The following is a 55,706-nucleotide window of genomic DNA, read 5'->3' as shown; positions in this document are numbered from 1 at the left end:
AGGCGTCGACCACGGCCTGGTCCTGCATGACCGTCGTGGGCGGGCCCTCGGCGACGATCCGGCCTTCCGCCATGACCACCACCCAGTCGGAGATGTGCCGCACGGCGTGCATGTCGTGCTCCACGAACAGCACCGTCATGCCCTCGTCGCGCAGCGCCTGCACGTGCCCCAGCAGGGACTGCACGAGGGCGGGGTTCACGCCCGCCATCGGCTCGTCGAGCATGATCATCGTCGGGTCGGTCATGAGGGCGCGCGCCATCTCGAGCAGCTTGCGCTGCCCGCCCGACAACGACCCCGCGAAGTCGCCGGCCTTCGTGTCGAGCTTGAACCGGGCGAGGATCTCCATCGCCTTCTCGGTGGCGGCCTTCTCGTGCGCCCGCCACGTGAACGGCAGCCACGAGAGCCAGAACCGCTCGCCGGGGTTCTTCGGGGACGCGAGCAGCATGTTCTGCAGCACCGTGAGCCGCGACAGGGCCTTGGTGAGCTGGAACGTGCGGACCATCCCCGCCTGGGCGACGCGCGCGCCGCTCTTGCCGGCGAGGGAGTTCCCCTCGAAGCTCCAGCGCCCGCTCTGCGGGGTGTCGAAGCCGGTGAGCAGGTTGAAGAACGTCGTCTTCCCGGCGCCGTTGGGGCCGATGAGCGCCGTGATGGCGCCGCGCTGCACCTCGAGGTGGTCGACGTCGACCGCCGTCATGCCGCCGAAGCGGCGCACGACGTCGTCGGCCACGAGGATGGCGTCGGGCTTGGACGCCCCGACGACGGACTCCACCTGCGCGAGGTCGTCGCGGGCCTCGGCGGCGACGGCGGAGGTGGGGGCGACGGCGGCCGCAGCCGCCGCGTCGACGACGGACTCGGGCTGGCCGGCGGTGTGGGCGGCCTGGTCGGCCTGGTCGGGCTGGTCGGCCTGACCGGCCGTGGTCTCTTCGGACATGTCAGCGGACATTGAAGGCCAGCTCCTTCTTGTTCCCGAGGATGCCCTGCGGCCTGAAGATCACGAGGAGCATGAGCGTGATACCCACCAGCATGCCGCCGATCTGCTCCACGTTGGTGGTGCTGACGATCTCGCCCACGCCGGTGTTCTCCGACAGGGCGCGCATCCCGGTGCGCATGAACATGTAGGCGCCGAAGAAGATCATCGCGCCGAGCACGGGCCCGAAGACGGTGGCGGCCCCGCCGAGCAGCAGCACGGTCCACACGAAGAACGTCATCGTGCGGCTCATCGCGTCGGGAGCGATCGTGATCGGCAGCACGTAGAGCACGCCGCCGAGGGAGCCGAGCACGCCGCCCAGCACGAGCGACTGCAGCTTGTACGAGTAGACGTTCTTGCCGAGGGCGCGGACGGCGTCCTCGTCCTCGCGGATGCCCTTGAGCACGCGGCCCCAGGGGCTGCGCGTGATCAGCCAGACGAAGAGCAGCGCCAGCGCGACGACGCCCCACGCGAAGACCCGCGTCCACCAGGAGTCGGAGCCGGTGTTGATGTACTCCAGCGGTCCGATGGTGGTGCGCCCGTCGGGCAGGGGCGACAGGTCCTGGAAGGTGCCCTTGTAGTCACGGCCCTGCAGGCCGGACGCGCCGCCCGTCCACTCCTGCAGCCAGGTGGAGCGCCCGATCCAGCGGATGATCTCGGCGGCCGAGATCGTGACGATGGCGAGGTAGTCGCCGCGCAGCTGCAGCGTCGGGATGCCGAGCAGCAGGGCGAAGAGCAGCCCGGCCGCCATCGCGACCAGCAGGGCGACGAAGAACGGGGCGCCGGCGATCGTCGAGATGCCGAAGCCGTAGGCGCCCAGCAGCATGAAGCCCGCCTGGCCCATGTTGAGCAGGCCCGTGTACCCGAAGTGCAGGTTGAGGCCGATGGCGGCGAGCGCGTACGCGGCCGTCGTCGGGGCGATGAGCTCGGCGAGCGACTGGGTGAGGATTCTGAGGAACTCGTCCATGGTCGGTCTCCCTTCAGCCGATCCGCTCGCGGCGGCCCAGGATGCCCTGCGGCCGGATCAGGAGCACGAGGATGAGGATCACGAGCGCCGACGCGTACCGCAGGTCGCTCTGGATCACGAGGTTGGACAGCTCCACGACGAGGCCGATGAGGATCGACCCGACGAGGGCGCCGAACGCGGTGCCGAGGCCGCCGAGCGTCACGGCGGCGAACATCAGCAGCAGGAGCTGCACGCCGAGCTGCCAGTTGAACGACCCGTACGAGATGCCCCACATGATCCCCGCGAGCGCCGCGAACGCGGTGGCGAGGATCCACACCACGCGGACGACCTTGTCGGGGTCGATGCCGGTGGCCGACGCGAGCGCCGGGTTGTCCGACACGGCGCGGGTGGCCCGGCCCAGCCGGGTGCGGGTGAGGAACAGCGCGAAGCCGACCAGGCACACCAGCGCGACGACCATGGAGATCCACGACGTGGTGCTGAGCGTGATCCCGAGCAGCGTCAGGGGCTTCGGGTTGGCCGACAGGATGCGCTCCGACCCGCCGCCGATGAGGAGCTGGATCACGTACTGCAGCGTGATCGACAACCCGATGGACACGATCATCAGCTGCATCACCGGGGTGCCCCGGCGGCGCAGCGGCCGCCAGATGGCGGCGTCCTGCCCGAGGCCGGTGAGGGCGCAGACCGCGATCGTCAGCAGACCGCCGACCCAGATCGACAGGCCCCACTGGTTGATGGTGATGAAGCCGAGCGCCGCGCCGAGCGCGAACTGCTCGCCGTGGGCGAAGTTCGACAGCCCGGTGGTGCCGAACACGAGGTTGAGGCCGATGGACGCGAGGGCGAGCAGCAGGCCGAAGCGGATGCCGGAGCCGAACTGCTGCCACACCTGGCCCCACGAGAACGCGCGCTGCGAGGCGTCGCCCTCCGGCGCGGTGCCCACGCCCTCGTCGGTGGTGCCGGCGGTGGCGTCGTCCCCGGGTGCCGCCGTCGTGGCCTCCTCGGAGGGCGCCGTCGTGGCCGCCTCGCCCCCGACCTCGAACGCCACGCGCCCGGTGCCGCCCGTCTGCGCGGTCACCTCGAGCGTCGTCTCGGCGCCCTCGGGCAGCTGCTCGTCGGCGGGCAGGGACGCCGGGTCGATCGTGACGGTGTACCGGCCGACCTCGGGCACGGCCACCGACAGGGGGGCGTCCGCCGTCGTCGTGACCGTCTCGTCGAAGCCGCCGGGCCCGGTGATGGTCACCTCGGCGTCGGCGATCCGGTCGCCCGCGTCGTTCATGACGACGACGGCGACGCAGGCGGTCGAGTCGTCGGGCTTGCAGTCGGTCGGGACGGCGTCCGCGACCTTCGTGCTGAGGGTGGTGGCGGCGCTGGTGGTGTGCGCCGCCGTCGCATCCGATCCCGGTGCGGCCTGCGCGGGTGGCGAGGCGAGCACAGCGGGTGCGAGGGCGATCGCGAGCGCTGCCACGGTGCGGCGCAGCGCGATCGCCCTGGTCGGTCGGTCCGTCGTCATCGGCCGGGTCCTCCGTAGGTCGGTGTCGTTCCCCGGGCGAGCCCGGGGTACCACCCGCTCGCCCCGTCGATGCAGGGACACTAAAGGCCCCATGTATCCGCGGGGTTTCGCGAGCGTGCCGCGAGTGTAGCGACCCAGATGTGACGTAGATGACAGATCCAGGTCACAGTCCGGCATCGTGCGGGCGGAATCCGGGTGTCGGCCGTCCGGACCTAGGCTGGCCGGGTGCCCGACGACCTGACCGCTCCCGCCGACTCACCCGCCACCTCCGCCGCCGTCCCGGACCGCGCGCCCGACCGCACGCCCGACCGCGCCCCCGTCGCGGAGCGCCGCCCCACCGTCCGCCGGCACCACGGCGACGAGTTCGCGGACGACTACGAGTGGCTGCGCGACAAGGAGTCCCCCGAGGTGCTGGCGCACCTGGAGGCGGAGAACGCGTGGACGCAGGCGCAGCTGGCCCACCTGGCGCCGCTGCGGCAGGCGGTCTTCGACGAGATCAAGGCGCGCACGCTGGAGTCCGACCTGTCGGTGCCGGTGCGGATGGGCGGGTCCTGGTACTACACGCGCACCGAGGAGGGCCGCCAGTACCCGATCCACGCGCGCGTCCCCGCCGCGGGGGAGTGGGCGCCGCCGCGGATCGAGTCGGGCACCGTGCCCCCGGGCGAGCAGGTGCTGCTCGACCAGAACGTCGCCGCCGACGGGCACGACTTCTTCTCCCTCGGCTCGTTCGACGTCTCCGAGGTCGGCGCGCGGCTGGCCTACGCCGTCGACACCCAGGGCGACGAGCGGTTCACGCTGCGCGTGCGCGACCTGACGACCGGCGCGGACCTGCCCGACGTCGTCGAGGACACGTTCCCGGGCGCCGTGCTCACGCCCGACGGCCGGTACGTCTTCTACCCCACGGTCGACGACGCCTGGCGGCCGTACCGGATCTGGCGGCACGAGGTCGGCACGCCGGCGTCGGACGACGTCCTGGTGCTGGAGGAGCCCGACGAGCGGTTCTGGGTCGGGGTCGGGCTCACGCGCTCGCGCCGCTACCTGGTGATCGAGGCCGGGTCCAAGACGACCAGCGAGGCGCGCGTCCTCGAGGCCGACGACCCGACGGGCGAGTTCCGCGTCGTGTGGGAGCGGCGGGACGACGTCGAGTACACCGTGGAGCATGCCGTCCTCGACGGCGACGGCGAGCACGGGGCGACGCGGGACGCGCTGCTCGTGCTGCACAACGACGGCGCGGAGAACTTCGAGCTCGTCGTCACCGACGTCCCCGCGCGGGCCGGCGACGACGGCGCAGCCCCGCTCGACCCCGCGGCCGCGCGCGTCGTCGTGCCCCACGACCCGGACGTGCGCCTCGAGGGCGTGGACGCCTTCGCCCGCCACGTGGTGCTGAGCCTGCGGCGCGAGGCGCTGCCGCGCGTCGCCGTCGTCGACCTGGCGCGCACGACCGCCGACCAGCCCTGGACGGCGCGGGAGATCGACGTCGACGAGCCGCTGTTCTCCGTGGCCCTCGACGCGAACCCCACGTGGGAGCAGCCGCTGCTGCGGGTGCAGCACACGTCGTTCGTCACGCCCGCCACGGTGGTGGACGTCGACCTCGCCACCGGCGAGCGGCACGTGCGCAAGCGGCAGCCCGTGCTGGGCGGCTACGACCCGGCCGAGTACGCGCAGCACCGTGAGTGGGCGACGGCCGAGGACGGCACGCGCGTGCCGATCAGCCTGGTGTGGCGGCGCGACGCGGTGACGCTCGACGGCTCCGGCACGCGCGCCGAGCCCGCGCCGCTCCTCCTGTACTCGTACGGCGCGTACGAGACGAGCATCGACCCGTACTTCTCCGTCCCGCGCCTCAGCCTCCTGGACCGCGGCGTCGTCTTCGCCGTCGCGCACGTGCGCGGCGGCGGAGAGCTGGGCCGGCGCTGGTACGACGACGGCAAGCTCGCGGCCAAGGAGCACACCTTCACCGACCTCGTCGCCTGCGGGCGGCACCTCGTCGAGACGGGCTGGACGTCGCCCGAGCGGATGGTGGCCGACGGCGCCAGCGCGGGCGGGCTCACCGTGGGCGCGGCCCTCAACCTGGCGCCCGACCTGTTCGCCGGGGTGCTCGCCGGCGTGCCGTTCGTCGACGCGCTCACCTCGATGCTCGACCCGACGCTGCCCCTCACCGTCGTCGAGTGGGACGAGTGGGGCGACCCCCTGCACGACCCGGAGGTGTACGCCCGCATGAAGGGGTACACCCCCTACGAGAACGTGCCCGACGACGCGTCCGCCTACCCGCAGATCCTCGCGACGACGTCGCTGCACGACACCCGCGTGCTGTACGTGGAGCCCGCCAAGTGGGTCGCCCGGCTGCGGGCCGCCGGCGCCCCCGCGCTGCTGAAGATCGAGATGTCCGCCGGCCACGGCGGCGTCTCCGGGCGGTACGCGCGCTGGGAGGAGATCGCGTTCGAGCACGCGTGGACGCTCGACGTCCTCGGCGCGGCCTGACCGACCGTGAACGTCGTCCGACGGACCGGTGAGGGGCGCGGGTGAACCCTGCGTGGCCGATCCCACATCGCGGGGTTGGAACGGCGGGCGCGCCCCGGACGTCGTAACGTCGCGGGGCCGGGGTCGCGCGACCCCGCCAACTCGTCGCTGAGCCGGCTCCGTGCGCTCGCGCACGACCGGTCGTCTGGAGCTCGTGTGTCAGGAAACGCCACCACCCGGTTCGCAGGGGTCTCCCTGCTGGCCGTGACCAGCCGGATCCCGACCGGGGTGCGGACCTCGGCCGCCGTGCAGCAGCGGCTCGCCCCCGCGCTGCGGCGGCTGCGGCTCCCCACCACGCTGCTGGAGCGCGTCGCCGGCGTCCGCGAGCGACGCGCCTGGGCCGCCGGCGAGGACGTGGACGACGCCACCGTCGCCGCCGGGCGCGAGGCGCTCGCCGTCGCCGGCGTCGAGCCCGCCGACGTCGGCCTGCTCATCAACACCTCCGTGACCCGCCGGCACCTCGAGCCGTCCGTCGCGGTGCGGCTGCACCACGGGCTCGGCCTGCCGTCGTCGGCCGTGAACTTCGACGTCGCCAACGCGTGCCTCGGCTTCATCAACGGCATGAGCCTCGCCGCCGGGATGATCGAGTCCGGCCAGGTCCGGTACGCCGTCGTCGTCGACGGCGAGGACGCCGACGTCATCCACGACCGCACCATCGAGCGGCTGCTCCAGGAGGACCGCAGCCGCGACGACTTCATGCAGGAGTTCGCGTCCCTCACCCTCGGCTCCGGCTCCGCCGCCGCCGTGCTGGGCCGCACCGACGAGCACCCCGAGGGCCACCGTGTGCTCGGCGGGGTCACTCGCGCCGCGACGAGGTTCCACGACCTGTGCGTGGGCAGCACCGAGGGCATGTTCACCGACGCCAAGGCGCTGCTCGAGGGCGGCCTCGAGCTCGTCGTCGACGCCTGGAAGGACGCCGTCGCCGACTGGGACTGGGCGCGCATGGACCGCTACGTCACCCACCAGGTCTCCCGCGTGCACACCGACGCCATCGTCGAGGCCGTCGGCCTCGACCGCGCCAAGGTGCCCACCACCTACGAGCGGTACGGGAACGTCGGGCCGGCGTCCGTGCCGATCACCCTCGTCGAGCAGCAGGACTCCCTGAGCGCCGGCGACCGCGTGCTGCTCATGGGCGTCGGGTCCGGCATCAACACCGCGATGCTGGAGCTCGCGTGGTGACGGAGGCGACCCGCACCATGCCCTCCACGACCCCTCGCCCCGCCGACACCGTGCCCCCGGGCCTGCCCGGCCTCGACCCGCGCCACAGCCACGTGCTCACCGACGCGAGCGGCGCATCGTGGCACTACCTCGACAACGGGCCCGAGCTGCTGGCGCGCGGGCACGAGCCCGTCGGCACCGTGCTCGCCGTGCACGGCAACCCCACCTGGTCGTACCTGTGGCGGCGGCTCGTCGCCGACGCGCTCGACGCCGCGGACGCCGGGACGCCCGCCTGGCGTGTCGTCGCCGTCGACCAGCTCGAGATGGGCCTCTCCCAGCGCACCGGCGAGCACCGTCCGCTCGCTCGCCGCGTCGCCGACCTCGGCGCGTTCACCGACGCGCTCGGCCTCACGGGCCCGGTCGTGACGCTCGGCCACGACTGGGGCGGCGTCGTCTCGCTCGGCTGGGCCGTCGACCACCCCGACCTGCTCGCCGGTGTCGCGCTGCTCAACACCGCCGTGCACCAGCCCGACGACGCACCGATCCCCGCGCCGCTGCGCCTCGCCCTCGCCGGGCCCGTGCACCGCCTCGGCACGCGCACCACCCGTGCCTTCCTCGAGACGACCCTGGCGCTGGCCCGACCGCGGCTGGCCGCCGACGTCGCCGCCGCCTACCGGCTGCCGTACCTCAGCGCCGACGAGCGCGACGGCATCGAGGGCTTCGTCGCCGACATCCCCACGGACGCCGCGCACCCGAGCGCGGCCGAGCTGGACCGCATCGCCGCTGGCGTGGCCCGCCTCACCGTGCCCGCCGTCCTGCTGTGGGGGCCGCACGACCCGATCTTCTCCGACCGGTACCTCGACGACCTCGTCCGCCGCCTGCCGCACGCGCACGTGCACCGGTTCGCCGACGCCGGGCACCTGATCGCCGAGGACGTCGACTGGGCTCCTCCGGTGCTGTCGTGGTTGTCCTCGCTGTCGGCGGAGGGGTCGGCAACCTCGGGCACGGATGCGTTCACGGGCCCCAGGGGGCCCTCCACTTCGGGAGTTCGTACATCCGTGCCCGAGGTTGCCGACCCCTCCGCCTCGTCGGATCCCTCGCCGTCGTTTGTGCCCCTGTGGGCGGCGCTGGACGCGCGGGCCGACGACACCGCGCCGGCGGTGCTGGACATGGCGGCCCAGGGCGGCGACGGCCGGCCGTTCACGGCGAGCTGGCGTGCGCTGGACCGGCAGGTGCGGCGCATCGCGGCCGGACTGCACGACATCGGCGTACGGCACGGCGACCGGGTGTCGCTGCTGGTGGAGCCGGGCCCGACGCTGACGGCGCTGGTGTACGCGTGCCTGCGGATCGGCGCCGTCGTCGTGGTGGCGGACGCCGGGCTGGGCGTGCGCGGGCTGACGCGCGCGCAGCGGGGCGCGTGGCCGCGGTTCGTCGTGGCGCAGCGCAAGGGCCTGGCCGCCGCGCGGGCGCTGGGCTGGCCCGGGGTGCGGGTCTCGGCCGAGCCGCTGGCGCCCTCCGTGCGCCGGGCGCTCGGGGTGACGCACGAGCTCGTCAACGTCGCCCGGTCCGGCGAGGGGCGCCCGCTGCCGCCCGAGCCGGGGCCCGAGGACGAGGCCGCCGTGCTGTTCACGTCGGGGTCGACCGGCCCGGCCAAGGGCGTCGTCTACCGGCACGCCGAGCTGTCGGCGCTGCGGGATGCGCTCGCGGCGCACTTCGACGTCGGGCCCGAGACGGGCCTCGTCACCGGTTTCGCGCCGTTCGCCCTCCTGGGGCCGGCCCTCGGCACGCGCTCGGTGACGCCGGTGATGGACGTGTCGTCGCCGGCCACGCTCACGGCCCGTGCTGTCGCCGACGCCGTGCGGGCGTCCGACGCGCGCATCGTCTTCCTGTCCCCGGCCGCCATCCTCAACGTCGTCGACACCGCAGACGCCTTGGACGGCGGCGACCGGGCGGCCCTCGCCCGCGTGCGCACGTTCCTGTCGACGGGCGCGCCGATCTCCGCCGAGCTGCTCGGCTCGGCGGCCGCGCTCATGCCGGCCGCGACCCCGCACACGCCGTACGGGATGACGGAGTGCCTGCTCGTCACGGACATCACGCTCGACGGCATCCGGGAGGCGGCCACGGCGCCGGACGACGGCGTCTGCGTAGGCCGCCCCGTCGGCGGCGGCGAGGTGCTGGTCAGCGCGCTCGACGCCGACGGCGCCGCGACCGGTGCGCCGTCGGCGGCCCCGGGCGTGCTGGGCGAGGTGCTGGTGCGCGCCGGTCACCTCAAGGAGCGTTACGACCGCCTGTGGCTCACGGACCTGGCCGCCGAGCGCGACACCCCGCCGGGCCGCTGGCACCGCACGGGCGACGTCGGGCACCTCGACGACCAGGGGCGGCTGTGGATCGAGGGGCGCCTCGCGCACGTGCTGCGCACCGCCGACGGCCCCCTGGCTCCCGTGGGCCCCGAGCAGCACGTGGAGCGCGTCCCGGAGGTGCGGCGCGCCGCCGTCGTCGGCGTCGGTCCCGCGGGGGTGCACCAGGCGGTCGCCGTCGTGGAACCGCTCGACGACGCGCACCGCTCCGGGAGGCATGTCCGGTCGGGGCTCGCCCCCGACGACCTCGCCGCCGCGGTGCGGGCCGCGTCGCCGGTGCCGCTGGCCGCGGTGCTGGTGGTGGGGCGCATGCCCACCGACGTCCGGCACAACTCCAAGATCGACCGCATCCGGCTCGCCGCCTGGGCCGACCGCGTGCTGACCGGCGGGCGGGTGGGACGGCCGTGACGGTGCTCGTGACCGGCGCGTCCGGGCTGCTCGGCGGCGCGGTGGCCCGCGCCCTGGTGGCGCGCGGCGACGACGTGCGGACCCTCCAGCGGCGCTCGTCCGGCGTCGACGGCGCGGCCGACGTGCGAGGGTCCGTCACCGACCCGGACGTCGTCGCCGGGGCCATCACGGGCGTCGACGCCGTCGTGCACCTCGCGGCCAAGGTGTCTCTGGCGGGGGCGCCGGCGGAGTTCCACGAGGTGAACGTGGGCGGCACGCGGACCCTGCTGGACGCCGCCGAACGGGCCGGGGTGCGCCGGTTCGTGCAGGTGTCGTCGCCGTCGGTCGCGCACCTGGGGACGTCGCTCGTCGGGGCGCCGGCCACGCCCGCCGACCCCGAGGGCGCACGCGGCGAGTACGCGCGCACCAAGGCCGCCGCCGAGGTGCTCGCGCTGGGTCGCGACGCCGGGCCGGGGCGCGGGCCGCGCGTGGTCGCCGTCCGCCCGCACATCGTGTGGGGCCCGGGGGACACGCAGCTCGTGGAGCGCGTCGTGGACCGCGCCGCCCACGGCCGCCTGCCGCTGCTGGGCCACGGCGCGGCCCTCATCGACACGCTCTACGTCGACAACGCGGCCGACGGGATGCTCGCGGCCCTCGACCGCCTGGACGACGCGCCCGACGTCGTCGGCGGCCGGGCGTACGTGCTCACCAACGGCGAGCCGCGCACGGTGGCCGACCTGCTGTCCGGGATCTGCCGGGCGGCGGGCGTCCGGCCGCCGGCGTGGCGGGTGCCGGCGGGCCTCGCGCGGTCGGCCGGCGGGCTCGTCGAGGCGCTGTGGCGCGTGCGCCCCGGCACCGACGAGCCGCCGATGACGCGCTTCCTCGCCGAGCAGCTGTCCACCGCGCACTGGTTCGACCAGCGCGCCACCCGCCGCGACCTGCGCTGGGTCCCGGCCGTGAGCGTCGACGAGGGGCTGCGCCGCCTGGCGGCGCACTACGGGGGCTCCGGGCCGCCCGTGCCTTGACGCGTCCCGCCACGCGAAGCGCGACACGCCGCCGCTAGATGAACAGCAGGTGAACAGTCCCGGAACAGTTCACCGAACGGCCCACCGACGGTCGAAAACCCCCAGCTCCACCCCCCACGATGGGTGCCGTGACCGAGACGCTTCTGCTCGCGCTCGTCGTCGTGACGGCCCTCGCGTTCGACTTCACGAACGGGTTCCACGACACGGGCAACGCGATGGCCACCTCCATCGCCACCCGAGCCCTCAAGCCCCGGACCGCCGTCGCGCTGTCCGCCGTCCTCAACCTCGTCGGCGCCTTCCTCTCCCTCGCCGTCGCCGCCACGATCGCCAAGGGCATCGTCGACGCCGGGGTGATCACCCTGCCCGTCGTGCTCGCCGGCCTGGTCGGCGGCATCGTCTGGAACCTCATCACCTGGCTGTTCGGCATCCCGTCCAGCTCCTCGCACGCCCTCGTGGGCGGCATGGTGGGCGCCGTGCTCGCCGCCGTCGGCACGTCGGGTGTGCTGTGGGAGGGCGTGATCGCCAAGGTGCTGGTGCCCGCCCTGATCGCCCCACTGGTCGCCATCCTGGTGGCCGGCGTCGGCACGTGGCTCGTGGCCCGGCTGACGCGCGGCGTGCCGCAGGAGGTCTCGAACCGCGGCTTCCGCTGGGGCCAGATCGGCTCCGCGTCGCTCGTCTCCCTCGCGCACGGCACCAACGACGCGCAGAAGTCGATGGGCATCATCCTGCTCGCGCTCATCGCGGGCGGCGCCGTCCCCGCCGACTCGGACGTCCCGTTCTGGGTCATCCTGTCCTGCGCCCTCGCGATGGCGATCGGCACCTACCTGGGCGGCTGGCGCGTCATCCGCACCCTCGGCAAGGGGCTCGTCGAGATCGACACCCGCCAGGGCATGGCCGCCGAGACGTCGTCCGCCGCCGTCATCCTGCTGTCCAGCCACTTCGGCTTCTCGCTCTCGACGACGCACGTCGCCACCGGGTCCGTGCTCGGCTCGGGCGTCGGCATGCCGGGCGCCAAGGTGCGGTGGAGCGTCGCGGGCCGCATGTTCGTGGCCTGGATGGTCACCCTCCCCGCGGCCGGCCTGGTCGGCGCGCTGTGCCACTGGCTCGAGTCGTCCATCGGCGGCGCCGCCGGCACCGTCGCCGTCTTCCTGCTGCTGGTCGTCGCCTCCGCGGCCATCTGGGTCGCGTCGCGCCGCAAGCCCGTCGACCACACCAACGTCAACGAGGCGTGGGACGAGGAGAAGGGCGCGTCCCTCGAGCCCGTCGCCGCCACCACCGGCGAGGCCGGCGGCGAGCGCGTCGGTCCCGTGCCCGCCGTGGCCACCGCCTCCTCCGTCGCCCCGGCCGTCGGCGCCGTGGGCACCGTCAGCGCCCCGTCCAACCCGAAGGTGGGAGCATGAACATCATCGAGTGGGGCTCGCTCGGCCAGGTCCTCGTGGCCGGCCTGATCGTGGGCGCCGGCATCCCCGCCCTCTTCGCCCTCGGCCTGCGGCTGCTGGCCGGCACGACGTCGGCCGACGCGCCGGCCGGTCCGGTCGCCCCGTCGTCCGCGCAGCGCGGGGCCGACGCGAACGAGGCGCCGACGTCGCGCGCCGTCGCCATCCCGCGGCCGTCGCCCGCCCGCCTCGCCGGCGCGATCGCCTGCATGGGCGTCGTCGTCGGGGCCATCGCCTTCGGCCTGGTCTTCCTGGTCTCCGGCGGCCACTGACCGTCACCTGCTCGAAGGCGTTTCCGGCTCAGGGGAGTGCGGCGCCCGCGGCGGCGAGGGCCTGCGCCGCGCGCTCGTCGCCCAGCCGCACGCACGCGTCGACGGCCGCGGCGGTGCGCGGCCCGCGCAGCCCCACCAGGGTCGCGCGCAGCACGTCCGCGTCGTGCACCGTGCCCAGCAGGTCCTGCAGCTCGCGGTGGTGCGCGACGACGCCCGCCGCCCAGCGGTCGGTGGCGCGGTCGCCGGACGTGGCGAGCACCTCCGCGGCGTAGCGCGCCCGGCGAGCGGCCTTGCGGAGGCGGTGCACGACGGCGGCCGGCGGGCGATCGCCACCGTCTGGACCCTGCGACGCGGCGACGGGCCCGGTGCGCCGCGCCACCCGGGCCAGCTCACGCTCGACGCCGGGGCGCAGCGTCGCCGCGGCGTCCCTGTCCCCGTCCGCGTCGCCGACGACGGGCGGCGCCGTCGCGAGCGCGCCCAGCCGGGCCGTGAGGTCGCGGGCGCGCGTCGAGGCGAGCGCCGCCCGCACCCCTGCTCGGGCGTCGTCGTGGGCCGCGCGCAGCGCGCCGTCCAGGACGACGAGCCCCGCGTGCACGTCCGGAGACCCCGGGGCGAGGGCGGCGGCCAGGGACGCGAGACCGTCCCGCTGCACCTCGGCGTCGCGGGCCGCGCCGAGGGTGCGCACCCACCAGGTGAGGGCCGCGACGGTGCCCGGCTCGGGGGCCGTGCAGTCCCGGAAGACCTGCAGCGTGGCCCGCAGCCGGCGCACCGCCACGCGGGCGTCGTGCACGGCGTCGGTCCCCGCGTCCGGCGCGCCCGGTGCCCGCACGGCCGCCGCTGCCCGGACGTCGTCGTGCCCGCGCAGGACCGCCTCCGCGTGGGTGCGGATCGCGGCGGCGAGGACCTCGCCGGCGTGACGGGCCGAGGTGCGGGTCATGATCGATCCTCGCCCGCCGAGCCGGGCCCCGCCCGGCGTCAGACGCGGGCGGCCCCGACCGACAGCGTGAAGCCCTGCTGCACGAAGCTGCCGCCGGCGGCGTCGATCGCGGCGCCGAGGCCCGCCAGGAGGGCCTCGAGCTGCGCGGCCGGGAGGCGCGTGGCGACGCCGGTGGTGGGCACCAGGGCCAGCCACTCGGCGCGCGTGTAGGTGCGCTCCCAGGTGTCGCGACGCTCGCGAGGCTCGGCGAACCGGCCGGTGCGACGCATGCCGTCGGCCGCCGTCGCCACCATCTGCCGGTAGGCGGTCTCGGCCGACGCGGTGCTCGTGGCGGCGAGGGGCGAGCCGGGCAGCACGTCCCGGTAGACCTCGGCGAACGCGGCGGCCAGCTCGGGCGGCGGGTCGCCCGCGTTCCAGAACACCGTGAGCGCGCCGCCCGGGCGCAGGACGTCGGCGGCGCGGGCGGCGCCGGCGTCCGGGTCCACCCAGTGCCACGTCTGGCCGGCGGTCACCGCGTCGAACGTCCGGTCCGCCGGGTCCCACTCCTCGAACCTCGCCACCTCGACGTCGATACCGTCGCCCCGCGCGACCTCCGCCATCCGCTCGTCGACGTCCACCCCGAGCACGTCGCAGCCCGCCGCGCGCAGCTGCCGGGCGACGATCCCCGTGCCCACGCCGACGTCGAGCACCCGCGGCGTCGGGCCCGGGGCGCCGTCGCGCGCGGCGTCCGCGAGCGCCGCGATCAGCACGTCGGGGTAGCGCGGGCGGGCGCGGTCGTAGGCGGCGGCGTCGACGCCGAACGACGACGCGACCTGACGAAGCTCTTCCGGGTCCAGCGAGGGCGAGGTGCTCATGCCGTCAGCCAAGACCCGCGCGGCTGCCCCGGTCAACGAGGTTCGCCGACGGCGGACCGCGCCCCAGCTCGACGCGGGGTGGGCGTCAGCCGGCCGACGCGGCCTTGGCGGCCAGCACCCGCCGCGCGGAGGCGTCGACCTTCTCGGCGAACGCCGGGTCCTTGCGGGCCTGGGCGACCAGCGCGTCCGCCATCGCGGGCACGACGGACGGGTCGGCGGACGCGAGCACCAGGTCGACGCCGGCGTCCACGGCGTCCACGGCGCGCTCCCCGGGCGACCGGTCCTGCACCTGGGCGGCCGCCGACACGTCGTCGGTCATGACGACGCCGTCGAACCCGAGGTCGCCGCGCAGGACGTCCTCCACGACGACGGGGGAGAACGCGGCGGGCGCGTCGGGGTCGATCTTCTCGTAGACGGCGCTCGACATCATCACGTAGCGGGCGCCCGCGTCGATCCCGCGGGCGAAGACGCGCACGGACGCCCCGTCGCGGGTGGTGACGTCGTCGGTCACGCGGGCCTCGGTGTCGGTGTTCTCGGTGACGCGGCCGAGGCCGGGGAAGTGCTTGACCACGGGCTCGACGCCGGCCGCGCGCTGGCCCGCGCTGAACGCGTTCGCCGAGCGCACCACGGACGTCGGCGTGTAGCCGTAGCTGCGGCCGAAGTAGCCGATGGGCGGGTTGTCCGCGGCGTCGTCCTCGTCGACCAGGTCCATCACGGGCGCCAGGTTGAGGTTGACGCCCGCGGCGGCGAGCTCGTCGCCCCAGCCCTGCGCGCGCTCGCGCAGCGTGGCGGGTTTCCACGTGGCCTGCTCGGTGGCCTTCGGGATGTCGGAGAAGCCCGGGCCGCGCAGCACCTGGACCAGGCCGCCCTCCTGGTCGGTGGCCACGAGCAGCGGCGTCCCGTGCGTGGAGCGGCGGGAGACCAGCGAGGTGTACTCGTCGACCAGCGCGCGGGTCGCCTCCACGCCCGCCGTGCTGCGTCCGTGCAGGAACACGTTGCCCACGTGCTTGTCGCGGATCGCGTCCGCGCTCACGGGGGCGGGGTCGCTCACCGACACCCCGACCATGAGCAGCTGACCTACCCGCTGCTCGAGGCTCCAGCCCGCGAGGACGTCGTCAGGGCGTTCCGGGCTGCCGGTGGGCTCGGGGGTGGGGGTCGGCGACGGGGCGGGGGCGGCGCTCGGCGAGGCGCTCGCCGTCGGGCTCGGCTCCGGCGTCGACGGGTTCGGCGACGGCGAGCCCTGCGCGGCGGGCGACGCCGGCCCGGGCGACGGCTCGCTGCCCGTTCCGGAGCACGCGGCGAGCGGGGCGACGACGAGCGTCGCGGCGAGCGCGGTGGCGGCGGCCCGGGCGGGCCGGCGCCGGGTCACGCGTGCCGGGCAGGGGCACCGTCGCGGTGGGCGAGGGTCGCGAGCGCGTCCTGCCAGTGCGCCTGCGAGTTCGTCGCGTGCTGGGCCGTGTCGATGTTCTCCTGCCTCACCGACACGACCGTACCCGACTCGTCCGGTTCGAGCGTGATGCGAATTTCGTGGTAGTTGTCCTCCACGTCCGTGAGCTCGGCCAGGGGCGAGAAGTGGGTGAAGTGCAGCAGGTGGGGCCGCTCGACGGCGATCACCACCCCCTTGTCGGCGAACTGACGGCCGAAGAAGTGCCCCTCGAAGGTGATCGGGCTGCCCGGGCGGAAGTCCGTCTCGATGTTCGCGCCCAGCATCCAGCGGGCACCGGGGTGCATGAGCTCGGCCCACACGCGCTCCGGGGGCTGGGCCACGTGGACGGAGGCCTCGGCGACGTGCGGGTAGCGGTGCCCCGAGGTGCTGGTGGCGCTGATGGGGCTGGTCGGGCTGGTCATCGTGGGGGTTCCTTCCGCCGGCTCCGGTTCGTTCCGACCCTAACGCCCGGCCCTCGTCGCCGCCGTCCCCGCCGGTGCCTCGGCCGCGAGCTCGCGCACGAGCGCGAGCACGTCGTCGACCGACTGCGCCGGGTCCGTGACCGGCGCCTGCACGTGCCGCACGACGCCGGCCGGGTCCACCACGAGCGTGACGCGCTTGAGCCGGTCGGAGCCGCCGGCGCGGAACACGGGCAGCCGCAGGGCGGAGGCGGCGAGCCCGTCCTGGTCCGACGCGAGCAGGTAGGGCAGGTCGGCGTGCGCCGCGAACGCGGCCTGCTGCTCGGGGTGCTGCGTGCTCACGCCGAGCACCCGGGCGCCGGCGGCCGCCAGGTCGCCGTGCCGGCGGCCGTAGGTGACGCACTCGAGGGTGCACCCGCTCGTGCCGGGCACCTCTCCCCAGCGGGGCGGGTAGCCGGCCGTGCCCGGCGCGTAGGCGCCGGGGAAGAAGAACAGGGCGGTCCACCGGTCGGGGTCCGCGAGCCGCACGGCGGAGCCGTCGTGCGCCGTGAGCGCGACGTCGGGCACCCGCGTGCCCTCGAGCGCGCGGACCCGCGCGAGGTCGCCGTCGCCCAGCGCGCCGCTCACCGCGCCGTCGCCCATGACGAACCGCGTGCCCCACTCCTGCAGGGCGAGCAGCACGGGCAGCAGGCCCTCGCCGCGGGCGGTGAGCCGGTAGTCGTGGCGGGGCGGCCGCTCGGAGTAGGGCACTTTTTCCAGGACGCCGTGCTCGACGAGGCCGGCGAGACGCTCGGTGAGCGCGCGTCGCGACAACCCCAGCTCGCGGGCGAAGCCCTCGAACCGGGTGACGCCGGCGGCCGCCTCGCGCACGATCAGCAGGCTCTGCCAGTCGCCGACGACGCCGAGGGACTGCGCGATGCCGCAGTCGCTGTCGGCAAGGTCCTCGCGGCGCATGGGGGCCATCCTCTCGCCGGGCCGGGGTGTGCGTCCATCCCGCGCCGTCGTGTAAGTTCCAATTTGGAACTTACCAACGACGACGCGACGCCGCCTGTTCCCGGCGGCCCGTCACCGAGGCGTCCGATCAGCGAGGAGGTGGCCGGTGGCCACGAGTGCACGGCCGTTCTGGACCTACTGGGCCGCGAGCACCACGAGCGGCGTCGGCACCGCCGTCACGACCGTCGCGCTGCCGCTGGCGGCGGTGACCGTGCTCGACGCCGGTCCGGTCGAGACGGGCCTGCTGGCCGCGTCGTCGTACCTCGCCTGGGTGGTGCTCGGCCTGCCCGCCGGTGCGATCGTGCACCGCCTGCCGCTGCGCGCCACGCAGGTGGCGGCCGACCTGGCGCGCGCCGCCGCGATCCTCGCCGTCCCGCTGGTCTGGTGGCTCGGGGAGCTGTCGCTGGTCCACCTCGTGCTGGCGGCGCTCGCCGTGAACGTGGCGGAGGTGTTCTTCTTCACCGCCAACACCACCTTCCTGCCGACGGTCGTGCCGAAGCACGAGCTGACCAGCCGCAACAGCCTCGTCTCCGGCACGCAGGCCGCCACGCAGCTCGGCGGGCCGTCGGTCGCCGGCGTCCTGGTGCAGGCGGTCGGGGCCGTGCCCGCGCTGCTGGTCGACGCCGCGTCGTACGTCGTGTCGGCGCTGCTGCTGCGGCGGCTGCCCGAGCGTCGCGAGCCCGCCCTCGGGGACGGGGAGCGGCGGCCCGGCATGGGCCAGATGATCGCCGAGGGCTGGCGGTTCGTCGTGCGGCACCCGGTGATCGCGCCCGCCACCTGGTGGGCGTGCGTCGTCAACCTCCTGTGCGGCGTGCAGGCCGGGCTGTTCGCGCTCTACCTGGTGCGCGACCTCGACGCCCCGCCCGCCATGGTGGGCGTGCTGCTCGCCGCCGACGGCGTGGGGTCCCTGCTCGCGGCGGCCGCCACGCCGTGGCTCGTGCGGCGCTTCGGGTCCGCGCGGGTGCTGCTCCTCGACGGGCTGGTCGGGTTCGCCGGCGCGCTGCTGATCCCGCTCGGCGCCGGCGCCGCCGGGTGGCTGTGCTTCGCCGTCGGCACGATGGTGTTCGGCGCGTCGGTGGTGCCGGGGAGCGTCGTGACGCGCACCTACCGGCAGGTGGCCAGCCCGCCCGAGCTGCTCTCACGGGTGATGGCGACCGTGCGGTTCGTCTCCTGGAGCATGATCCCGCTCGGGTCGCTCGCGGCCGGCGTGCTCGCCGCGCACGTGGGCAGCCGGGCCGTGCTGCTCGGCTCCGCGTTCGTGCTGCTGCTCGGGCCCGTCATCGTCGGGCTCAGTCCTGTGCGGCGGCTGCGGAACCTGGAGGACTTCGAGGCCCCGACGCTCGTGCTCCGTTGAGATCGGTCATCTGGTGCGACTTCGGTCCGGATTCCGACCGATCTAGCACCGGATGACCGACCTCACGCGAGGGCGTCCGCGGCAGCGGCGACGAAAGCGTCGACCGTCTCCGGCGCGGTGTCCCAGGCGCACATGAGCCGCACCTCGACGCGGTCGGGCGCCTCGCCGTCGGCCCAGTCGTAGAAGCGGGCGACGGCGCGCAGCCGGTCGGCGGCGGCGCGCGGGAGCGTGGCGAAGACGGCGTTCGCCTCGGTGGGCCGGGTGACGCGCACGACGTCGCCGCCGAGCCCCTCGAGCCCCGCGCGCAGGCGGGCGGCCATCGCGTTCGCGTGCGCGGCGTTGCGGTGCCACAGCGGCTCGTCGTCGGCGGTGCCGGGCTCCCTGAGCAGGGCGAGGAGCTGCGCCGAGACGAACCGCGTCTTGGACGCGAGCTGCATCGTCGCCTTCCGCAGGAACGGCACGGCGGCCTGCGCGGACTCCCGCGCGCGGGCGGACGCGGCATCCGGGGCGTCGTCGGGCCCGAGCACCAGCACGGCCTCGCCCAGCATGCCGCCGTTCTTCGCGGCGCCGAGGGAGACGACGTCGACGCCGGCGTCGGTGGTGAGCGCCCGCAGCGAGCAGCCCAGCGTCGCCGCCGCGTTGGCCAGTCGCGAGCCGTCCACGTGCACGGCCATGCCCAGGCCGTGCGCGACGTGCGCCAGCGCCCGCAGCTCCTCGAGCGGGTACACCGTGCCGAGCTCGGTCGACTGCGTGAGGGACAGCACCGCCGGGTGCGCGCGGTGCACGTCGTCGCGCTGCCCGGCCCAGCGCAGGACGTCCTCGGGCGTGATCCGGCCGTCCGCGGACGGGCAGGCGAGCAGCTTGAGGCCGCCGACCCGCTCGGGGGCGCCGTTCTCGTCGGTGTTGACGTGCGCGACGTCGGACACCACGACGCCGCCCCAGCGCGGCGAGAGCGCGGTGAGCGACACGACGTTCGCTCCCGTGCCGTTGAGCACGGGGAATGCGAGCGCGCCGGCGCCGAACACCTCGCGGACGCGCGCGTCCAGCCGCGCCGTCCACGGGTCGTCCCCGTACGCGACGGCGTACCCGTCGTTCGCCGCGGCGACCGCGGCCAGGACGTCCGGGTGCGCGGGCGCGTAGTTGTCGGAGGCGAACGGGGGGAGGGTGCGGGGCTCGGTCACGCGCCCAGGGTAGGCGGGTCGGCCGACCCGGTGATCCCGCCGGTGGACTCGCGCCACACGATGTGGTGGATCGGCGCGCCGGGGTCGGGCCGGGGCTCGCCCCGGACGGCCGCGACGAGCCGGCGCATCGCGGTGCGGCCCGCCTCGGGGAAGTCGACGTCCACGGTGGTGAGCGACGGCATCATCAGCGCGCCCATCTCGAAGTTGTCCCAGCCGGTGACGACGAGGTCGTCGGGCACCGACCAGCCTCGCTCGGCGGCACCGCGCACGACGCCCGCGGCGAGGTAGTCGTTCCCCGCGACGACGGCGACGGGCGGCGCGTCCGCGGGGATCTCGGCGACGGCCCGCCGCGCGTCGTCGCCCGACCAGGAGCCGCCGACGACGCCGAGGGACACGACGTCGGGCGTGGCGGGGTCGGCGGCGGCCCGGGCGACGGAGGCCAGGTAGACGTCGCGGCGGGCGCGGGCCGACGCGTAGTGGTCGGGGCCCGCGACGTGCACGAACCGGCGGTACCCGGCGGCCACGAGGGTCCTGACCAGCACCTCGACGGCGCTGGCGTCGGCGAGGTTGCCGAGGCTGCGCATCTGCTCGTCGAACGTGGCCTCGGCGACGACGGGGGCGCCGCCGTCCGCGGGCGTCGCGGGGTCGGAGGGGTCGGAGAGCGCCTCGGGCCGCACGGGGACGAGGGTGAGCACGCCCTCGTACTGGCCGCTCGCGGCGAGGTCCCGGACGCGGGCCGTGCGCTCCTCGACGGTGCCGTCGACGGTGTGCGCCTCCATGACGTATCCCGCCTCCTCGGCCACCTCCCCGGCGCCGGTGAGCAGCCTGACCTGGTGGTCGAGGCTCGCGCCGGTCACCACGGCGAGCCGGCCGGACCGTCGCGTGCGCATGGACCGCGCGGCGAGGTTGGGCCGGTAGCCGACGGACTCGGCCACCTGGAGCACCCGCTCGCGGGTGGCCGCGGAGATGGTGCCGCGCCCGGTGAGCGCGTAGGACACGGTCGCCTGCGACACCCCGGCGAGGCGCGCGACGTCGCGGCTGGTGGGTGGGTTCGACACCGCCACAGTATGACCTCCCTCACCTCTCGCCTTGACAGGCGCGCAGCACGGCGGCCACTCTGATCACCGTCGCATGATACGTATCATGCCGGACCGCCAGCCAGCTCGTTCCATCGGAGGAACCATGCTCACCATCGGGATCGTCGGCACGGGCGGGATCGCCCGGGCGCACGTCGACGGCTACCAGCGCTTCGCGGGGGAGTGCGAGATCGTCGCGCTGTGCGACCCCGCCCCCGGCCGGGCCGAGGCCCTGCGCGCCGAGCTCGGACTCGACGGCGCCCGCGTCTACACCGACGCGGCCGAGATGCTCGCCGCCGAGCGCCTTGATCTCGTCAGCGTCGCGACGCCGCCGTCCACCCACGCCGCCCTGTCGATCCAGGCCCTGGAGGCCGGCGTCGACGTGCTCGTCGAGAAGCCCATGGCGCCGTCGCTCGAGGAGTGCGACGCGATGATCGCCGCCGCGAAGGACAACGGGCGGCTGCTGTCCGTCGTCGCGCAGAACCGCTTCCGCGACGACATCGCGACGCTCAAGGAGGTGCTGGACTCCGGCCTCGCCGGCCCGGTCACGCACGCCCAGGTCAGCTCCGCCTGGTGGCGCGGCACCGAGTACTACGACCTGTGGTGGCGCGGCACCTGGGAGCGCGAGGGCGGCGGCTGCACGCTCAACCACGCCATCCACCACCTCGACATGACCCTGTGGATGCTCGGCTCGCCGAAGGCCGTGACGTCCGTGCTGACCAACGCGGCGCACGAGAACGCCGAGGTCGAGGACCTGTCCGTGAGCGTGCTGCAGTACGACCGCGCGCTCGCCGAGGTCACCGCCTCCGTGGTGAGCCACGGCGAGGAGCAGGCCATCGTGGTGCAGGGCCGGAACGCGCGCGTCTCGCAGCCGTGGAAGGTCGAGGCGAACCTGGCCAACCCGAACGGCTTCCCCGCCGACGAGGACGACACGGAGCGGGTCGCGCAGATCGAGGCCGTCGCGGCGGCGCACCGGCCGCTGGCGCACACCGGCCACGCCGGGCAGATCGCCGACGTGCTCGACGCCGTGCGCGAGCGCCGTCGTCCCGCCGTCGACGGCGAGGACGGCCGCCGCGCCATCGAGCTGGTCACCGCCATCTACGAGGCGGGCATCGAGCGCCGCACCGTGGACCTGCCGCTCTCGCCCGACGACCCGTACTACCGCACCGGCACCCTCATCGAGCGGGCGCCGCGGTTCTTCGAGAAGACGGCGTCGGTGGGCGAGCTGCCGGGCGCGATCACGGTGGGGGCGAAGGCATGAGCGCGAGGAGCCCCCGCGGAGGGAGCACGAGGAACGAGGGCTGCCGGAGCGAGGCACCGCAGCGTTCGTGCGAGAGGAGCAAGGCATGAGCGCGGGCACCCCGATCAGCACCCCGATCAGCGCGGCGAGCACCGCGAGCGGCGCCGCCTACGCGCCCGAGCCAGTGCCCGCGCCCGTCGTCGAGCCGGGCGAGTTCGTGTTCGCGGCGACCAGCCTCGACCACGGCCACGTGTTCGGCATGTGCGAGGGCCTCGCGGGCGCCGGCGGCACCCTGAAGTGGGTGTACGACCCCGACCCGGCGAAGGTCGAGGTGATGCGGAGCAAGTTCCCCGACGTGCGGGTCGCGCGGAGCGAGGCGGAGATCCTCGACGACGCCGAGGTGCGCCTCGTCGCGGGCGCCGCGGTGACGTCCGAGCGGGCGCCGCTCGGCCTGCGGGTCATGGAGGCCGGCAAGGACTACTTCACGGACAAGGCGCCGCTGACGACGCTCGACCAGCTCGCCGCCGCCCGCGAGGCCACGGCCCGCACCGGGCAGAAGTACGCCGTCTACTACTCCGAGCGGATCCACGTCGAGGCCGCCGTGCTGGCTGAGCAGCTCGTCGACCGCGGGGCGATCGGCCGTGTGCTGCAGGTGATGGGCCTCGGCCCGCACCGCCTCGGCACCGGCCGCCCGGACTGGTTCTTCGAGAAGGAGAAGTACGGCGGCATCCTGTGCGACATCGGGAGCCACAACTTCGACCAGATGCTGCACTACGCGGGCGCGAAGGACGCGGAGATCAGCCACGCCGCCATCGCGAACTACCACCACCCGGACCACCCGGAGCTGGACGACTTCGGCGAGGCCGGCATCGTCATGGACAACGGTGCCACCGGGTACGTGCGCGTCGACTGGTTCACGCCGGACGGCCTGAGCACCTGGGGCGACGGCCGCACGATCATCCTCGGCACCGAGGGGTACATCGAGCTGCGCAAGTACGTGAACATCGCCACCGAGCGGCGCGGCGGGCACGTGTTCCTCGTGAACGGCGAGGGAGAGCAGCACCTGAACGCCGAGGGCCAGGTCGGGTTCCCCTACTTCGGGCAGCTCATCCTCGACTGCCTGGAGCGCACCGAGAACGCGATGACGCAGGAGCACGCCTTCAAGGCCGCCGAGCTCAGCGTGCTCGCCCAGCAGCAGGCCCGGGTGCTGACGCCCTGACCGACGACGCCGCCCGGCCGGTCGGGACCACCGACGGTCCCGACCGGCGGGGCGGGTTCGAGCAATGACGCAAGAACCGAGAGGCACCACCATGCACGACGAGCACCGGCACCGCCGGGTCTACACCCCCCGCGGCAGGATCGGGGTCGGCAGGGCGATCACGTTCGGGATGACCGACCTCATGGGCGGCGGAGCCCTCGCCATCATCGGCGCCTGGCTCCTGTTCTTCCTCACCACGTACGGCGGGCTGAACGCCGTCCAGGCGGCGTCGATCCTGGCGATCGCCAAGGTCGTGGACGCCGTCGTGAGCCTCGTCCTGGGGCACCTCACCGACGAGCTGTACCGCACGCGGCTGGGGCAGCGGTTCGGCCGCCGGCACCTGCTCATGCTGGTGGGCGCGCCGCTCATGGTGACGTTCGCGCTCCTGTGGGTGGCCGGCATGGGGTACTGGTACTACCTCGCGGTGTACCTGATGTTCGAGCTGGTCCTCGCCCTCGTCCTCATCCCCTGGGAGACGCTCCCGAACGAGATGACGACGGACTACGACGAGCGCACCAAGATGTCGACGGCGCGCCTCGTGATCTCCGGCCTCGCGACGTTCCTCGCGACCTTCGTCCCGGCCGAGCTGTTCAAGGCGCTGGGCGAGGACTCGCCGACGCCGTTCCTCGTCAACGGGATCATCTTCGCGGCCGTCTTCGTCGGGGCGATCCTCATCAGCTGGGGGACGACGTGGGAGACGTTCGTCTCCCGCGACGAGGTGCCAGTCGCCGAGCGCGAGCCGATCAGCCTGACCGGCGTGCTGCGCCAGTACCTGTCGACGCTGCGGATCAAGACCTTCCGCAAGCACCTCGCGATCTACCTGCTGTCCTTCACGGCCATGGACACGTGGAGCACGGTGTTCGTGTACTACGTGGTGTCGGTGGTCGGGCTGACCGCCGCCGCGGCGGGCACGATCCAGTCGATGAGCCTCGTCGGCATCCTCGTCACGGTGCTCGCCGGCTGGCTGATCACCCGGATCAGCCCACGGTCGCTGTGGACCGTCGGCTTCTCGGTCGTGCTCGCGACGTCCCTGGGCTGGTACGCGGTCGCCACGCTCTCCCCGGCGAACCCGCTGGTCTGGCTGCTGGCCCTCGGCCTGCTCTACCAGGTGGGCCGGGCCGTGTTCGTGTTCGTGCCGTGGAACGTGTTCCCGTTCGTCCCGGACATCGACGAGGTCGTGACGGGCAAGAAGCGGGCGGGCGTCTTCGCGGCGGTGATGACGTTCGTCCGCAAGTCGACGGTGGCCGTCGCGACGATGCTCGCCGGCGTGCTCCTGGAGGCGTCCGGCTACGTCGACGGCCAGACGGCGCAGCCCGCCGCCGCGCAGGCGATGATCGTCGCGATCCTCTCCCTCGGCGTCGCGGTGCTCATCGGCGCCGCCCTGGTGGTCGCCCGCACCTTCCGGCTCACGCGGCAGACCCACGCGCAGCTCGTCGACGAGCTCGACCGGCTGCGGGCGGGCGGCGACCCCGGCGACGCGACGCCGGCCGCGCGCGACGTCGTCGAGCAGCTGTCCGGCGTCCCCTACGACGACATCCGCGTGTGGGACGCCGCGCGGCGGGTCGCGCCGGCGAGCGCCGTGCCCGTCGGGTGAGACCGAGCCTGCCGAGGCCCCGGGCCGGGGTGCCTCGGCAGGCTCGATCGGCGGGCAGGACCGCGGTCAGCGGCCGTGGCCGTGCCCGTGCGACCGGGAGAGGTCGACGCGCACGAGGTGGCCGTCGGGCGGCGCGCCCTCGCCGGGCAGCACATTCGTGGTGGCCAGCAGGTCACCGTGGGACCACTCGACCGCGCCGGGCAGGGGCGTCTCGACGACGGTGCGGTGGCCGCGGTGCGTCACCTGCGTGATCCTGCCGCCGAACAGCTCGGCCACGTAGACGTCCCCGCTCGGGGAGACGGCGAGGTTCGTGGACCCCAGGAATCCGGACGCGACCTTCCGCACCGACCCGGACCACGGGTTCACCCGGTAGACCGCGCCGCGCGCGCCGAGGCTGTCGTCCTCGGGGCCGCCGGGCAGCGTCGACACGTAGAGCTGGCCCCACGGGCCGACCTCGACGTCCGTGGGCACCGGCTCGAACCAGTACGTTTCGCCGACGACGCAGTCCGGCAGTCCGAACATCGCCGCGGCGTCCGCCGTGACGACGGCCGGCTGCGCGGGCAGCACCGCCACGGTGCGCACGCGGCCGCGGTCGCTGACGGACAGGACCGCGTTCATCCCGGCGTCGGCGACGAAGGTCCTGCCCCGGGCCTGGGTGGTCGCGTACGGGTGCGAGTCCTGGATGCCCTGGTAGCGGACGGGGATGCCGTCCGGCGGTGCCTGGTCCAGGCAGGCCTGGTCGACGTCGCGGAACCCGTAGGTGACGTCGCCGTCCGGGTTGTTCGCGTCCTCGAACGCGCGGACGTCGGCGAGCGTGCGCACCTCCCCGGTCGGGTTGCCCTTCTTGTCGAGGCGCAGCGTCTTGATGCTCGACGCCACCGGCCCCGTCTCCTCGTCGATGAGGGTCTCGGTGAACGTGAGGCGGCGGTCGCGGTAGGAGACGCCGCCCACCTCCTCGCCGTTCGCGGAGCCGTACAGGACGGTGGTGTCGCCGTGCTTGTCCACCTCGGTGAGCAGGCCGGCGAAGTTCTGGGTGACGTACGAGGTGCCCTTGGCGCCGACGGCGGCGCTGAGCGGGGTCACCAGTCCGTCGGCGATGTCGGTGACGGTCGGGGGCTTCGGCGAGGGCTTGCCGCCGTGCGCGGCGGCGGGCGTGGCGGCAAGCAGCAGCGCTGTGGCTGCCGCGGCGGCCGCGGTGAGGGCGCGTCTCATGGGATCTCCTGGGGCTCGACGGTGAGTGCCCGGTGAACGGCACAGCACCTTCGAGCGTGCGACCGCCCCGGGGCGCTCGCCAGTGACCCGGGGCCGGAGCCCGGGTGATTCCCCGGGCACCTTCCCGCGCGGACGGGCGTGGGGCTCAGCCCACGCGCAGGTCCACCCAGACCAGCCGGTGGTCGCTGGACGGGAACGGGTAGGTGCCGGTGAGCCGCGACAGCGGGTCGGCCTGCGTCGGCCAGAACACGCCCGCGTCGCGCACGCGCAGGCCCTTCGACGGCAGCACGTAGTCGGCCCGCAGGTTGCCCGGCGCGGTGTCCGCGAAGTCCGCCGTGTCGAGGGCAGGGTCGCCCCGGTGCGTCGCGTTCGCGCCGCCCTGCACGGCCGCCGCCTCGACGGCGCCGTCCGACGTCGGCCGCGGGTCCGTGATCCGCGGGTGGTCGAGGAGCTGGTCGATCGCCGCGTCCACGGAGTCGCCGTCGAGCGGGTCGGCGTTCTGGTCGCCGAGGATCACGAACCGTTCGCCCGGCTTCAGTCCGCCGCGCCGACCCTGGTCGTCGTAGACGTATCGCGAGGTCGTCCCGGGCGTCACGTAGTCGGCCCAGAACCGGATCTCGTCGTGGTTGCGCCGGCCGTTGCGGTCCTCCGGGCCGTCGAACGTCGGCGGCGTGGGGTGCGCGGCCAGCACGTGCACGGTCTCGCGGCCCACGCGCACCGGCACGTCCCAGTGCGACTTGCTGGACAGCCGCACGACGTCGAGCTCCTCGGGGGAGTACCAGTCGGCGGGCTCCGGGGTGGCCGGGTCGTCGGGCAGCAGCGCGCCCGGCATGTCCTTCCACAGGAAGCGCTGGAACGTGCGCACGTTCCGCGTGTCGATCGGGTACTTGGACAGCACGACCATGCCGTACTGCCCCTCGAACTCGCCGAACCCGAAGGCGTCGTTGCCGCCGCCCACGCTGCCGCTGTTGTCGAGGTCGAGGCCGCTGGGCACCCCCGTGTTCGACGGCGCGGTGTACGCGTAGCGGTAGCGCACCGGCTCGGCGCCGCCCTGCGACACCTCGAGGTAGTGCTCGCGGAACAGGTCCACGCTCGCGTGGGCGGCGTCGTGGTCGAACTCGTTGAGCAGGACGACGTCCGGGTCCGCGCGCTGGATCACCTCCGCCACCGTGCGCGCCTGCGGGTCGTCGCCCGTGGCCAGGTCCGCCTGCAGTTCGCCCTCCGCCGCGCGGTTCAGCGACAGGTTGTACGTCGCCACGCGCAGCGAGCGGTCGTGGGGATGCCCGTGGCTCCCGTGCTCCTCGTGGTGCCCCTCGTGCGCGCTCGCGGCGAGCGGCGCCACGGCGAGGCCCGCGCCGAGGGACAGCGCGGCGGCGAGGGCGACCGTCGGGCGGTGGACGGCACGGTGTCGGGCGAGCGTGCGGTGAGCGGTCATGACGTCACGGTAGGGAGCCGGCGGCGCGGGCGGAAGAGGGGTGGGGCGACCTGTGGATGAACGGTGGGTGTCGGCGGGCGTGGTGTCAGGGGGTCGGTGCAGCCTGGGGAGATGACACAGCGGACGTACCCGCACGGGACCCCGAGCTGGATCGACCTGGAGGTCGACGACGTCGACGCGGCGCTCGCGTTCTACGGCGCGCTGTTCGGCTGGCGGTTCACCGAGAAGCTGCCGCCGGGGGCGCCCGGGCGGTACGTCGTGGCGTCGTGGGACGGCACCGACGCGACGGCGATCGCCGCCGTCGCCACGCCCGACCCGGGGTACGACGGCGAGCCGGCGTGGCACACGTACCTCGCCGTGGACGACGTCGCCGCGGCGGCGGCGCGCGTCGTCGAGCTGGGCGGGGTGGTGAGCTCGCCCCCGCAGCAGGTGGGCCCGCCCGGGCAGGCCGCGGGGTGGATGGCGCGCATCGTCGACCCGGAGGGCGCGCCCAGCCGGCTCTGGCAGGCCGGCACGCGCGTCGGGGCGCAGCGCGTCAACGAGCCCGGCACGTGGAACTTCAGCAACCTGCTCACCCCCGACGTCGACGCCGCGCTGCGGTTCTACGGGCCGCTGCTCGGCTGGGAGCGCAGCGACGACCTGGGCGCGGGCATGGCGCGCCTGCCCGGGTACGGCGACCACCTGGCCCGCACCGTGGACCCCGGCATCCACGAGCGGCAGGAGCTCGTGCCGCCTGGGTTCGCCGACGTCGTCGCCGGCGTCCTGCCCGGGGACGGCCCGGCGCACTGGTCGGTCGTGTTCGCGGTGGCCGACCGCGACGCCGCCGCCGAGGCCGCCGAGCGCGGGGGCGCCGTCGTGCACGCGACCGAGGACACCGAGTGGACCCGGGAGGCGACGATCCGCGACCCGTTCGGCGCCGACCTCGTGCTCTCGCAGTTCGCCCCGCCGCCCGAGTTCGTCGCCGCGGAGGCCGAGGCCGGGAGGGCCTGAGCCGGTCGCGGGTGCCTCGGGCGGGTCAGGGCCGGCGCGCCTGCACCCACATCACCGGCGTGTCCATGAACGTCGCGCGCCCGACCTCCCGCGCGTCCACCAGCCCGGCGTCCGTGAGCAGGCGCTGGATGCCGCCGTCGGCGTTGTCCTCCCGGTGCTGGTTCGCCCCGATCTCGCGGTGCCCGCCGTGACGGCGGCCGCCGTGGCCGTAGCCGTGGCCGTGGTTCCCGTGACCGTGCCCGTCGTGCCCGTCCCCGTGCCCGTGCCCCGGCGCGTCGAGGTCCGCGATGGTGACCGTGCCGCCGGGGCGCAGGACGCGGGCGAGCTCGGCGGCGAACCGGCGCTTCTCGTCCATCGGCACGTGGTGCAGGGCGAGCGACGAGAGCACGTGGTCGACCGTCCCGTCGGCGGCGGGCAGCCGGTCGGCGAACCCGCGCACGAGCGTGAGCGAGCCCCGCCGCTCGCCGCGCCGCCCCACCCGCCGGCGTCGCGCCTTGCGGGCCGCGCGACGCAGGGCGCCGCCGTCCGGGTCGAGGCCGGTCACCGCGGCGTCCGGCACCGCGCGCAGGACGGCGAGGGAGAGGTTGCCGGTGCCGCAGCCGACGTCGAGCACCCGCTGTCCGGCGGTGATCCCGGCGAGCTCGACGGTGCGGCGGTGCAGCCGCCCGGCACGGCGCCACCAGCTCTGCACGTCGTACCAGGGCATCTTCCATGCGCTGCTCATGCCGGGCAGGTAGGCGCGGTCGGTCTCGTCCGGGCGGACGTCGTCGAACAGGCGCACGCCGCGCGCGGAGGTCTCGGGGCCCTGCGGGGATCTGGTCACGACGCCACGCTAGCCCGTGGCAGGGTGGCGGGATGACGACGGTCGCCCAGCTGCGCCAGGCCGCCCTCGCCCTGCCGGAGACGACCGAGGGCACGCACTTCGGCATGGTGTCGTTCACCGTGCGCGGCAAGGGCTTCGCGTCGGTGACGCGGGACGACGTCGTCCAGCTGCACCTCGCCCCGGACGACGTCGACGCGGCCCTCGCCGCCGTCCCCGGGGCGGAGCCGCTGACCCGCGGCGCGACGCTCCTCGGGGCGCGGCTCCCGCTGGGCGCGCTGGACGGGCAGCAGCTCAACCACTGGGTGCGGCGGGCCTGGTCCGCCCGCGCACCGCGCCGCCTCGCCGCGGTCGTCGCCGCCGCCGACGCGGCCGAGCCCGGGGAGGTGGGCGACCTGCCCGCCGCCATCGGGCGCCCGGCCACGCGCGCGCTCGCCGGCGCTGGTGTCACGACCCTCGCCGAGGTCGGCGCGCGGACCGACGCCGAGCTCCTCGCGCTCCATGGTGTCGGGCCTCGTGCGGTCCGCATCCTCCGCGAGCACCAGCCCTGACCTGCGACGACGCCCCCGAGTGACAGCACCCGACACCACCCTGCACCACTCTGACACCAGAAATGACGTCAGAGGGGTTGCGGTGACACCACGATGGTGTCATAGTGGAGCCATGGACCTCACGAGATACGTCGACGAGCTGCAGCAGCAGCTCGGCACCGCAGCCGCCGCCGGCGGGGACGAGGCGCGGGAGCTGGCCTCCCGCCTGACCGCCCCGCTCGACGCCGCCGCCCGGCTCGTGCTGCTCGAGGCGCTGTCCGACGCGGCGGGCGAGATCTCCGCCGAGCTGGCCCCCGGCTCGGTCGACATCCGGCTCCGCGGCGGCTCGCCCGAGTTCGTCGTCAGCGCACCGACTGCGTCGGCCGAGCCGACCGCGCCGACATCGGGCCCGACCCTGGAGGCGAACGGCCCCGGATTCTCGGTGAGCGTCGACCTCGAGGGTGGCTCCACCACCCGCACCACCCTGCGTCTGCCGGACCACCTCAAGACGCAGGTCGAGACCGCCGCCGCCCGCGACGGCGTCTCCGTGAACACGTGGCTCGTGCGGGCGGTCGCCGCCGCGCTCGGGCAGGCCCCCGGGCGCCCGGCCGCGCAGGCCGCCCCGGAACAGCGCGGCTCGGTCCGCGTCACCGGCTGGATGCGCTGATCCCTCCGCGACACCACGGCGCCCCGCCACACCGACCCCCCTGACACCACACCGACACCACTGTTGGAGCCCCGTCATGCCCACTTTCCCCGTCACCCAGCCCGTCCCGATCGTCGTGGACGTGCCCTTCGCCAACCTGCACGTGGTCGCCTCCGAGCGGGACGACGTCGTCGTGACCGTGCTGCCCACCACGCCCGGCAAGTCCGGCTCGGTGCGCGCCGCCGAGGAGGTCCGCGTCGACCGCGACGGCGAGACGATCTCGATCACCTACCCGGGATCGTGGAAGCAGTGGGTGCTGCCGTTCGCGGCCGGCACCGCCGACATCACGATCGAGGCGCCCACGGGCACCAGCCTGCGCGGCAAGCCCGGCACGCTCTACTCCGAGGGGAGCTTCGGCGACATCGACGTCACGACGTCCGCCGGGGACCTCCGCATCGACCAGGTCGACCGCCTGGACGCCAAGGTCACCGCCGGGTCGGTGACGGTCGGCCGCGCCACCGGTCCGGTGAACCTCAAGGTGACCGCAGGCTCCGTCCGCGTGGACGAGCTGGCCGGCGAGGGCGTGGTCCGCGCGAGCAACGGCACCACCGCCATCGGTGACGTCGCCGGCTCCCTGGAGATCCACGGCGCGAACGGCGACATCCTCGTCAGCCGGGTGCGCGGCACCCTCACCGCCCGGTCCGCCCACGGCGGCATCCGCGTGAACAACCTCGAGTCCGGTCTCGTCCGGCTCACCACCTCCTACGGCTCCATCGAGGTGGGGGTGCCCGAGGGCACCGCCGCCTACCTGGACGCCGCGTCCGAGCACGGGAGCGTCCGCAACCAGCTCACCCCGGCCGAGGGCCCCGTCGACGACGAGGCCACGGCCGAGATCCACGCCAGCACCGGCTACGGCGACGTCGTCGTCCGCCGGCCGTGAACGACCACCCAGGAATCGGAGCAACGGACATGACCACGCCACAGACCACGGCATCGACCTCGGGGCCCGCGATCCGGGTGCAGGGCGTCGAGAAGTCGTTCGGCGAGCTGCACGTGCTGCGCGGCGTCGACCTCGACGTCGCCCCGGGGAGCATCTTCGCCCTCCTCGGCTCCAACGGGGCCGGCAAGACCACCCTCGTGCGGATCCTGTCGACCCTGCTCAAGGCCGACGCGGGCACGGCCACCGTGCACGGGTACGACGTCGCGGCGAAGCCCGGCGACGTGCGCCGGTCGATCAGCCTCACCGGCCAGTTCGCCGCCGTCGACGAGGTCCTGACGGGCCGGGAGAACCTCGTGCTCGTCGCGAAGCTGCGCCACCTGCCCGACGCCGGCGCGATCGCCGACGACCTGCTCGCCCGGTTCTCGCTCACCGAGGCCGGCGACCGCCGCGCGGGGACGTACTCCGGCGGCATGCGGCGTCGTCTCGACATCGCCATGAGCCTCATCGGCGACCCGCCGATCGTGTTCCTCGACGAGCCCACCACCGGCCTCGACCCGCAGGCGCGGATCGACGTGTGGAAGACCGTCAAGTCGCTCGCCGACAACGGCACCACGGTGCTGCTGACCACGCAGTACCTCGACGAGGCGGAGCAGCTCGCGGACCGCATCGCGATCCTGCACCGCGGCACCATCATCCAGAACGGCACCCTCGACGAGCTCAAGCGGCTCCTGCCGCCGGCGGAGGTCGAGTACGTCGAGAAGCAGCCGTCCCTCGAAGACGTCTTCCTCGCCCTCGTCGGTACCCCCGCGAACGAGGACGCCACCGGAAAGGAATCGCGATGACCACCCACGCCCTCAGCGACACCGGTGTGCTCACCGGCCGCTCCCTGCGCCACGTGCTGCGCAGCCCCGACACCATCATCACGACGGCGGTCACGCCGATCGCCATCATGCTGCTGTTCGTCTACGTCTTCGGCGGGGCCATCAACCTCGGCACGGACGAGTCGTACATCAACTACATGCTGCCCGGCATCCTGCTCATCACCATCGCGTCGGGGGTCGCGTACACGTCGTACCGGCTGTTCCTCGACCTGCAGGGCGGGATCGTCGACCGGTTCCAGTCCATGCCGATCGCCCGGTCGAGCGTCCTGTGGGCGCACGTGCTGACGTCGGTCGTGGCGAACCTCGTGTCGGTCGCGCTGGTCGTCGCGGTCGCTTTCCTCATGGGCTTCCGCACCGGGGCCTCGTTCGGGGCGTGGCTGGCGGTGGCCGGGATCCTGGCCCTGTTCACGCTGGCGCTGACCTGGCTCGCCGTGCTCGCCGGGCTCTCCGCGAAGACCGTGGACGGCGCGAGCGCCTTCAGCTACCCGCTGATCTTCCTGCCGTTCATCAGCTCGGCGTTCGTTCCGACGGACACGATGCCCGGCCCGGTGGCCTGGTTCGCGGAGAACCAGCCGGTGACGTCGGTGGTCGACACCGTGCGGGCCCTGTTCGCCGAGCAGCCCGTCGGCAACGACATCTGGGTCGCCCTCGCCTGGCTCGTCGGCATCCTCGTCGTCGGCTACGCCCTCGCCGTCGCCGCGTACCGGCGGCGCGTCGGCTGACCGCCCCGCTCGCGACGAGCACGGCCGAGCCCCGGTGGACCGCCACCGGGGCTCGGCCGTGCTCGGCGGGACTACGCCGAGGCCGCGGGGACGACGTCGGGCGCCGTCGTCTCCTGCATGGTGTCCTGCACGGTGTCATGCACGGTCTCCTGCTGCCGGTCGCGCAGCGCGGCCGGCCGGCGCGGGTCGCCGATGAAGGCCGGGTAGCGGATCAGCCCCGGCCGGCGTGCCTCCCAGGTCAGCTGCAGCACGGTGCTGCGGCAGATGAGCTCCTTGAGCCACGCCCCGGCGCGGGACCCCCGCCGGCCGCCGAGGAACGCGCGGACCGGGACGTCGCCGCGCCCGGCGAACTGGAACAGCCCGTCGCCGCGCCCCAGGCTGAGGCACTGACCGACGAAGCCGACGGTCGCCGGCCGCGGCTCGCGCCCGGCGAGCCGGGCGAGCACGGTGTCGCCGGCCGCGGCGCCGAGCTGCCCTGCGGCCTGGCAGCTCATCCGGTAGGCCAGGCCCGACGGCGTGCCCGCGTCGCCCGCGGCGACGATGCGGTCGTCGTCCACGCTGGTGAGCGTCTCGTCGGTGCGCAGCCGGCCGGCGTCGTCGGTGGACAGCCCGCTGCGGGCGGCGAGGCCGGCCGCGCGGAACCCCGCGGTCCAGACGGTGACGTCGCTCGGCAGGTCGCGGCCGTCGGCGAGCTGCACGGCGTCCGCCGTCACCGCGGTCACCGTGGCGCCCGGCCCGGCGACGATCGCCACCCCCAGGCGCGCGAGCGCCGCCGTGACGGCCCGCCGGCCGTTCGGGTGCAGGTACGGCCCGAGTAGGTCGCCGCAGACCATCGTCACCGCGTGGCCCTGCTCCGCCAGCTCGGACGCCGTCTCGATGCCGGACGGCCCCGCCCCCACCACGGTCACCCGCGCCGCCGGGCCGGCCGCCGCGAGGGCGGGCACGAGCCGGTCGGCCTCCTCCAGGCTCGTGAGGGGGAAGGCGTGCTCGGCCGCGCCCGGGACCGTCGGCGTCGCGCCGGTGCTGCCGGCCGCGTAGACCAGGTAGTCGTAGCCGAGCGTGCCGCCGTCGGCCAGCACCAGCCGTCGCCCGGCGGCGTCGATCCGCTCGGCGGTGGCGACCTCCAGCCGTACTCCGTCCGCCAGCACGCTCGCGTAGTCGACGACGGCGGAGTGCGTCCCCGCGACCCGCTGGTGCAGCCGGATCCGCTCCACGAACTGCGGGCGGGGGTTCACCAGCGTCACCGCCACGTCGTCCCGCTTCGTCAGGCGGTTCGCCGCCGTCACGCCGGCGTACCCGCCGCCCACCACCACGACCTGCGTCGTCTCGGACATCTCGTCTCTCCTCGCTCCGTCGCCCGTCATCGGTTGCTCACGGTGACGACGAGGCGGGGGCCGCGGGCGTGACGGCGCGCCGGCGGGAGACGACGACGGCGCCCGGTCGCGGGTGCAACCGGGCGCCGTCGGGCGGTGCCTGGGGATCAGGCGCTGGTGACCTCGATGCGCTGCGGCGTCGTGCCGGCGAAGACGCCGGCGACGGTGACGGTCAGGACGCCCGCGTCGTAGGACGCGGTGACGGCGTCGCCGTCCACGGCCTTCGGCAGGGTGACGACGCGGCGGAAGGCGCCGAAGCGGACCTCCGAGATGCGCCGGCCCTCGGACTCCTCCGAGCGCTGGTCCTTGCGCTCGCCGCGCACGACGAGCTTGCGGCCCTCGACCTCGACGGTGACGTCCTCGGCCGGGTTCACGCCCGGCAGGTCGAGGCGGGCGACGAGGTCCTCGCCGTCGCGGTACACGTCGGCGGCGGGCACGGGAGCCTCGGTCGCGAGGCGCGGCGTCCACAGGTCGCGGAGCCAGGCGTCGGCGAACGGGGTGCGGGTCAGGGTGGTGGTCATGCTGTCCTCCTCGGGTGAGTGGCTGCTGACCGGTTCAACTTGAGCCGCCCCGACTCAATTTCCGGGTTCGCCGACGGCGGACGGGCCGCGCCTCCTGGTGCGCACGAGCATGATCACCAGACCCAGGACGAGCCATCCGGCCGCGACCTCCAGGGCCAGGTGGCTGGCGAGGACGAGCACGGCGACGACGATCGCCAGCCCGACGACGGGGACGACCGTGTGCAGCACCGGACGGTCGGTGCGCCGGCCGACCACGTAGAACCCGATGACGGCGACGTGCAGGAAGACGAACGCCGTGAGGGCTCCCACGGTGACCATCGAGGACAGCAGGTCGAGGCCGTCGGGCTTGATCGCCGCCACCACGGCGATGACGAGCGTCGCGACCGCCGAGACGAGGATCGCGACCCGGGGCACGCCGGTCCGAGGGCTCACGGCCCCCAGCCGGGCCGGGAGCTGCCCGTCGCGCGCCATCCCGTACATGAGGCGGCTCACCGCGGCCTGCGCGACGAGCGCGGAGAGCACGGGGCCGATCGCCCGCGCCGTCGTGACGGTCGTGCCGAGCCAGGCCCCCAGCTGGTCGCTGATCGTGGTGTAGAAGATGGTGCCCTGCTGGTCGGGGTTCGCCGCCAGCTCCGTCGGGGTCGCCGTCGTCAGGAGCGCCCCCAGGTACGTCTGGAGCACGAAGAGCGCCCCGGCGAGGACGAGGCAGAAGATCAGGGCCCGGCCGATCTGCCGCGGCGAGCCGGTGCTCTCCTCGGCGAACGTCGCGATCGCGTCGAACCCCAGGAACGCGAGCGCCGCCACCGAGACCGCGCCGAGCGTGCCGACCAGCGTGAACCCGTCGAGCCCGGTCAGCGGAGACAGCCACGGCCGGGCCGGGCCGTCGTGCACCAGGACGACGACGGCGCCGACGCAGAAGGCGGCGAGCACCACGATCTCCACGGCCAGCGCGACGAACCCCACCGTCGCCGCGAGCTTGACCCCGCCGAGGTTCAGCGCCGTGATCAGCAGCACCGCCGCCGTCGTGAACACCCAGACCGGCACGGAGGGGAACAGGGCGTGGCTGGCGATGCCGGTGAACAGCGCCGCCAGGCTCGGGATGAACAGGTAGTCCAGGCCGATCATCCAGCCGGCCATGAACCCTGCCCGCCGCCCCAGGCCCGCGGTCGCGTACGCCGAGACCGACCCCGCCTTCGGGACGGCGACGGACATGCGCGCGTACGACCAGGCGGTGAACGACATCGCCACGGTCGCGACGAGGAAGACGAGCGCGACCGCGCCGTTGCTGCGGGCGTCCAGCACGCCGAACGTGCCCATCGGCGCGGTCGGGCCGATGAACAGCAGGCCGTAGACGACGAGGTGCCGCAGGGACAGGCTCCGGTGGAGCTGTCCCTCGGGCGCAGCAGCGCTGGGAGCGTCCTTCGTGGGGCGGGGGTCGGAAGACGCGGGACTCAGCTCCTCGGTCAGCTGGCGTGGGGACTGTGCCAGCGTAGGACGACAGCGACCGGGGAACCCCGCGCGGGCTATCGCTGTCGGGCCACGGGCTCCGCAGGGGACTCGTCGAAGAGCGGCCAGTCGGCGTACTCCTGGCCCCCGCGGCGGGCGGGCGCCGTCTCGGGGAGGAGCAGCAGCGCGACGATCGAGCAGACGACCAGCACCGCCGTGTAGACCGCCACGAGCCAGAACCCGCCGTCGGCGGCGACGAGGAGCGCCGTCGCGACCACCGTGAACGGCCCGGAGGCGACCATGGAGCCGAACTGCCAGACCACCGAGACCCCCGAGTAGCGGACCGACGAGTCGAACAGCTCGGGGAAGAACGACGCCTGCGGGGCGTACGTCCCGGAGTGTCCGAGGCCCAGGCCGGCAACCAGCAGCGCGACGATGAAGGCCAGGTTCTCCGACTGCACGGCGAGGAACGCCGGGACGATGAGGACCAGGTTCAGCACCGCGAACCCGAGGAAGAGGGGGCGACGCCCGATCAGGTCGGTCAGGCGGCCCCACACCGGGATCATGACGATCTCCACGAGGATCGCGATGATGACCGCCTCGAGCACGAGGCCCGAGTCGTAGCCGTTGTTGTCCGCGTACGCGACCAGGAAGATCGTGTAGAAGGGGAACATCGCGGCCTCGACGAACTTGGCGAAGAAGCCGCCGAGCACCTCGCGGCGACGGTGCGCGAAGAGCTGGCGCAGCGGGGCGTGGGACGCGGCCTTGCGTTCCCGGGCGGCCTTGAACGTCTCGGACTCGTCGACCCGGGAGCGGATGAACAGGCCGACGGCGACGACGACGATCGACAGGAGGAAGGGCACGCGCCAGCCCCAGGCGAGGAAGGCGTCCGGGTCCATCCACTGCTGCAGGCTCGCGAAGAGCGCCGTCGGGATGAGATACGCGACCGGCGAGCCGAGCTGGACGAAGCTCGCGTAGAAGCCGCGGCGGTCCCGCGGCGAGGCCTCCGCCGTGAGCAGGACGGCGCCGCCCTGCTCACCGCCGACGCCGAAGCCCTGGATGAGGCGGACTACCACGAGGATGGCGGCCGCCCAGAGGCCGATCTGCTCGTAGGTCGGCATGAGGCCGACGGCGAACGTGCCGAGTCCTGTGAGCAGGAGGGTGAAGACCAGTGCCTTCTTCCGGCCGAGGCGGTCGCCGATGTGCCCCCACACCAGGCCGCCCAGGGGGCGGGCGAAGAACCCGACCGCATACGTCGAGAACGCCGCGAGGGTGCCGACGAGCGGGTCCGTCTCGGGGAAGAAGATCTTGTTGAACACGAGCGCGGAGGCCGTGCCGTAGATGAAGAAGTCGTAGTACTCCGCGATCGTCCCGATCACGGAGGCGCCGACGGTCTTGCGCAGCGTCTTCGGGTCGACGGTGCGGGCCGGGGTGCCGCTCATGCTGCTGCCTCCTCGCAGTGGATCGGCGCGACGCTAGCATACTAGTGCGCTAGAACACGAGATCGCGGTCGTGAGGCAGAATCAGCCCATGTCGTCGCAGTCGCCGCTCCTGACCGCTCGGGTCCGCGGGGAGAACACCCGCAGGCTCGTCCACACCTGGCTCCGCCGGCAGATCATCGCCCTCGAGCTGGCTCCGGGTGCGCCGTTGTCCGAGGCGGAGATCGGCACGCGGCTCGGGGTCAGCCGCACCCCCGTGCGGGAGAGTCTCATCCTGCTCGCGGAGGAGGGGCTCGTGGAGGTGTTCCCGCAGCGCGGCAGCTTCGTCGGCCCCATCCGCTACGAGGACGTCGTCGCCGCCCAGTTCGTCCGCGAGGCCATCGAGTGCTCGTCCCTGGAGCTCGGCGGTGAGAACGTCGGCGCGGGCGACGTGGCGGAGCTGCGGGCGCTGATCGTGCGCCAGCGCGAGGCCGACCACGACGGCGACGCCTCCCGCTTCTTCGACCTCGACGAGGAGTTCCACCAGCTGTTGCTGCGCGCGTGCGGGCACGAGTCCGCCTGGCGCATCGTCGCATCGGCCAAGGCGCAGATGGATCGCGCGCGGCGCCTCTCTCTGCCCGAGGGGGGCAAGATGGCCGACCTCGTCGCGCAGCACGCCGCGGTCGTCGACGCACTCGCCGCCGGGGACGTCCCCGCAGCCGTCGCCCAGCTGCGCGAGCACCTGCGCGTCGTGCTGCAGGACATCACCCACATCCAGGACGAGAGGCCGGAGCTCTTCGCCCAGGCGTGACGGGCTGACCTCGACGGTCAACCCTCGGGCGGCTGCCAGGACATCACCGGCCGCAGGGCGCGTGCGCCCAGCGCCTCCGTCCAGCGGCCGACGGCGCGCATCCCGGCGTCGCGGAGGGTCGTGGCGGCGGGCGACGTCCACAGGGTCGGCCCGGAGATCCGCGCCGACAGCCTCATGACCCGGGCCACGCGCGGCCGCCGCTCGGCGGACCAGCGCAGCAGCGCAGCCGCGACGTCGTCGTCCGGGCGGACGCGCACGCCGAGCACCACCCCGTCCTCGAGCGCCTGGCACCCGCCCTGCCCGAGGTTCGGCAGCATCGCGTGCGCGGCGTCGCCGACCAGCGCGACCCGGCCGGTCGCGAGCGACGTCGGCGGGGCGGGCAGGTGTCGCAGCTCGTGCCGCAGCGCGGTGGCGTCGTCGACGGAGGCGAGCAGGGCGGGGATCGGGTCGTGCCAGTCGGCGAGGCGGGCGCGCAGCTCGTCGAGGTCGCGCGGGACGCCGACGGCGTCGGCCACGGAGACGTACACATAGACGCGCCCGTCCGCGAGGGGCATCACCCCGGCGACGATCCCGCGGCCCCAGATCTCGGAGCCGACGACGCCGGGCACCGCGGGTGTCACGAACCGCCACGCCGTCGACCCGCCCGAGACCGGCGCCGTGGCGCTCGGCCACCACCGGGTGCGTGTCGCGGAGTCGATGCCGTCGGCCGCGACGACGAGGTCCGCGTCGGCCTCCGTCGTCGTGCCCGCGCCGTCGGTCGTCGTGACGCGCGCCGGCCGCGAGGTCGTGCCCGGGTCGGTGACGGTCGCGGTCGCGCCGAGCCGCAGCGCCCCGGCCGGCAGCGCGTCCTCGAGCAGCCCCACCAGCTGCGCCCGATGCAGCATCAGCGTGCGGTCGCCGAACACCGACTCCGCGCCCTCGGCGCGGCCGCGGACCAGCCACGTGCCGTCCGGTCGGCGCAGCCCGAGCTCGCCCTGCAGCGCGGCCAGGTCGCGCGTCGCGTCGCCCACGCCGAGCGCGTCCAGCGACCGCACCGCGTTCGGCGCGACGACGATCCCCGCGCCCACCGGGTCCAGCGACGTCGCACGCTCGACCACCGTGACGTCCCAGCCGTGCCGCGCCAGCGCCACACCCGACGCCAGGCCGCCGATGCCGCCGCCGATCACCGTCGCGGTGCGTGCACCGTCCGTCGTGAGGGTCATGGCCCCCGACGGTACAGGCCGCCGCCACGTCCTCGTCGGGACCTTCTTACCGGAGGCCCTCGGCGGGGAGCAGCGGCGCCGGCGGGAGGTCGAGGCGGCTCGCCAGCCGCTCGAGCAGGGCGCGGACGTCGGCGCGGGCGAGCATCACGGGGTCGGCGTCCTGGATGCTCCTGACGGGCCGGTGGATGGCGGCGGTGGCGCTCCGCGTGACGGTGACGCGGACGCCGGGGCGCTGCGTGTCGAACCAGTACCAGACCTGGCCGATCCGCACCGGCGAGCCGGACCACCAGGCCTGCATCGCGTCGTCGGAGAACCGATCGAGCAGGCGGTCCAGCTCGCGGTGGTAGGCCGCCGGGACCCCGTCGTCCGGACCGCCCCCGACGACCGTGAGCTCGTGGGGCTGCTCGGGCGCCGTGATGCCGCGACCCTCGGCGCGGACCGTCCAGCGTCGCGCCGGGGAGGACGGTTCCACGCCGGCCCGTGCGCGCTCCAGCGCGGCGGAGAGCGCCGCGCTGTCCCAGCCTCGTGCCACCGCGAGTCGCGCCAGCGCCCCGTCGAGCACGTCCGCGACAAGGCGGGTCACGTCCGGTGGTGCCGCGTCCGCGACGTCGTCGGGCACGCGGACCCGCACCATCTCGGAGGAGTCGGGGCGGTCGCAGTCCACGAGGACGACGACGCCTTCCTCACGCGCGTCCAGGCGGTCCGGGCGCTGTGCCACCACCATGATCGACGACACGGGGCCGACTAGGCCGAGCTCCTCGATCGCGCGCCCATAGACGCTGACGACACGCGCGGTGGCGCCCGCGAACGCGCAGCGGGCCGCGTCGTGGTCGGGGACGAGGACGTCGAGCCGTCGCACTCGTGGCAAGGGGGCTCCCGGTGTCGTATCGAGCTGCGGCCCGACTCCTGCGGTCCGCCGGGCGTCAGTCTCGCAGCGGCGAGCCGACGACCGTGAAGCGGAAGCCGCCGAACTCTCCCGACAGCAGAGGGCGGGCCGCCGCGATGGAGGCCTGGACGGCCGGGAGCTGCAGCGACGCCCGGTGTGCCTCCGCCGACGTCCACAGCTCGGCGACGAACACCGTGTCCGGGTGGTCGTCGTTGACGCCCACCTCGTAGAGGAGGCACCCCGCCTCCGCGAGCTCCGCGCTGCGCTGCGTGAGGTGAGCGACCAGCGCGTCGCGCTTCCCGGGGGCGGCACCCAGCGTGCCGACGTTGGCGTAGGTCATGCCTCGTGACGCTAGCTCCCGCCGGCGACACGGCCCTGAGGTGCGCGAGACCACACGCACCACCGGAAGCCCACCGTCGCGGGCGGTGTTGCCGCAGGCATGACGACGACCGAGGCCATGCCGCACGCCGCGGACGTCGTCGTGATCGGCGCGGGGCAGACGGGCCTGTCGGCGGCGTACCACCTGCGGCGGCGCGGGTTCGTGCCCGCGGTCGGTGCGGCGTCCGGCGGGCGCACGTACGTCGTCCTCGACGCCGAGGACGGGCCCGGCGGGGCGTGGCGGCACCGGTGGCGCTCGCTGCGGATGAGCACGGTGAACGGCATCCACGACCTGCCCGGCATCGAGCAGCCCGACGTCGAGCCCGAGGCGGCGAGCGTCGACGTGCTGCCCGCCTACTTCGGCGACTACGAGCACGAGCTCGGCCTCGCCGTCGTCCGGCCGGTGCGCGTGCGCCGCGTCGAGGAGGCCGGCGACGGCGGCCTCCTCGTCCGGTGGGAGGGCGGCGACCGGTCCGGGGTCGTCGTCGCGCGGGCGATCGTCAACGCGACGGGCACGTGGTCGAAGCCGTTCTGGCCGGCCTACCCGGGGCAGGAGACGTTCCGCGGCCGCCAGCTGCACACCGCCGACTACGTACGGGCGGAGGACTTCGCCGGGCAGCGCGTCGCGGTCGTCGGCGGAGGGATCTCCGCCGTGCAGCTCCTGGAGGAGGTCTCGCACGTGGCGCGGACGTTCTGGTTCACGCGCCGCGAGCCGGTGTGGCGTGACTCCTTCGAGCCGGAGGACGGGTCGCGCGCCGTGGCGATGGTCGCCGACCGGGTCCGCGAGGGGCTGCCGCCGCTGAGCGTCGTGTCCGTCACCGGCCTCATCAAGACGCCGTCGCTGCTGGCCGCCGAGGCGCGCGGCGTGCTCCACCGGCGGCCCATGTTCACGCGCATCGTGCCCGACGGCGTCGTCACCGCCGACGGCGAGACCCTCCCCGTGGACGTCATCTTCTGGAACACCGGATTTCGCGCCGCCCTCGACCACCTGCGGCCGCTGCACCTGCGCGCCGCCGGCGGTGGCATCCGCATGGACGGCACCCAGGTCGACGGCGAGCCGCGCGTGCACCTCATCGGCTACGGGCCGTCCGCGTCCACCATCGGCGCCAACCGTGCCGGCCGCGACGCCGTCAACCGGATCGTGCGCCATCTCGACGGCGCGACGGAGGGCGCCGTGACGACGCACGCCGCGGCACGCTAGTCCGTCCCGGCGGCCTCGCGCCGACGGGCGACGCTCTGGGCCTGACCCTCGTGGATGTCGCTCACCCACTCCCAGCCGGGCTCGGCCGACGGGCCGATCCTCGGGTCGTCCGGCGGCCTGCCCTCCCGCAGGGCGTCCAGGTACGCGCGGTCCTGCGCGATCCGCGCGCGCAGCTCGTCGGCCCCGCCGACCGAGCCGTGCCCGGGGACCACGGCGACGGCGTCGCCGGCGGCCTGCTCCAGGAGGTCCAGCCCGCGAAGGTAGTCGCTGACCGGGTCGTTCGTGTCGTCGAACTCGTCGAGCATGGGGACGAACACGTCCGAGAGCATGTCGCCGGCCGCGAGGACCCGGGCTTCCTCGATCAGCAGCGCCGCGTGGCCCGGGGAGTGCGCCGGGTGCTCGACGACCCGGACGGGCGGGCCGTCCCACGGAAGCCGGGTCGCCCCGGCCGGCAGCCCGACGACGAGGCCGAACGCGTCGAGCGGCACCTCCCCGGCGATCTCCGGCGGCAGGCCCTCGGCGACGCGAGCCCTCCAGTCCGGGGCCGACAGCAGGCGGTGCAGGACGTCCGCGCAGCGCGCGGTGCCGTACCGGGGCGCGTCGCCGAGCGCAGGGTGCCAGAGCACGTGGTCCCAGTCGGGGTGCGTCGCGAAGGCCGCCACCACGTGCTGGCCCAGGTCGCGCAGATCGTCCGCCAGGCACGCCAGCTCGTCGCCCGTGAGTCCGGGGTCGACGAGGAGAACGCCGCTCCGCCCCTGGACGACGACGGCGTTGTTACGGAGCAGCTCGCTCTGGTGTGCCCACACACCGCTTGCGACCGGTCTCAACATGGTGGGCCTCCTGACGTCATCGGTGCGACCGCCCGGCCGGACGTGCCGCGTGTCGATGGTGACCGTCGGCCGCGGCGAAACTCACTGCTGCTCCGCCGGGCCGACGTGTCACAGGTCGGCGGCGAGGGACGTCAAGAAGGGCAGCGCGACGACGAACGCGCCGGCCACAGCAAGAATCCCGACGATCGTGGCCAGGAACGTCCAGACGTCCTGGCTCCTGGACCGAGCGGGTCGGGTTCTCCTCATGGCGCGAGCGTAGCCAGCGCCGGGACGCCCCTCCCGGACCGACGTCAGGCGGGCAGAAGTTCCTGTCCGGGGCCGCGCGTACGGTCGACCTGTCGACCGAGAACGCCGCGAGGAGGCGGACGCCATGACCACCGACCCCACGGACGCACCGGACACCGTGGCCGCAGAGTTCTTCGACCGCTACCGGCAGGCGTTGCTGGACCGCGACGAGACGGCGGTCGCCGATCTCTACGCGGTGCCGGCGCTGATCCTGTTCCCCGGGCAGTCGCTGCCGGTGACGAGCCGCGCGCAGACGGAGCAGTTCTTCGGGTCGTCGTGGAGCCAGTACGAGGGCGTCACCGGCATGGCGTCGGACGTGCGGGTCGTGGCCGCCACGGCGCACAGCGTCTGGGCCGACGTGACGTGGCAGCACGAGGGCGCCGACGACGGGACGGAGCGGTTCGTGTACCAGCTCGTCCGCACGGACGACGGGTGGCGCATCGCCGTGCTCACGCCGATGGACGTGTGAGCGGATACTGGCGGCATGACGACGGCGACGAACCCGGTGGAGCGGCTCCGGCTGCGGCTGGGGGACGTGCTGTTCGAGAAGGTCGCGGGCCCGGAGGCGGAGGCGTCGCGCGACCGGATCCACCTGACGCCGGGGCCGCGGTGGTTCGCGCCGGACAGCCCGGTCGGGCGGGTGCACGCCGACGCGTCGATGTTCGTGGGCGGGCTGCGGGCGCTGCTGCTGCAGTCGTTGCACCCGCTGGCGATGGCGGGCGTGGCGGGGCACTCGGGGTATCGCGGCGACCCGTGGGGCCGGCTGGAGCGGACGGCGACGTTCATCGCGACGACGACGTTCGGCACGGCCGACGACGCGCAGGCGATGATCGACCGCGTCCGGTCGGTGCACGACCGCGTGCGCGGCAAGGCCCCGGACGGGCGGCCGTACCGCGCGGGCGACCCGCACCTGCTCACCTGGGTGCACGCCGCGGAGGCGGACTCGTTCCTCACCGCGCACCAGCGGTTCGGGGAGCGGCCGCTCACTGCCGGTGAAGCCGACGAGTACGTGGCGCAGGCGGCGCGGGTCGCGCGGGCGCTGGGCGCCGTCGTCGTGCCGGAGACGGTGGCCGAGCTGGGCGAGACGATCGAGGCGTACCGGCCCGAGCTGGAGGCGTCCGAGGCCGCGCTCGACACGGTGCGGTTCCTGCTGCGCGAGCCCCCGCTGCCGCGCCCGGCCCGCCCGCCGTACGCGCTGCTCGCCGCCGGCGCCGTGTCGACGCTGCCGGCGTGGGCGCGCGACGCGCTGGGCGTGGACACCTGGTTCCGCCGCACCCTCGGCGCCCCGGCGGGCACCGTCGCGACCCGCGCCGTGCGCTGGGGGATGGGCACGTCGGAGAAGACCCGCGCCTACCCGCGTGCCGGCGTCCCGGCGACGACGCCCGGCTGACGCCCCGCCCTTCCGACCCCGGAGTTGTCAGGGCCAGGGGTGTGTATACCCGGCCCTGGTCCTGACAAGTCGCCGATGGGTAGGCTGACCCCGCATCGAAGCGCTTCGACGGTCCACGGGGGTATCGCGGCATGACGGCTGGTCTCGCACGGCTGACGGACGAGCTGGGGCTCCTGTACGGCGGTGACTACAACCCCGAGCAGTGGGACCCCGCCGTCTGGCGCGAGGACGTCGCGCTGATGCGGGAGGCGGGCGTCAACCTGGTGACGGTGGGCGTCTTCAGCTGGTCGCACCTCGAGCCGCGCCCGGGGGAGTACCGCTTCGGCTGGCTCGACGAGGTGCTTGGCCTGCTGCACGACGCCGGCATCGCCGTCGACCTGGCGACGCCGGTCGCGTCCCCGCCGCCGTGGCTGGGCCACCGCCACCCGGAGTCGTTGCCGACGACGGCGGACGGCACGGTGCTGAGCTACGGGTCGCGCAACCAGTTCTGCCCGTCGTCCGACGCCTACCGAGCGGCGGCAGCGACGATCGCCGAGCAGCTGACCGCCCGGTACGCCGGACACCCCGCCGTCCGGATGTGGCACGCGGGCAACGAGTACGGCCAGGTCTGCTTCTGCGACCGCTGCGCCGAGCGGTTCCGCGACTGGCTGCGCGCCCGGTACGGCACCCTCGACGCGCTCAACGCGGCGTGGGCCACGACGGTCTGGTCGCAGGAGTACGGCGACTGGGCGGAGATCCTGCCGCCGCGCGTCGCCCCCTACCACCGCAACCCGTCGCAGGAGCTCGACTTCCGCCGCTTCGGCTCCGACCTGCTGCTCGGCCTGTACCGCGAGCAGAAGGCGGTGATCCGTCGCCACGACCCCGACCGCCCGGTCACGACCAACCTCATGGGCTTCTTCGGCGGCATCGACCCGCACGAATGGCGCGCCGACCTCGATGTGATCGCCGACGACGCCTACCCGGACCCCGCGTCCCCCGACGCGCCCGCCGACGCGGCGCTCGTCAACCACCTGGCGCGCGGGCTCGCGGGCGGCGGGTCGTGGCTGCGCATGGAGCAGGCGGCGAGCGCGGTGAGCTGGCGCGAGCACAACCTCACCAAGTCGCCCGTGCGGCTGCGCACCGAGGTGCTCCAGGCGCTCGCGCACGGCTGCGACGGCGCGTTGTTCTTCCAGTGGCGCCAGGCCCGCTCCGGCCCTGAGCGCTTCCACTCCGCGATGCTGCCCGTCGCCGGGGCGGACACGGCCGTGCACCAGGGGGTCCGTGCCCTGGGCGCCGAGCTGCGCGCGCTGCGGGGCCTGGTCGGCGAGCCCGTCCACCGCCGCGTCGCGCTCCTGTGGGACTGGACGTCGTGGTGGGCGGCCGGCCAGGTCGCGCTCCCGACCGCGCGCCTCGACCCGCTCGCCACGCTGCGGGCCTGGCACCGGGAGCTGTGGCGCCTCGGCGTGGTGGTCGACGTCGTGCCCGCGGACCGCGACGACGTCGCCCTGGACGGCTACGACCTCGTGCTCGCCCCCGCCCAGTACGTGCTCGACGGCGCCGCGGCGGCCCGCCTCGACGCGTACGTCGCGGGCGGCGGCCACCTCGTGTGGGGACCGTTCGGCGGGGTCGCGGACGGGCTGTCGCACCTGCACGCCGGGCGCTCGCCCGCGCCGCTGCGGCACGTGCTCGGCGTCTCGGCGGAGGAGTGGGTGCCGCTGCCCGACGGCGGGAGCACAGTGGTGTGGTCCGACGGGCGGCACGGGCCCGGCACCGCCTCGACGCTCGGCGAGCGCACCCGCTCCGACGGGGCTGACGTGCTCGCGACGTACGACGACGGCCCGCTGGCCGGGTGCGTCGCCGTCGCGCACCACCGGCACGGCGAGGGACGCGCGTGGTACGTCGGGGCCGACCTCGCCGTGTGCGAGGACGGGTCCGACGGCGGGCTCGGGGGCGTCCTGCGGGCGGCGCTCGACGAGGCGGGGGTGTCGTCCGGTGCCCAGGCTCCCGGCGTCGAGACCGTGTGGCGCGGCGACGCGCTCGTCGCGATCAACCACACCGACCGGCCGGCGGCGCTCGTCCTCGGCGCGGCGCTCGCGACCGGCCCCGCCGCCGTGCGTGACGCGGTCGCGCGCGACGGGACGCCGCTCGCCGACCTGCTCACCGGCGCGCGCCACGACGCCTCCGCGACCCTCCCGCTCGCGCCGCACGACGTCGTCGTCCTCACGACGGTGCGACCGTGAAAGGTTCATCCGAGAAGATGTCACCTCCCGGAAACTCTGTTTGATCCCACGGAAACCGTCGCTCCCTACGGTCGTCCCGACGCGCCGCCCAGGCGCCCGGTGACGGAAGGGGACGACCGATGTCCGAGGCATCACCCAGCACCACCGAGAGGCACCCGGTCGACCAGGTGCCGCGGCTCGCGCGCCTGTTCCCGCTCGGGCTGCAGCACGTGCTCGCGATGTACGCCGGGGCGGTGGCCGTGCCGCTCATCGTGGGCGGAGCCCTCGGCTACTCCGCGCAGGACCTGGCGTTCCTCATCAGTGCCGACCTGTTCGTCGCGGGCGTCGCGACGATCATCCAGTCCCTCGGGTTCTGGCGGTTCGGGGTGCGGCTGCCGCTCATGCAAGGGGTGACGTTCGCCGCCGTCGGCCCCATGATCACCATCGGCACGACGTACGACATCACCGCCGTCTTCGGCGCCACCATCGCGTGCGGCCTGTTCATGATCCTCGTCGCCCCGTTCTTCTCGGCGCTGCTGAGGTTCTTCCCACCGATCGTCACCGGCACGGTCATCCTCGTCATCGGCGTGTCGCTCATGGACGTCGCCGCCGGGTGGATCACGGACAACGGCCCCTCCGCCGCGCCGTCCGACCTGGCGCTCGCGGCGGGCACGCTGCTGTTCATCGTGCTCGTCGAGCGGTTCGCGCCCGCGGGGCTGGCCCGCATCTCCGTGCTGCTCGGGCTCGCGCTGGGCACCCTCGTCGCGCTGCCCATGGGCAAGGTGGACTGGTCGGGCGTGGGGGAGGCGGGCTGGTTCGCCGTCGTGACCCCGTTCCACTTCGGCCTCCCGACGTTCCCGCTCGCAGCGGTGGTGTCGATGCTGGTCGTGGGGCTCGTCATCATGACGGAGACGACGGGCGACATGATCGCCGTCGGCGAGATCACCGGTCGCCCGGTGACGAGGCAGCGCCTCGGCGACGGGCTGCGTGCCGACGGGCTGTCCACCATGCTCGGGGGCGCGTTCAACACGTTCCCCTACACGGCGTTCGCGCAGAACGTGGGGCTCGTCAGCCTCACCGGCGTCGGGTCGCGGTACGTCGCGACGATGGCGGGCGGCATCCTCGTGGTGCTCGGCCTGGTGCCCAAGGTCGGGGCGGTGGTCGAGGGCGTGCCGAGCGCCGTCCTCGGCGGCGCCGGGGTCGCGCTGTTCGGCATGGTCGCGGCGTCGGGCGTCCGCTCGCTCACCAAGGTGACGTTCACGAGCAAGAACATCCTCGTGGTCGCCGTGTCCCTCGGCGTCGCGATGCTCCCGACGGTGCGCCCGGAGATCTACGCCGAGTTCCCGACCTGGTTCCGGCTGATCTTCGACTCCGGCATCAGCGCCGGTGCGATCAGCGCCATCCTGCTCAACCTGCTGCTCAACGGCGACCAGCTCCGGCGGGAGCCGGAGCCGGCGTCCGACCTGTCGCTCGAACCCGCGTCCGACCCTGGGCTGGAGCCGGCCGCCGCTCAGGCGCCGACGTCGCCGTCCACGTAGAACCAGCGCCCGCCCTCGCGGACGAACCGGCTCACCTCGTGCAGGCGGCCCCGCTCACCCGTGGCCGCCTGCACGTACTGCGCGACGAACTCCACCTCGCCGCCGTCGTCGAACGGGCCGCCCGCATGGGTGGCGAGCACGACGAGGCGCCGCCACCGCTGGTCGTCGTCGAGCTCCAGCGACGACGGCCGCGTGCGCGGGTGCCACGTGGCGCGCAGGTAGGCGGCGTCGCCGACGGCGAACGCGGTGTACCGCGAGCGCATCAGCGCCTCCGCGGTGGGGGCGGGCCGGTCGCCGCGCAGCAGCGGGCCGCAGCACGCGCCGAACGTGTCGCCGGAGCCGCAGGGGCAGCGGTCGTCGTCGAGCACGGGTCCTCCTTCGATGCCGTCGGGGGTCGGGTCAGTGCGCGCCCGGCAGGCGCGGGTTGAACCGCTCCTCGCCGAGGGAGACGAGCAGCGCCAGCAGCACGACGACGGCGCTCGCGAGCGGCACGACGCGCACGTCGACGGCGGCGACCAGCGCCGCGCCCAGCCCGGAGCCGGCCGCGATGCCCACGTTGAACATGGACGACGAGATCGCCACCCCCATGTTGGTGGAACCGGGGGCCACGAGCATCACGCGGTGCGACAGGGCGGGCGGCACGCAGGAGAACGAGAACCCGAACAGCGCCAGGGACGCGACGGCGGCGACCGGCTGCTCGCCGAACGCCCACAGGCTCACGAGGGCCACCGTGAGCACGGCGAGCGCCACGAGCAGCACCGCCACCGGGCGCGCGTCGATGAACCGGCCCACGACGATGGTGCCGATCACGCCGGCCGCGCCCTGCAGGAGCAGCAGCCGGGCCATGTCGGACTGCTCGAAGCCGGTGACCTCGATGAAGTACTGCGTGACGAACGTGATGACGCCGAACGCGCCGGTCAGCACGAGGCCGGTCGTGACCATCTGGAACCCGAAGCGGCGACGGCTGGGGTGCGGCGCCCGGCTGGCCCCGCCCTCGGACGGCTTCATCGTGGGGAACAGCACCAGCACCACGAACGTCACCACCAGGGACAGGGCGGCGACGGCGGCGAACGTCCACCGCCACGACGTGTGCTCGCCGAGCCAGGTGCCTGCGGGAACGCCGAGCACCGGGGCGAGCGAGTTGCCGAGCGCGAGGCGCGTCATCACCCTGCCGCGGACCACCGGCCGGAACAGGCCCGTCGTCGCGGGCACCACGGCCGCCCAGAACAGCGCCTGCGCCGTCGCCGTCACCAGGCGGGCCGCGAACAGCTGCTCGTAGGACGGGGCGAGCGCAGCCCACAGCGTCGCGACGGCGGCGATGCCCGCGCACGCGGACAGCACCCACCGGCGCGGCACGCCGCGCGTCCAGTGCGCCAGCGGCACGGTCGTGATGAGCACCACGAGGGCGTACCCGGTGACGAGCAGGCCGATCTCGGACGTCGACCGGCCCAGGTCGGGGGCCATGAGCGTGAGCAGGCCGGACGGCAGCGACTCGACGGTGACGAACAGGAACGTCGACAGCGCCATCGCGACCAGGATGATCGTGGCGCGACGTTCGTCGACGGGTGGCGTGATGGCGGACGCCGGCGCGGAGGAGAGGTTCTCGGTCATGGGGATCGAAACGATCCTAGGCGCGAGTTGTCAGGGCCAGGCGCACGACAACGCGCGCCTGGCCCTGACAGGCCCGCGGCGCACCGAGGTGTCAGGGCCACGACCACAAGAACATGCTCCTGGCTCTGACAACTCGCGCGGGTGGGGTTGCGGTGGCGCGCGGGGTTCTCGATTCTCGGAGGGTGCCCACGCTGGCGGAGGTGCTGACGGAGGTCGCCGGTGAGCTGTACGGCCTCGAGCCGGCGGCGTTCGTCCCCGCGCGCGACGCCCGCTCCGCCGCCCTGCGCGCCGACGGCGAGGACGAGGCGGCCGACCGCGTGAAGCGGCTGCGCAAGCCGTCGACGGCGGCCTGGGTGGTCAACCTGCTCGCGCGCGCCGAGGCGGACCAGGTGGAGCAGGTGGTCGAGCTCGGCGCCGCGTTCCGCGAGGCGCAGGACGACCTCGACGGGAAGCGCCTGCGCGAGCTCACCCGGCAGCGGCGGCAGCTCGTCGCGGCGGTCGCGGCGCGGGCGAGGTCGCTCGCCGTCGAGGCGGGTACCGCTGTCTCCGGCGCCGTCCTCACCCAGGTCGAGTCCACGCTCACCGCCGCGATGATCGACGCCGACGCCGGCCGCGCCGTCCGCAGCGGGCTGCTCGTCGGCCCGCTGCAGGCCACCGGCATCGGGCGGGCCGACGTCGCGTCCGCCGTCGCCGTCCCGGACGCGCTCGGCATCGCGCCCGTGGACGACGACGGCGCGCCGTCGCGGCACCTGCACGCCGTGCCCGACCTGCCGGGCGCGGCGCGCAGCGGACGTCGTCGGGCCGGGTCGCGGAAGGACGACGACGGCGCGGCCGCCGAGGCGGAGGCCGCGCGGGCGGCGGCCCGCCAGGAGGCGGAGCAGGCGCTCGCCGACGCGGAGGACGACGTCGCCGCCGCGCGCGACGCCGGGAGCTCGGCCGCCGCCGAGGTAGGCCGCATCGAGGGGGTCGCGCGCCGCACCGACGCCGAGCGCGAGGCCGTCCGCCGCCGCCTCGCCGAGCTGGACGACGAGGCCGACGCCGTCGGTGCCGAGCTGCGCGGCGCCGTCGCCGCCCGCCAGCGTGCCGAGCGCACCCTCGCCGACGCCACCCGCCGTCGCGACGAGGCCGCCGCTCGCCTCCGCGACCTCTGACGTGTCAGGGTGAGCGCGGGGTATACCGCGCGCTCACCCTGACAGCTCGCGCCTTCGCCGGTCAGCCGGCGGCGAGCTCGGCGGCGACGGGCCCGAGCAGGCGCCCGTCGTGGTCGAACATCGCCTGGTTCTCCCACGCGTTGCCGGACGCCGGGTCCTCGGGGTCCCAGCCGTTGCCCGCGACGGACGTCCACGCCGGCTCCCAGTAGACGGCGCCGATCCCGCGGCCGCCGGGCGCGGCAGCGACGGTGTCCTGCACGGCGCGGAACGCCGCCGCCTGGCCCTCGGGCGTGGCGGGGTAGCCGGCGACGAGCTGGCCCTCGGTGGCGATGACGTTCTCCCAGGCCGGGTCGTCGTCCTCGAGCGTGAACGGGTACGCCGTCTCGACGACCATGACGTCGCGGTCGTAGCGGGCGGACAGGGTGCCGACGGCCTCCTGCAGGTCGGCGAGCGACCCGTGCCAGTAGCCGTAGTAGCTCAGGCCGACGACGTCGAACGGCACGTCGCGCGCGGTGACCTCGTCGAACCACCACGTGAGCCCGTCGATGCCGTTGTTGATGTTCGTCAGGTGCAGGATCGTCCGCGTCGACGGCGAGACGGCCTTCACCGCGTCGTGCCCGGCGGTGAGGAACCCGGCGAGGGCGTCCCACTGCGCGCCGGCGACGCCGTCGTCGGGGTCGACGTCCCACGTCTGGCCGTAGGGCCACAGCATGCCGGGGTTGATCTCGTTCCCCACCTGCGCGTACGCGACGTCGACCCCCGCGTCTACGAGGGCGGTCATCACCTCGCGGGTGTGCGCGGCGAGCTGGTCGGTCATCTCGGTGACGCTCGACCCCGCCCACGCGGCCGGCACGCCCTGCGCCCCCGGGTCGGTCCACCGGTCGGAGTAGTGGAAGTCGACCATGACGTCCATGCCCGCGGCCTGGATGCGCTTCGCGGTGGTCACGACGTGCGTCACCTCGTTGTAGCCGTCGGCAGGGTCCACCCACACCTTGAGGCGGCCGAGGTTCATGCCGTGGTCGGCGAGGATCTCCACCGCGTCGCCCGGCGTGCCGTCGACGTCGGCATACGTGGCGCCGTGGTCCTCGTTCTTCGCCAGGCCGGACAGGTCGCCGCCGCGCACGTCGCGCGCCACCCGGCCGCGCTCGACCGCGACGTCGTCGACGCTCGCCCACGCACCGCCCGCGTCGTCCGACGTCGCGAGCGCGAGCGTGCAGTCGCCGCCGCGGCTCTGCGCGGAGACGGCGACGCGCACCCACGCGTCGTCCTGCAGCGTCTGCGGCAGGGTGACGGTGCCGGACGTGCCGCCCGCGCAGGTCAGGGACAGCGTCGAGGTGTCCAGCCCGCCGGACTTCACCCAGGCGCTCGCCGTCCACCAGCCCGTGCCGAGGCGGCCCAGACGCTGCGACGTCGTGACCTCGTACGGCACGTCCGACCAGTGCGTCAGCCGATCGCCGGTGCGGCCCCCGGCCTCCGTCGTCGCGGCGGCGTCGCCGGTGACGGCCCAGCCGTCCAGGCCGGCGTCGAACCCCGCGTTCTCCGGCTCGACGGCGGACCGGCCGCCGGGCGCGGCCCCCGCCGGTGCGGCGAGGGCGGCCGCCAGGGCGGCGGCGAGCAGGCTCGTGGTGATCGTGCGGTTGCGGTGCGACATCATCGTCCTTTCGCGTCGGGCGAGTTGTCAGGGCCACGAGTACGGCAACCTGCGTGTGGCCCTGACAACTCGCGGGATCAGTGCGGGGTGCGCAGCACGCGCGCCCCGCCGGCGGGGACGACGACGAAGCCTGCGACGTCCTCCCCGGTGAGCAGGTCGGTGGAGCCGGGCGCGACGTCGGGCAGCTTGGCGTCGGAGGCGGCATGGTTGAGCGCGACGGTGAAGACGGCGTCGTCGCCGTGCCGCCGCACGACCTCGAGCTCCGCGGGCAGGCCGGCGGGGGCGAGGCCGGCGTCGTCGTACACCCGGGCCATGAGGGGGGCGAGCGCGTCGACGTCCAGCCGCGTCGAGACGTACCAGCCGGTGCCCGCGCCGAGGGAGTTCCGCGTGATCGCCGCGCCGCCCGGCCGCGGGCCGCCGTCGTACGTGGCCACGACCTGCGCGCCGTCGAGCGCGAGGTCGTCGGCCCACACGTCGCCGGCCAGGGCGCCGTCGGCCAGCCCGACGACGCCGAGCGTCTCGCCCTCCCGCAGCGGCAGGAACTCCTCGACCGTGAGGCCGAGCGCCCGCCGCAGCGGCGCGCCGTAGCCGCCCTCGTGCACGCGGTCGTGCTCGTCCACGACGGCGCTGAAGTAGCTGACCAGCAGCGTGCCGCCGCCCTCCACGTACCGCGTGAGGTTGTCGGCCGCGGCGGCCGTGAGCAGGTACGACGCCGGGGCGACGACGAGCCTGTAGCCCGACAGGTCCTGCTCGGGGTGCGCCATGTCGACCGTGAGGCCGTCCCGCCACAGCCGGTCGTAGAAGGCGTCGGTGCGCTCGCGGTGCGACGCGTCGACGCTGGGCCGCCACTCGAGGTCCTGCGCCCAGTGCGACTCGTAGTCCCACAGCAGCGCGACGTCGGCCCGCACGCGCGAGCCCCGCACCTCGCCGAGGCGGCCGAGCTCTGCACCGAGCGCGCACACCTCGCGGAAGACGCGGCTGCCCGTGCCTGCGTGGGGGAGCATCGCGGAGTGGAACTTCTCGGCGCCGCCGCGCGAGGCCCGCCACTGGAAGAACAGGATCCCGTCGGCGCCGCGGCCCAGGTGAGACAGGGCGTTGCGCCGCTCCTCGCCCGGCCGCTTGGCCACGTTGCGCGGCTGCCAGTTCACGGCCGAGCTCGAGTGCTCCAGCAGGAGCCACGGCTTGCCGCCCGCGACCGAGCGCGTGAGGTCCGCCGCCATCGCCAGCCCGACATGGCCGCGCGGGTCGGCCGCGGTGAGGTAGTGGTCGTCGGAGACGACGTCGACCTCGCGGGCCCACGCCCACAGGTCGGTGGACGGGCACGCCGCCGCCATGAAGTTGGTGGTGACCGGGAGGTCGGAGTGCGCGCGGATCGCGTCGCGCTCGGCCACGAAGCACTCGCGCAGCATCGCGTCGGTGAACCGCGCGTAGTCGAGGCGCATGGCCGGGTTCGCGACGGTCGGCGTGGCCGACGGCGCGACGACGTGCTCCCACTCGCCGTACACCTGGCCCCAGAAGCGGGTGCCCCAGGCGGCGTTGAGCGCGTCGAGGGTGCCGTACCGGGCGCGCAGCCACAGGCGCCACGCGCGCTGCGCGTGGTCGGAGTAGTCGTCGGAGACGGGCGCGCCGTACTCGTTGTGCACGTGCCACAGCACGACGGCGGGGTGCTTCCCGTAGCGCTCGGCGAGCGCGCCTGCGATGCGGGTGGCGGCGCGGCGGTAGGCGGGCGACGACGGCGCGGCCGCGCCGCGGGACCCGAACTCCAGCACGGTGCCGTCGCGCGTCACGACGCGCGAGTCCGGGTACGTGCGGAAGAACCACGCCGGCGGCGACGCGGTGGGCGTGCCGAGGTCGACGCGGACGCCGCCGGAGTGCAGCAGGTCGAGCAGCCGGTCGAGCCAGCCAAAGTCGTACTCGCCCTCGCGCGGCTCGAGCAGCGCCCAGCTCCAGATCCCGACGCTCACGAGGTTGACGCCGGCCTCCCGCATGAGCGCGACGTCCTGCGCCCACACCTCCTCCGGCCACTGCTCGGGGTTGTAGTCGCCGCCGTAGCAGATCTCCTCGACGCCGGGCAGCCAGCCGTCGAAGTCCGGGCCCGGGCGGAAGGGCGTGGCGTCGGGCATGGAAGAGGCTCCTCGCGTCGGTGCTGGTGCTCGGCGTGCTGTGCTCGCTGCTGTGCTGAGTCCTGTGCTCGGTCACAGCCGTCGTGACCGGGCAACGACTAGGTAACACCACGAAACCGGAAGTTGACAATCCCGGGCGACGTGTCGCTACTGTGACCGTGCACAGCCACACTGTCGTGAGTCGCCCAGCGCCCCCTGCCTGACGCGGCGGTGCGATGGTCCTTGACGAGGAGGAGTCATGCGCCTGACCACAGGCACCCGGATCGCGGCCCTCGCCGCCGCCACCGCGCTGCTCGCGTCCGCCTGCTCCGGCGGCGGCGACGACGCCGGCTCGGACGACGGCGGATCGGCCGCGGGCCCCGTCGAGCTCACCTTCTGGACGTGGACGCCGAACATGGAGAAGGTCGTCGACCTCTGGAACTCCGAGCACCCCGACATCACGGTCACGGTGAACAAGCAGGACGGCGGCGACCCCGCCGTCACCAAGCTGCTCACGGCGATCAAGGCGGGCTCAGGCGCGCCGGACATCATGCAGGCCGAGTACCAGAAGATCCCGCAGCTCGTGTCCTCGGACGCGCTCGCGGACCTCTCG

General features: G+C 74.6%; 50 protein-coding genes (2 of these 50 only partly in view). 24 read left to right on the top strand and 26 right to left on the bottom strand.

Annotation, left to right across the window (positions count from 1 at the left end; translation table 11 throughout):
• The 3 genes in view from ACQP60_RS16310 to ACQP60_RS16300 are tightly spaced (at most 13 nt apart) and all read right to left on the bottom strand, a layout consistent with a single transcriptional unit that may run on beyond the window.
• Positions 1 to 931 carry the 5' portion of an ABC transporter ATP-binding protein gene (locus ACQP60_RS16310; protein ID WP_429734722.1) on the bottom strand. The gene continues 95 nt to the left of window position 1, outside the view, so 931 of the gene's 1,026 nt are visible here — the first part of the coding sequence; its start codon is at positions 929 to 931; its stop codon lies beyond the left edge, outside the window.
• Between the two features lies 1 nt (position 932).
• Positions 933 to 1,934, bottom strand: coding sequence for a branched-chain amino acid ABC transporter permease (locus tag ACQP60_RS16305; RefSeq protein ID WP_429734720.1), 1,002 nt, complete (start codon positions 1,932 to 1,934; stop codon positions 933 to 935).
• A 13-nt stretch (positions 1,935 to 1,947) separates the two neighbouring features.
• A complete protein-coding gene (locus ACQP60_RS16300) occupies positions 1,948 to 3,441 on the bottom strand; it encodes a branched-chain amino acid ABC transporter permease (RefSeq protein ID WP_429734718.1) in 1,494 nt (497 codons plus the stop codon).
• A gap of 237 nt (positions 3,442 to 3,678) precedes the next feature.
• Here ACQP60_RS16300 and ACQP60_RS16295 point away from each other — a divergent pair, with 237 nt between their 5' ends.
• The 6 genes from ACQP60_RS16295 (at position 3,679) to ACQP60_RS16270 (ending at position 12,593) form a co-directional block, all read left to right on the top strand.
• Positions 3,679 to 5,919 (top strand): S9 family peptidase, encoded by a 2,241-nt coding sequence (locus ACQP60_RS16295; RefSeq protein WP_429734951.1) that lies wholly within the window; start codon positions 3,679 to 3,681, stop codon positions 5,917 to 5,919.
• Positions 5,920 to 6,114: 195 nt separating this feature from the next.
• Entirely contained in the window at positions 6,115 to 7,137 is a 1,023-nt protein-coding gene (locus tag ACQP60_RS16290; RefSeq protein ID WP_429734716.1) for a 3-oxoacyl-ACP synthase III, read from the top strand.
• A 17-nt stretch (positions 7,138 to 7,154) separates the two neighbouring features.
• Complete coding sequence (locus ACQP60_RS16285; RefSeq protein ID WP_429734714.1) at positions 7,155 to 9,881, top strand: alpha/beta fold hydrolase; 2,727 nt, start codon at positions 7,155 to 7,157, stop codon at positions 9,879 to 9,881.
• The gene (locus ACQP60_RS16280) at positions 9,878 to 10,885 is read left to right on the top strand and encodes an NAD-dependent epimerase/dehydratase family protein (protein ID WP_429734712.1); all 1,008 of its coding nucleotides are present in this window, start codon (positions 9,878 to 9,880) and stop codon (positions 10,883 to 10,885) included. Before ACQP60_RS16285 ends, ACQP60_RS16280 begins: the two co-directional genes overlap by 4 nt.
• 119 nt (positions 10,886 to 11,004) lie before the next feature.
• The gene (locus tag ACQP60_RS16275) at positions 11,005 to 12,285 is read left to right on the top strand and encodes an inorganic phosphate transporter (protein ID WP_429734710.1); all 1,281 of its coding nucleotides are present in this window, start codon (positions 11,005 to 11,007) and stop codon (positions 12,283 to 12,285) included.
• Entirely contained in the window at positions 12,282 to 12,593 is a 312-nt protein-coding gene (locus tag ACQP60_RS16270; protein WP_429734708.1) for a hypothetical protein, read from the top strand. Before ACQP60_RS16275 ends, ACQP60_RS16270 begins: the two co-directional genes overlap by 4 nt.
• 28 nt (positions 12,594 to 12,621) lie before the next feature.
• Here the strand turns inward: ACQP60_RS16270 and ACQP60_RS16265 are convergent, their stop codons facing one another.
• From ACQP60_RS16265 to ACQP60_RS16245, 5 genes are all read right to left on the bottom strand, one after another.
• Positions 12,622 to 13,530, bottom strand: a complete 909-nt coding sequence (locus ACQP60_RS16265) for a CHAD domain-containing protein (protein WP_429734706.1) — start codon at positions 13,528 to 13,530, stop codon at positions 12,622 to 12,624.
• Between the two features lie 38 nt (positions 13,531 to 13,568).
• A complete protein-coding gene (locus ACQP60_RS16260) occupies positions 13,569 to 14,384 on the bottom strand; it encodes a class I SAM-dependent methyltransferase (protein ID WP_429734704.1) in 816 nt (271 codons plus the stop codon).
• 85 nt (positions 14,385 to 14,469) lie between these two features.
• Complete coding sequence (locus ACQP60_RS16255; RefSeq protein ID WP_429734702.1) at positions 14,470 to 15,753, bottom strand: glycoside hydrolase family 3 N-terminal domain-containing protein; 1,284 nt, start codon at positions 15,751 to 15,753, stop codon at positions 14,470 to 14,472.
• Entirely contained in the window at positions 15,750 to 16,232 is a 483-nt protein-coding gene (locus tag ACQP60_RS16250; RefSeq protein WP_429734698.1) for an SRPBCC family protein, read from the bottom strand. The genes ACQP60_RS16255 and ACQP60_RS16250 overlap by 4 nt, the downstream gene beginning before the upstream one ends.
• 39 nt (positions 16,233 to 16,271) lie before the next feature.
• Positions 16,272 to 17,183, bottom strand: a complete 912-nt coding sequence (locus ACQP60_RS16245; protein ID WP_429734695.1) for a winged helix-turn-helix transcriptional regulator — start codon at positions 17,181 to 17,183, stop codon at positions 16,272 to 16,274.
• 145 nt (positions 17,184 to 17,328) lie between these two features.
• Between ACQP60_RS16245 and ACQP60_RS16240 the strand changes: the two genes are divergently transcribed.
• The gene (locus tag ACQP60_RS16240; RefSeq protein WP_429734692.1) at positions 17,329 to 18,576 is read left to right on the top strand and encodes an MFS transporter; all 1,248 of its coding nucleotides are present in this window, start codon (positions 17,329 to 17,331) and stop codon (positions 18,574 to 18,576) included.
• Between the two features lie 62 nt (positions 18,577 to 18,638).
• On the opposite strand, the gene ACQP60_RS16235 is transcribed toward ACQP60_RS16240, so the two are convergent.
• On the bottom strand, positions 18,639 to 19,757 hold the full coding sequence (locus ACQP60_RS16235) for a threonine aldolase family protein (protein ID WP_429734690.1): 1,119 nt from the start codon (positions 19,755 to 19,757) through the stop codon (positions 18,639 to 18,641).
• Positions 19,754 to 20,815, bottom strand: coding sequence for a LacI family DNA-binding transcriptional regulator (locus tag ACQP60_RS16230; protein WP_429734688.1), 1,062 nt, complete (start codon positions 20,813 to 20,815; stop codon positions 19,754 to 19,756). Before ACQP60_RS16230 ends, ACQP60_RS16235 begins: the two co-directional genes overlap by 4 nt.
• A gap of 124 nt (positions 20,816 to 20,939) precedes the next feature.
• On the opposite strand from ACQP60_RS16230, the gene ACQP60_RS16225 reads away from it, so the two are divergent.
• The 3 genes from ACQP60_RS16225 (at position 20,940) to ACQP60_RS16215 (ending at position 24,925) form a co-directional block, all read left to right on the top strand.
• Positions 20,940 to 22,094, top strand: a complete 1,155-nt coding sequence (locus ACQP60_RS16225; protein ID WP_429734686.1) for a Gfo/Idh/MocA family protein — start codon at positions 20,940 to 20,942, stop codon at positions 22,092 to 22,094.
• An 85-nt stretch (positions 22,095 to 22,179) separates the two neighbouring features.
• Positions 22,180 to 23,292 (top strand): Gfo/Idh/MocA family protein, encoded by a 1,113-nt coding sequence (locus ACQP60_RS16220; RefSeq protein ID WP_429734684.1) that lies wholly within the window; start codon positions 22,180 to 22,182, stop codon positions 23,290 to 23,292.
• Between the two features lie 91 nt (positions 23,293 to 23,383).
• A complete protein-coding gene (locus ACQP60_RS16215; RefSeq protein ID WP_429734682.1) occupies positions 23,384 to 24,925 on the top strand; it encodes an MFS transporter in 1,542 nt (513 codons plus the stop codon).
• 66 nt (positions 24,926 to 24,991) lie between these two features.
• Here ACQP60_RS16215 and ACQP60_RS16210 read toward each other — a convergent pair whose 3' ends face one another.
• Together ACQP60_RS16210 and ACQP60_RS16205 are read right to left on the bottom strand one after the other, a co-directional pair.
• Complete coding sequence (locus tag ACQP60_RS16210) at positions 24,992 to 26,137, bottom strand: ScyD/ScyE family protein (protein ID WP_429734680.1); 1,146 nt, start codon at positions 26,135 to 26,137, stop codon at positions 24,992 to 24,994.
• 145 nt (positions 26,138 to 26,282) lie between these two features.
• Positions 26,283 to 27,572, bottom strand: coding sequence for an endonuclease/exonuclease/phosphatase family protein (locus ACQP60_RS16205; RefSeq protein WP_429734678.1), 1,290 nt, complete (start codon positions 27,570 to 27,572; stop codon positions 26,283 to 26,285).
• Positions 27,573 to 27,683: 111 nt separating this feature from the next.
• Between ACQP60_RS16205 and ACQP60_RS16200 the strand changes: the two genes are divergently transcribed.
• The gene (locus ACQP60_RS16200) at positions 27,684 to 28,562 is read left to right on the top strand and encodes a VOC family protein (RefSeq protein WP_429734676.1); all 879 of its coding nucleotides are present in this window, start codon (positions 27,684 to 27,686) and stop codon (positions 28,560 to 28,562) included.
• Positions 28,563 to 28,587: 25 nt separating this feature from the next.
• Here the strand turns inward: ACQP60_RS16200 and ACQP60_RS16195 are convergent, their stop codons facing one another.
• Positions 28,588 to 29,385 carry a class I SAM-dependent methyltransferase gene (locus tag ACQP60_RS16195; protein WP_429734673.1) on the bottom strand — a complete coding sequence of 266 codons (798 nt, stop codon included), beginning with the start codon at positions 29,383 to 29,385 and terminating at the stop codon, positions 28,588 to 28,590.
• Between the two features lie 32 nt (positions 29,386 to 29,417).
• Between ACQP60_RS16195 and ACQP60_RS16190 the strand changes: the two genes are divergently transcribed.
• From ACQP60_RS16190 to ACQP60_RS16170, 5 genes are all read left to right on the top strand, one after another.
• Complete coding sequence (locus tag ACQP60_RS16190; protein ID WP_429734671.1) at positions 29,418 to 29,933, top strand: MmcQ/YjbR family DNA-binding protein; 516 nt, start codon at positions 29,418 to 29,420, stop codon at positions 29,931 to 29,933.
• Positions 29,934 to 30,045: 112 nt separating this feature from the next.
• On the top strand, positions 30,046 to 30,579 hold the full coding sequence (locus ACQP60_RS16185) for a histidine kinase (protein ID WP_429734669.1): 534 nt from the start codon (positions 30,046 to 30,048) through the stop codon (positions 30,577 to 30,579).
• Between the two features lie 76 nt (positions 30,580 to 30,655).
• The gene (locus tag ACQP60_RS16180) at positions 30,656 to 31,498 is read left to right on the top strand and encodes a DUF4097 family beta strand repeat-containing protein (RefSeq protein ID WP_429734667.1); all 843 of its coding nucleotides are present in this window, start codon (positions 30,656 to 30,658) and stop codon (positions 31,496 to 31,498) included.
• Positions 31,499 to 31,527: 29 nt separating this feature from the next.
• Positions 31,528 to 32,340 (top strand): ABC transporter ATP-binding protein, encoded by an 813-nt coding sequence (locus ACQP60_RS16175; RefSeq protein ID WP_429734665.1) that lies wholly within the window; start codon positions 31,528 to 31,530, stop codon positions 32,338 to 32,340.
• Positions 32,337 to 33,101, top strand: a complete 765-nt coding sequence (locus ACQP60_RS16170) for an ABC transporter permease (RefSeq protein WP_429734662.1) — start codon at positions 32,337 to 32,339, stop codon at positions 33,099 to 33,101. The genes ACQP60_RS16175 and ACQP60_RS16170 overlap by 4 nt, the downstream gene beginning before the upstream one ends.
• Before the next feature lie 71 nt (positions 33,102 to 33,172).
• On the opposite strand, the gene ACQP60_RS16165 is transcribed toward ACQP60_RS16170, so the two are convergent.
• The 4 genes from ACQP60_RS16165 to ACQP60_RS16150 form a co-directional block, all read right to left on the bottom strand.
• Positions 33,173 to 34,435 (bottom strand): NAD(P)/FAD-dependent oxidoreductase, encoded by a 1,263-nt coding sequence (locus tag ACQP60_RS16165; RefSeq protein WP_429734659.1) that lies wholly within the window; start codon positions 34,433 to 34,435, stop codon positions 33,173 to 33,175.
• A 146-nt stretch (positions 34,436 to 34,581) separates the two neighbouring features.
• Positions 34,582 to 34,995 carry an Hsp20/alpha crystallin family protein gene (locus tag ACQP60_RS16160; RefSeq protein WP_429734657.1) on the bottom strand — a complete coding sequence of 138 codons (414 nt, stop codon included), beginning with the start codon at positions 34,993 to 34,995 and terminating at the stop codon, positions 34,582 to 34,584.
• Positions 34,996 to 35,049: 54 nt separating this feature from the next.
• Entirely contained in the window at positions 35,050 to 36,363 is a 1,314-nt protein-coding gene (locus ACQP60_RS16155; protein ID WP_429734948.1) for an APC family permease, read from the bottom strand.
• Positions 36,364 to 36,518: 155 nt separating this feature from the next.
• Positions 36,519 to 37,883, bottom strand: a complete 1,365-nt coding sequence (locus ACQP60_RS16150; protein ID WP_429734655.1) for an MFS transporter — start codon at positions 37,881 to 37,883, stop codon at positions 36,519 to 36,521.
• Positions 37,884 to 37,971: 88 nt separating this feature from the next.
• On the opposite strand from ACQP60_RS16150, the gene ACQP60_RS16145 reads away from it, so the two are divergent.
• Complete coding sequence (locus tag ACQP60_RS16145) at positions 37,972 to 38,670, top strand: GntR family transcriptional regulator (protein ID WP_429734653.1); 699 nt, start codon at positions 37,972 to 37,974, stop codon at positions 38,668 to 38,670.
• A gap of 17 nt (positions 38,671 to 38,687) precedes the next feature.
• On the opposite strand, the gene ACQP60_RS16140 is transcribed toward ACQP60_RS16145, so the two are convergent.
• From ACQP60_RS16140 to ACQP60_RS16130, 3 genes are read right to left on the bottom strand one after another with little or no spacing between them, the layout of a single operon-like run.
• Complete coding sequence (locus ACQP60_RS16140) at positions 38,688 to 39,872, bottom strand: FAD-dependent oxidoreductase (protein WP_429734651.1); 1,185 nt, start codon at positions 39,870 to 39,872, stop codon at positions 38,688 to 38,690.
• Positions 39,873 to 39,918: 46 nt separating this feature from the next.
• A complete protein-coding gene (locus tag ACQP60_RS16135) occupies positions 39,919 to 40,740 on the bottom strand; it encodes a hypothetical protein (protein WP_429734649.1) in 822 nt (273 codons plus the stop codon).
• Between the two features lie 55 nt (positions 40,741 to 40,795).
• Complete coding sequence (locus ACQP60_RS16130) at positions 40,796 to 41,098, bottom strand: putative quinol monooxygenase (protein WP_429734647.1); 303 nt, start codon at positions 41,096 to 41,098, stop codon at positions 40,796 to 40,798.
• A gap of 99 nt (positions 41,099 to 41,197) precedes the next feature.
• Here ACQP60_RS16130 and ACQP60_RS16125 point away from each other — a divergent pair, with 99 nt between their 5' ends.
• On the top strand, positions 41,198 to 42,337 hold the full coding sequence (locus ACQP60_RS16125; protein WP_429734645.1) for an NAD(P)-binding domain-containing protein: 1,140 nt from the start codon (positions 41,198 to 41,200) through the stop codon (positions 42,335 to 42,337).
• Here ACQP60_RS16125 and ACQP60_RS16120 read toward each other — a convergent pair.
• Together ACQP60_RS16120 and ACQP60_RS16115 are read right to left on the bottom strand one after the other, a co-directional pair.
• Entirely contained in the window at positions 42,334 to 43,167 is an 834-nt protein-coding gene (locus ACQP60_RS16120; RefSeq protein ID WP_429734643.1) for an MBL fold metallo-hydrolase, read from the bottom strand. The genes ACQP60_RS16125 and ACQP60_RS16120 overlap by 4 nt on opposite strands.
• Before the next feature lie 108 nt (positions 43,168 to 43,275).
• Complete coding sequence (locus ACQP60_RS16115) at positions 43,276 to 43,413, bottom strand: hypothetical protein (RefSeq protein ID WP_429734641.1); 138 nt, start codon at positions 43,411 to 43,413, stop codon at positions 43,276 to 43,278.
• A 124-nt stretch (positions 43,414 to 43,537) separates the two neighbouring features.
• Between ACQP60_RS16115 and ACQP60_RS16110 the strand changes: the two genes are divergently transcribed.
• The 4 genes from ACQP60_RS16110 to ACQP60_RS16095 all read left to right on the top strand — a co-directional run bounded on the left by ACQP60_RS16110 (position 43,538) and on the right by ACQP60_RS16095 (position 48,578).
• Positions 43,538 to 43,921 carry a nuclear transport factor 2 family protein gene (locus ACQP60_RS16110; RefSeq protein ID WP_429734639.1) on the top strand — a complete coding sequence of 128 codons (384 nt, stop codon included), beginning with the start codon at positions 43,538 to 43,540 and terminating at the stop codon, positions 43,919 to 43,921.
• A gap of 15 nt (positions 43,922 to 43,936) precedes the next feature.
• Complete coding sequence (locus ACQP60_RS16105) at positions 43,937 to 44,842, top strand: oxygenase MpaB family protein (RefSeq protein WP_429734637.1); 906 nt, start codon at positions 43,937 to 43,939, stop codon at positions 44,840 to 44,842.
• Between the two features lie 131 nt (positions 44,843 to 44,973).
• Entirely contained in the window at positions 44,974 to 47,061 is a 2,088-nt protein-coding gene (locus tag ACQP60_RS16100) for a beta-galactosidase (RefSeq protein WP_429734635.1), read from the top strand.
• Between the two features lie 119 nt (positions 47,062 to 47,180).
• On the top strand, positions 47,181 to 48,578 hold the full coding sequence (locus ACQP60_RS16095; protein ID WP_429734633.1) for a nucleobase:cation symporter-2 family protein: 1,398 nt from the start codon (positions 47,181 to 47,183) through the stop codon (positions 48,576 to 48,578).
• Here the strand turns inward: ACQP60_RS16095 and ACQP60_RS16090 are convergent.
• Positions 48,551 to 48,946, bottom strand: a complete 396-nt coding sequence (locus ACQP60_RS16090; protein WP_429734631.1) for a YchJ family protein — start codon at positions 48,944 to 48,946, stop codon at positions 48,551 to 48,553. The genes ACQP60_RS16095 and ACQP60_RS16090 overlap by 28 nt on opposite strands.
• Positions 48,947 to 48,977: 31 nt before the next feature.
• Positions 48,978 to 50,189 carry an MFS transporter gene (locus ACQP60_RS16085; protein WP_429734629.1) on the bottom strand — a complete coding sequence of 404 codons (1,212 nt, stop codon included), beginning with the start codon at positions 50,187 to 50,189 and terminating at the stop codon, positions 48,978 to 48,980.
• A 182-nt stretch (positions 50,190 to 50,371) separates the two neighbouring features.
• Between ACQP60_RS16085 and ACQP60_RS16080 the strand changes: the two genes are divergently transcribed.
• The gene (locus ACQP60_RS16080; RefSeq protein ID WP_429734627.1) at positions 50,372 to 51,340 is read left to right on the top strand and encodes a hypothetical protein; all 969 of its coding nucleotides are present in this window, start codon (positions 50,372 to 50,374) and stop codon (positions 51,338 to 51,340) included.
• A 61-nt stretch (positions 51,341 to 51,401) separates the two neighbouring features.
• On the opposite strand, the gene ACQP60_RS16075 is transcribed toward ACQP60_RS16080, so the two are convergent.
• Both ACQP60_RS16075 and ACQP60_RS16070 read right to left on the bottom strand, forming a co-directional pair.
• Entirely contained in the window at positions 51,402 to 52,991 is a 1,590-nt protein-coding gene (locus ACQP60_RS16075; protein ID WP_429734625.1) for a glycoside hydrolase family 53 protein, read from the bottom strand.
• 77 nt (positions 52,992 to 53,068) lie between these two features.
• Positions 53,069 to 55,114 (bottom strand): beta-galactosidase, encoded by a 2,046-nt coding sequence (locus tag ACQP60_RS16070; protein ID WP_429734623.1) that lies wholly within the window; start codon positions 55,112 to 55,114, stop codon positions 53,069 to 53,071.
• Positions 55,115 to 55,352: 238 nt separating this feature from the next.
• Between ACQP60_RS16070 and ACQP60_RS16065 the strand changes: the two genes are divergently transcribed.
• Positions 55,353 to 55,706 carry the 5' end (the start) of an ABC transporter substrate-binding protein gene (locus tag ACQP60_RS16065; RefSeq protein ID WP_429734621.1) on the top strand. 972 nt of this gene lie beyond the right edge of the window, so the window shows 354 of its 1,326 coding nt (coding positions 1–354); its start codon is at positions 55,353 to 55,355; its stop codon lies beyond the right edge, outside the window.

It is taken from the genome of Isoptericola variabilis, assembly GCF_050311655.1.
GTDB classification, from domain to species: domain Bacteria; phylum Actinomycetota; class Actinomycetes; order Actinomycetales; family Cellulomonadaceae; genus Isoptericola; species Isoptericola variabilis.
This window is presented reverse-complemented; position numbering and strand designations above follow the sequence as displayed.

Coding starts and splice junctions, on each gene's coding strand:
- ACQP60_RS16305 (WP_429734720.1), bottom strand. CDS start 1,934: ATGGACGAGTTCCTCAGAATCCTCACCCAGTCGCTCGCCGAGCTCATC.
- ACQP60_RS16300 (WP_429734718.1), bottom strand. CDS start 3,441: ATGACGACGGACCGACCGACCAGGGCGATCGCGCTGCGCCGCACCGTG.
- ACQP60_RS16285 (WP_429734714.1), top strand. CDS start 7,155: ATGCCCTCCACGACCCCTCGCCCCGCCGACACCGTGCCCCCGGGCCTG.
- ACQP60_RS16275 (WP_429734710.1), top strand. CDS start 11,005: ATGGGTGCCGTGACCGAGACGCTTCTGCTCGCGCTCGTCGTCGTGACG.
- ACQP60_RS16270 (WP_429734708.1), top strand. CDS start 12,282: ATGAACATCATCGAGTGGGGCTCGCTCGGCCAGGTCCTCGTGGCCGGC.
- ACQP60_RS16265 (WP_429734706.1), bottom strand. CDS start 13,530: ATGACCCGCACCTCGGCCCGTCACGCCGGCGAGGTCCTCGCCGCCGCG.
- ACQP60_RS16260 (WP_429734704.1), bottom strand. CDS start 14,384: ATGAGCACCTCGCCCTCGCTGGACCCGGAAGAGCTTCGTCAGGTCGCG.
- ACQP60_RS16250 (WP_429734698.1), bottom strand. CDS start 16,232: ATGACCAGCCCGACCAGCCCCATCAGCGCCACCAGCACCTCGGGGCAC.
- ACQP60_RS16245 (WP_429734695.1), bottom strand. CDS start 17,183: ATGCGCCGCGAGGACCTTGCCGACAGCGACTGCGGCATCGCGCAGTCC.
- ACQP60_RS16225 (WP_429734686.1), top strand. CDS start 20,940: ATGCTCACCATCGGGATCGTCGGCACGGGCGGGATCGCCCGGGCGCAC.
- ACQP60_RS16220 (WP_429734684.1), top strand. CDS start 22,180: ATGAGCGCGGGCACCCCGATCAGCACCCCGATCAGCGCGGCGAGCACC.
- ACQP60_RS16215 (WP_429734682.1), top strand. CDS start 23,384: ATGCACGACGAGCACCGGCACCGCCGGGTCTACACCCCCCGCGGCAGG.
- ACQP60_RS16210 (WP_429734680.1), bottom strand. CDS start 26,137: ATGAGACGCGCCCTCACCGCGGCCGCCGCGGCAGCCACAGCGCTGCTG.
- ACQP60_RS16205 (WP_429734678.1), bottom strand. CDS start 27,572: ATGACCGCTCACCGCACGCTCGCCCGACACCGTGCCGTCCACCGCCCG.
- ACQP60_RS16200 (WP_429734676.1), top strand. CDS start 27,684: ATGACACAGCGGACGTACCCGCACGGGACCCCGAGCTGGATCGACCTG.
- ACQP60_RS16190 (WP_429734671.1), top strand. CDS start 29,418: ATGACGACGGTCGCCCAGCTGCGCCAGGCCGCCCTCGCCCTGCCGGAG.
- ACQP60_RS16185 (WP_429734669.1), top strand. CDS start 30,046: ATGGACCTCACGAGATACGTCGACGAGCTGCAGCAGCAGCTCGGCACC.
- ACQP60_RS16180 (WP_429734667.1), top strand. CDS start 30,656: ATGCCCACTTTCCCCGTCACCCAGCCCGTCCCGATCGTCGTGGACGTG.
- ACQP60_RS16175 (WP_429734665.1), top strand. CDS start 31,528: ATGACCACGCCACAGACCACGGCATCGACCTCGGGGCCCGCGATCCGG.
- ACQP60_RS16170 (WP_429734662.1), top strand. CDS start 32,337: ATGACCACCCACGCCCTCAGCGACACCGGTGTGCTCACCGGCCGCTCC.
- ACQP60_RS16165 (WP_429734659.1), bottom strand. CDS start 34,435: ATGTCCGAGACGACGCAGGTCGTGGTGGTGGGCGGCGGGTACGCCGGC.
- ACQP60_RS16160 (WP_429734657.1), bottom strand. CDS start 34,995: ATGACCACCACCCTGACCCGCACCCCGTTCGCCGACGCCTGGCTCCGC.
- ACQP60_RS16150 (WP_429734655.1), bottom strand. CDS start 37,883: ATGAGCGGCACCCCGGCCCGCACCGTCGACCCGAAGACGCTGCGCAAG.
- ACQP60_RS16145 (WP_429734653.1), top strand. CDS start 37,972: ATGTCGTCGCAGTCGCCGCTCCTGACCGCTCGGGTCCGCGGGGAGAAC.
- ACQP60_RS16140 (WP_429734651.1), bottom strand. CDS start 39,872: ATGACCCTCACGACGGACGGTGCACGCACCGCGACGGTGATCGGCGGC.
- ACQP60_RS16130 (WP_429734647.1), bottom strand. CDS start 41,098: ATGACCTACGCCAACGTCGGCACGCTGGGTGCCGCCCCCGGGAAGCGC.
- ACQP60_RS16125 (WP_429734645.1), top strand. CDS start 41,198: ATGACGACGACCGAGGCCATGCCGCACGCCGCGGACGTCGTCGTGATC.
- ACQP60_RS16120 (WP_429734643.1), bottom strand. CDS start 43,167: ATGTTGAGACCGGTCGCAAGCGGTGTGTGGGCACACCAGAGCGAGCTG.
- ACQP60_RS16115 (WP_429734641.1), bottom strand. CDS start 43,413: ATGAGGAGAACCCGACCCGCTCGGTCCAGGAGCCAGGACGTCTGGACG.
- ACQP60_RS16110 (WP_429734639.1), top strand. CDS start 43,538: ATGACCACCGACCCCACGGACGCACCGGACACCGTGGCCGCAGAGTTC.
- ACQP60_RS16105 (WP_429734637.1), top strand. CDS start 43,937: ATGACGACGGCGACGAACCCGGTGGAGCGGCTCCGGCTGCGGCTGGGG.
- ACQP60_RS16100 (WP_429734635.1), top strand. CDS start 44,974: ATGACGGCTGGTCTCGCACGGCTGACGGACGAGCTGGGGCTCCTGTAC.
- ACQP60_RS16095 (WP_429734633.1), top strand. CDS start 47,181: ATGTCCGAGGCATCACCCAGCACCACCGAGAGGCACCCGGTCGACCAG.
- ACQP60_RS16085 (WP_429734629.1), bottom strand. CDS start 50,189: ATGACCGAGAACCTCTCCTCCGCGCCGGCGTCCGCCATCACGCCACCC.
- ACQP60_RS16075 (WP_429734625.1), bottom strand. CDS start 52,991: ATGTCGCACCGCAACCGCACGATCACCACGAGCCTGCTCGCCGCCGCC.
- ACQP60_RS16070 (WP_429734623.1), bottom strand. CDS start 55,114: ATGCCCGACGCCACGCCCTTCCGCCCGGGCCCGGACTTCGACGGCTGG.